This window comes from Euzebyales bacterium (assembly GCA_036374135.1).
Taxonomy (GTDB): Bacteria; Actinomycetota; Nitriliruptoria; order Euzebyales; family JAHELV01; genus JAHELV01.
Window position 1 is genome coordinate 55514 of sequence record DASUUK010000068.1, and the last position, 57671, is coordinate 113184.

Here is a 57671-nt window from a genome sequence, read left to right on the forward strand (position 1 = left end):
CCCAGCCGGGCCTGTCCGCCACGGTCTCCGCGGTCTGTCCGCAGCACTGCGCGTCGGCGAGGAAGATCAGATCGGGGTCGGCGTCGATGATGAACTCCTCCGACAGCTGCGGGTACCCGCCCGCGTCCCCGCCCGCCTCGTCGGCGATGCTGGTCAACCCGGCGGTCTCGTAGACGTGGCCGATGAACGTGTCGCTGGTGACGGTGTAGTACATGTCGTCGAGCTCGTGGAAGTAGGTGAGTGGCTCGTCGGTCTCGGGCAGGTTGGAGGTGATGTCGGCGATGTCGTCGCGCATCTGCTCCACGACCTCGTCGGCCTCGTCGGCGTGGCCGGTCACCGTGCCCAACTGCTCGATCTGCTCGTAGGTGTCGTCGAGCGTGGTCGCGGCGGGGGCCAGCAGGACCGGGATGTCCAGCTCGGCCAGCGCACCGGTCAGGTCGGCGCCGTCGTCGGCGATCACGACGAGGTCGGGGTCGTAGCCTGCGATCGCCTCGACGTTGGGCTCGAAGCCCGACAGGTCGGTCGTCGGCGCCTCGGACGGGTGGGTCGAGAACTCGTCGACCGCGGCGACCTGGTCGCCCGCGCCGACGGCGAACAGCATCTCGGTGGCGGTCGGCGACAGCGACACCACCGCCTCGGGCCGCTCCTGCACCGTGACGTCGTCGTTGGCGGCCGACACCGTCACGGGGAACTGCGCGCCGTCGTCCGTCGCGGTCGGGCTGGACGACACCGACGGCGTCGGCGTGGTCGGCGCGGCGCTGGTCGACGACTGTGCGCCGCCACATGCGGTGATCGTGAGCACGAGCGCCAGCGCGGTGAGCAACGGGCGCGCGCCGGGGATGTGAGACTTCGCGGAGCCCGGTTCCACGAAACACGCGGCGGACCGGCGCTGCCGGACAAGAATCATCGAGGGTCCCTCCTGATCCGGAGGGATGAACAGCCGCTCGACGGCGAGCCGGTCGCCGCACGAACTGCCCTTCATCCGAGAGCTTGAAGTTCGTGGCCGTCGAAGCAGGCGACCTGGCTCGTCCCCCGGGCGGTGGTCAACGAGGACGGTGACCGGCCGGCCGTGGGCCTGACAGTTGCGGGACAGCGCCGGACTCACACCGGACTTCGCTGACCGCGACGGCACCGCTGGCGTCGCAGCGGTGAACGGAGCCTACCGGAGGACCTCGTCCGCAGCAATCGGCCGCCGCCGACGACGTCAGATCCAGCTGTTCACCCAGATGCGCATGCGCCACGCGGACTCGCTGATGCGCATCCCGTAATACAGCGGAGCCCAGAACACGAACGCGGCCAACGCGACGCCGGCGACGCCGATGGGGACCCACCGCACGCCACGGCGTCCGAGCAGGTGCGTCGCGCCCCAGCCCAGTGTCAGCACCACGAAGGGCACCAGTGGCAGTGCGTAGAAGAAGAACAACGGTCGTTCCGGCCCGAGCCACGGGACGTACTGGCCCAGCAGGAACACCGCGATGGTGGCGGCGACGCGGTCCCGGTGGCGCACGGCCGCGTACAGGAGGAACGGATAGACCGCCAGCGCCGTCCACCAGATCGCGGGGTTACCCAGCCCGATGATCTCCTCCAACGTGCCAGGTGGCACCTCGCACGCCGCGCCCGGCTCGGGATCCAGACAGGCCTCGTAGTAGTAGACGACCGGCCGCCTGGTCAGCGGCCAGAGGATCGCTGCCGCCCGGTAGTCGTGCGTGACCACCAGGTCGCGGTGGAACCGGAAGATGGCACGCTGCTCGTCGAACCAGCCGCTGGCGATCTGGCTCGGACCAACGTCACACACCGCCGCGCCGTCGCACGCCTCGGCCCCGGGTCGCGTGTGCTCGAAGTTGCCGAACCACACCGCGTACGACCCGACGTAGACGAGCGCCGGGACGACGATCAGCGCGGCGACGCCCAGGCCGGCCAGCCGCGCCAGCCCGCGCCATGGGCTGCCGGTCAGGGCGCGACGCCAGGCGAGCTCGCTGGCCAGCAGGTACAGGCCCGCGACGCCGATCGCGAGCAGCGCCGACCACTTGGTGGCCAGGGCCAGACCGAATGCGAGGCCCGCCAGCCACAGGTGCGCGCGCGGCATGCGTGGCACGCTGAGCGGCGTGCCGGTGCGGACCGATGCGACATCGTGCGTCCGGGTCGGATCGTCCTCGGCGTGGTCGTCGCCGGGCTGGTCGTGCACGTCCGGGATCGATGGACGAGCGTCGGTGACCAGCGACCAGCGCAGGTCGCGATCGATCAGCAGCGCCCACACGCCGAGGGCGACGAACAGCGCCAGGAACACGTCGAGCATCGCGATCCGGCTCATCGTCAGCGCGAGCCCCTCGATGCTCAGCAGAAACGCCGTCAGCGCCGCCACGCCGCGGCGTCGGAACAGCCGCAGCGCGACGAAGTAGGTGACCGCGACCAGCAACGTGCCCGCGACTGCCGACGAGAACCGCCAGCCGAACGAGTGATCGCCGAAGACGGCGATGCTCCCGGCTATGAGCCACTTGCCCACCGGTGGATGGACGACGAAGACCGGATCGACGCCCTGCGACGGGTCGCTCTCGACGCGCGGCTCGGCCTCCACGCCGTAGTCCAGCAACTGCGCCGCGTTCGTCGCGTAGTACGTCTCGTCGAAGTAGATGCGGTCGGGATGGGGCAGGTACGCGAGGCGCAGCGCGGCCGCGAACAGCACGACCGCCAGCGGCAGCAGCCAGCGCACGCGGTCCGGCGGCAGCCACTCGTCGATGCTCGAGCGCCGGCGGTCCGCCGTGGCGACGTCGCCAGGCGCACCGGGCGGATCGTGAGCATCCACCGGCGCGTCGGTCGTCGTGGGCCTGTCCCTGCCGGCGACTGCGTCGGCGGTGCCGAGATCCGATGCCATGGATGGTGCAGTCTAGCTGGGGCGCCCCTCAGCGGGCGCCGCCGGAGACGGCCGACGAGGAGCACAGAGGAGCACAGCCGGTGGACGAGACGAGGGCCCCCGACGGCGGTCGCATCGTGCTCGTCGCGACGCCGATCGGCAACCTCGCCGACCTCAGCCCGCGCGCGCTGGCGGCGCTGACGGACGCGGACGTCGTCGCCGCCGAGGACACGCGACGCACCGGCCGGTTGCTGTCGCACCACGGTCTGGCGCGCCCGCTCGTGCGGCTGGACGATCACACCGAGCGGGCGCGGGCGGCCGAGCTCGTGCGCCGGGCCGCGGACGGGCAGATCGTGGCCGTCGCCACCGACGCCGGCACGCCCGGCATCAGTGACCCCGGCTACGTCATGGTCCGGGCCGCGATCGACGCCGGGGTGCCGGTCGAGCTGATCCCCGGACCCGTGGCCGCCGTGCACGCGCTGGTCCTGTCGGGCCTGCCGACCGACCGCTTCGTGTTCGAGGGGTTCCTGCCACGTCGCCCGCGGCAGCGCCGCGACCACATCGCCGGCCTGGCCGACGAGCGGCGCACGATCGTGTGCTACCTGAGTCCGCACCGGGCCGCCGACGAGCTCGATGATCTCGCGGCCGTTCTGGGCCCCCGGCCAGCGGCGCTCGCACGCGAGCTGACCAAGCTCCATGAGCAGATCATGCGCGCTCCGCTCGACGAGCTGGCCGCGACCGTGCGACGGGTCGGTGTGCGCGGCGAGCTGACCATCGTGGTTGCTGGAGCTCCTATCGATGCCGATCACCGGGCGGCCGCGGAGCTCGACGACGCCGAGCTCGTCGACCGCGTGCGAGGACTGATCGCCACCGGCATGGCCCGCAACGCCGCCGTCGCCGCCGTCGCGCGTGCCACGGGTCTGCCCCGCAGCCGGGTCTACGACGCGACGGTGACCGATCGCAGGCGATGACCCGCGCATGATGTGTTGCCGTTCGCCCCGCGAACTGGCCCGTCGCGCGCACACACCCGCGCTGTGGGGAGAGCTGTCAACGTCTGGGCGGTGAAGTCTCCCCGCTCATCGGGCGTCCGCGCTGTGGGGAGAGCTGTCAACGTCGGGGCGGTGTTGGTTCCCCGGTTGGTGGGGTGGGCCGTGGTGCGGGGAGAGTTGTCGTCGTCGGGGCGGTGAAGTCTCCCCGGTGGGCGGGTGGCGGGTGACGCGGGGCGGTGGACGGCGGTCGTACACTGGCCGAGGAGGTGCAGCCGATGGGAACGAACGCGCAGATCCGCGCGCCGTCCGCTGCCCACCGTACGCCGCCGCGCCCCGCGCCGGACGGCATGGTCATGCCATCGGGTGTCCGCCCGGACGCCGCCGCGCGGCCGTAGCACGCGCCACGTCGCCGGACACCCCACCTCGCCCGTTCGAACCCGCACGCCACGATCGCGAGGCGCATCCATGACCAAGGACACCTTCTACATCACGACGCCCATCTACTACGCCAACGACGTGCCGCACATCGGGCACGCGTACACGTCGGTTGCGGCTGACGTGCTCGCCAGGTGGCGCCGCCTGAACGGCGACCGGGTGTTCTTCCTGACCGGCACCGACGAGCACGGCCAGAAGGTCGCGCAGGCCGCGGCCGAGCGTGGTGTCTCGCCGCAGGAGCACGTCGACGGGATCAACCCGCGGTGGCACGAGATGAACGAGCTGCTGCGGATCTCCAACGACGACTTCATCCGCACGACCGAGCCCCGCCACACCAAGCGCGTGCAGGAGTTCATGCAGCGTCTGTACGACAACGGTGACCTGTACACCGACACCTACGCGGGTCCGTACTGCGTGCGCTGCGAGGGGTACTACACGGTCGAGGAGCTGGTGGACGGCGAGCTGTGCCCGATCCACCGCCGCCCGGTCGAACGGCTCGAGCAGGAGAACTGGTTCTTCCGGCTTTCGAAGTACGGTGACCGCCTGCTCGAGCTGTACGACGAGCACCCGGAGTTCGTACGTCCAGCGGTCCGCCTCAACGAGGTCCGCTCGTTCGTCGCCGCCGGGCTCGAGGACATCTCGGCCTCCCGCAGCGCCTTCGACTGGGGTGTGCCGGTGCCGTGGGAACCCGGCCACGTGTTCTATGTGTGGTTCGACGCCCTGTTGAACTACGTCACCGCGGCCGGTTACGGCGACAACGGCGACTTCGCCCACCGGTGGCCCGCGGACGTGCACCTGATCGGCAAGGACATCCTGCGGTTCCACGCCGTGTACTGGCCGGCCATGCTGCTGGCCGCAGGCGTGGACGTGCCGCGGCAGGTGTACGCCCACGGCTTCCTGCTGGTGGGCGGCGAGAAGATGGGCAAGTCCAACGCGACGGGCATCGCCCCGGCGACACTGGTCGACCACTTCGGGCGGGACTGCTACCGCTACTACTTCCTGCGCGAGATCTCGTTCGGTCAGGACGGGACGTTCTCGTGGGAGTCGATGACCGACCGCTACACGGCGGATCTGGCGAACGACCTCGGCAACCTGGTCAACCGCGTGCTCAACATGGTCGGGTCGTACTGCGACGGCGCCGTGCCCGAGCCGACCGGGGATCCGGGGGAGCCCGAACAGCGGCTGGCCGCCGACCTGCAGGTGGCCACCGAGGGCATCCGCGCGTTCGACGACCTCGACTTCAAGGCCGGGCTGGGTGCGGTGTGGACGTTCGTGTCGGGCGTCAACCGCTACGTCGAGGCGCGGGCCCCGTGGAAGCAGCGCAAGGCCGGCGACATCGACGGGCTCCACACCACGCTGTACACCTGCGTCGACGCGCTACGGATCATCGCGGTGCTGATCTCGCCGGTGATGCCCGACGCCGCCGGGGCGTTGTGGGCCAAGCTGGGCGGAGACGACGACCTCGCGGCGCAGCGGTTCCCCGTGGCGGCCGAGCAGGGCGCCATGCCGGTCGGCGCGCAGACTACGCGCGGTGACGTGCTGTTCCCGCGGCTGGGGGACTGACGCCGCGGATCGGCGAACGTCGGGATCGGTGGCGTCTCGGCGTCGCGAGCTGCTCGAGCAGCAACCGCACCGCTACCGCACCCGTCTCGATGAACGGCAGGTGCACCGTCGTCAGCGGCGGGGTGGTGTGCGGCGATCGGGCTGTCGTCGCTGCCGATGACCGCGAGATCAATCCGGCACGCTGAGGCCACGGTCCGCCGCCGCATGCAGGACGCCGACGGCCATCAGGTCATTGTGGACGTAGATCGCCGTCACGTCGTCGGAGCGCGTTCCCCTGCGCACGGCTTGCGGGAGACGAGCCGCGAGTGCGGTCCCGAGACCAGGCCGCTCGCCACCTATCCAAAGGAATCTTTGCAAACTTTTCTTGGTGGTCGTACGATGGCGCCATGGAACCACGTCACGTCGAGCTGGACGCCGCCCGCCTGAAGGCGCTGGCGCATCCGCTGCGCCTGCGGATCCTCGGCGCGCTGCGGATCAACGGACCGTCCACTGCCACGCGCCTCGCGGAGCGGCTGGACGAGTCGAGCGGGCTCACGAGCTACCACCTGCGGACGCTCGCCTCCGCCGGGCTCGTCGACGAGCTGCCTGACCGGGGGAGTGGCCGCGACCGCTGGTGGCGTGCCGCGCACGACGTCAGCTCGTTCCAGTCCACCGACTTCGACGACACCGACGTCGCGCCCGCTGCCGCCTGGCTCGAGTCGTACTCGGACCGTGTGCGCGAACGCGAGGCGGCGACGTGGAGTGCCGAGCGCCACCGCTGGTCACCGACGTGGCGCGAGACGGCCGACCGGTCCGACTACTACCTGCTCGCGACCGCCGACGAGCTCCGCGCGCTGACGACCGCGATGCACGACCTGATCGAGGACGCGCTGCGCACGACGATCGCGCGGCGTGACGGCGATGCGCCCGTGCCCGACGACGCGGAACACGTGCGCCTGCACCTGTTGGCGTTCCCGGTGCGCGAGGTCGCGGGTGTGCCTGTCGATCGTCCGTCCGCCGGGCGGAAGGGCGACGCCGATGACGACGGCTGAGCGCCCACCAGGTGTCCGGCACGAGATCAGCCGGGTCACGCGGGCGTTCCTGATCTGCCACGGCCTGCGCTGGCTGCCGATCGGGTTCGCCCTGCCGATCCTGGTGCTGATCGCCACGGAACGTGGGCTCGACCTGCCGACCGTGGGCATCGTCTTCGCCACCTACGGCGTGACGACCGCGTTGCTCGAGTTGCCGACCGGCGGGCTGGCCGACGCCGTCGGCCGCAGACCGGTGCTGCTCGTCGCCACGGTCGCCGACGCGGCGTTGCTCGCGGCGCTGGCGTTCGGCACGCAGCCGTGGCACTTCGTGCTGGGCGCGTTCGGCGGCGGGGTCGGTCGCGCGCTGCTCACCGGGCCGCTCGAGTCGTGGTACGTCGACGCCGTGCGCGCGATCGAGCCCACGGTCGCGCTGCGTCGCGGACTGGCCGCCGCCGGGCTCGTCGAGGGCGTGGCCATCGCGTCCGGCGCGGCCGCCTCGGCGGTGCTGCCCACCGTCGGGGCCGACCTGCCGGTCGACGGCCCGGTGTCCCAGCTGACGCTGCCGATCTACGGCGCGCTGATCGCGGAGGTGGTCAGCTTCGCCGCGGTGCTGGTCCTCGTGCGTGAGCCGACGCGGGCCCGCGCCGGACGCTGGACCACGACGGCGCGTTCGGTGCCCGAGGTGGTCAACGACGGGATCCGCCTCGCGACCGGCAGCCATGACCTGCGCCTGCTCATCGCGGTGTTCGTGACGGCGGCGATCGCCTATGTCGGCGTCGAGGTGCTGTGGCAGCCGCGCTTCGCGACGCTGTTGGGTGGTACGTCGAGAGCGACCCAGACGTTCGGCTACGTCGTCGTCGCCATGAGCCTCGGCGCGGGCGTCGGGGCGTGGCTCGCCGACCGGCTGCCCGGCTCGCTCGCGCACAAGCCCGCGCGGGTCGGCTCGCTCGCACTCGCCGGCGCTGCGGGCGCGATGGTCATGCTGGCCTCGGCCGACACGTTCGCGGTCGCGGTCGCGGCGTTCGTCGCGGTCTACACGACCGGCGCGATGCGCAGCGTGGTCGAGGCCGAGCTGCTGCACGACCGGGTCCCGTCGAGCCATCGGGCGACCATGGTCTCGGTGCAGTCGCTGTCCGAACAGCTGGGCAACGTGATCGCGGGCCTGACGTTGACGCGCGTAGCGGCGGCTGCGGGCATCCCCGCCGCGTGGCTGATCGGTGCCGGGCTGCTGGTGCTCGCGGCCGTGCTGGTACTGGCCATCCGCGAGCGCTGACCGCCACCACTGACGTGTCGGGCGCACTGCTAGGCTTCGCTGCGCGCGGGCCTCGAGCCACCCGCGCTCACGAGCCGACCGGCCGGTGCGAAGGGTCCGCACGGTGTACGTCGACACGCATTGCCACCTTGAGATGGTGGAGGGTGCGCTGCCCCACGCCATGGTCGAGCGCGCCGTCGACGCGGGCGTCGACACGATGCTGACCGTCGGCGTCGATCTCGCGTCGTCGGCCGAGTGCGTCCAGACGGCCGGCGCGCTGCCGGCGGTGTGGGCTGTGGTCGGCATCCATCCGCACAACGCGATCGAGGCGACCGATGCGGTGCTCGATCGGCTCGCGCAGCTGGCCGCGCACCCACGGGTCGTGGGGATCGGCGAGACAGGGCTCGACTACTACCGCGACCACTCGCCGCGCGAACAGCAGCGCGGCTCGTTCCGGGCGCACATCGACCTGGCGCGCCGCCTCGGCAAGACGCTGGTCATCCACTGCCGAGACGCGCATGCGGACGTGCTCGACGTGCTGACGACGTACGGGGCGCCGGACAGGGTCGTGTTCCACTGCTTCTCCGGCGACCTCGACTTCGCCAAGCAGTGCGTGGAGCACGGTTGGTACCTGTCGTTCGCCGGCACCGTCACGTTCCGCAACGCGCCGGGTCTGCGCGACGCGGCCGGCGCCGCCGCCCCGGAACTGCTGCTCACCGAGACCGATGCGCCGTACCTGTCGCCGCACCCCCACAGGGGCGAGACGAACGAACCCGCACGCGTGCCGCTGATCGCAGCGACGCTGGGTGAGGTCCACGGCATGAGCGCCGAGCAGATGGGTCAGCTGACCAGCGCGAACGCGCGGCGGGCGTTCGCGCTGCCCGCCGCCGACACGGCGGCGTGAGTGCGCCGCCGCGACCGCTGCTCACCGCGACGCAGGTGCGCGACCTGCTGCGGCGGCACGGGCTGGCACCCAGCCGGCGGCTCGGCCAGCACTTCGTGATCGATCACAACACGCTGCGCCGCATGGTCTCCGACGCCGGGCTCGGCCCCGGCGACCGCGTCTGTGAGATCGGGCCCGGGCTCGGCAGCCTGACGCTCGCGTTGCGCGAGGTCGGTGCGACGGTCACGGCGATCGAGATCGACGCGGGCATGGTCCGCGCCCTGGCCGAGGTCGTGGGCGACGACCCGGGCGTACGTCTGATCCACGCCGACGTCCGTGACGTCGACCTCGTCGCGGAGGTCCCGGCGCCGGCGTCGGTCGTCGCGAACCTGCCGTACGTGATCGGCACGGCGGTGACGCTCGACACGCTGGCGCTCGAGCACTTCGAGCGCCTGGACGTGATGGTCCAGCGTGAGGTCGGCCAGCGCTGGACGGCGTCCGTCGGCGACCCGCACTTCGGCGCCGTCAGCCTGAAGGTCGCGGCGTACGCGCACGCCCGCGTGAGCGCGCGGATCAGCCGGCGGGCGTTCCACCCCGTGCCCGGTGTCGACTCGGTGACGGTCGCGCTCGAACCGTGCGCGTGGCCCTACGCCGTGCCGCGGGCGACGGTCCTGGCCGTCGTGGACCAGGGTTTCACGCAGAGACGCAAGCGGCTGCGCAACGCCCTGGCGCCGCTGTTGTCACCCGGGATCGTCGACGACGCGATGGCGGATGTGGGTCTGTCGCCCGATGTTCGGGCGGAACGCCTGCCGTTGTCGACGTGGTGTGACCTGGCGGATGCACTGCGCAATCGCCACATTGCCGACGGCGTCCCGTTCGCCCTACCATGACTCGCCGATCACCTGATCCGCCCGGCCGCGCCCGCCGGATCGCCGACGCCGGGAGTTCGCATCGGTGGCTGCAGACGGAACCCACGGCACCGCACTGCGCATCCGCGTCCCCGCGAAGTTGAACCTGTACCTCGCCGTGCGCGGTCGTCGGGCCGACGGGTTCCACGATCTGGTCACCGTGTTCCAGACGGTGTCGTTGTACGACCAGCTGCGGATCGCCCTCCTGGGCCTGCCCGGGCGTCGCCACCACCCGGCCGCCCGCAGCAGGATGCGGGTCGAGCTGTGGGCGGACCCCGCCGTGCCGCAGGGGCGTGACAACCTCGCACTGCAGGCGGCGTTGCGCCTCGGCCGGCTCAGCGGCATCGTGCCCGCCGCCGGTGGCGTCGAACGCGATGCGGTGCGCACCGTCATCGACCTCGACAAGCAGATCCCGATGACCGCGGGGATGGCGGGTGGTTCCGCCGACGCCGCCGCGGTGCTCGTCGCGTTGAACCGGCTGTGGCGCTGCGGGCTGACCGTCGAACAGCTCCGCGAGGTCGCGGCCGACCTGGGCTCGGACGTGCCGTTCTGTGTGACCGGTGGCACCGCGCTGGGGTCGGGGCGTGGCACGGAGGTCACGCCGGTCCTGGCGCGCGGACCGTTCCACTGGGTGATCTGTCCGGATGCCGAGCCGTTGTCCACCGCCGACGTGTACCGCATGTGGGATCGACGCTCGCGCCCACGCGACACCCGGCCCGACGACGTGCTCTACGCGGTGCGCTCCAGCGATCCGCGGCAGCTCGCCGCGGCACTCCACAACGAGCTGGAGGACGCCGCCTTCGCACTGCGCCCGCGCCTGGCGGACCGCAAGCGGCACCTGGTCGAGGCGGGCGCGCTGACGGCCGTCCTGGCCGGTAGCGGTCCCACGATGCTCGCGTTGGCCGCCGACGAGGCAGCGGCGCATACGCTGGCCCTCGAGATCGGGCAATGGTGCCCCGACGCGATCGTCGCGACGTCACCCGCCGGCGGTCCCGAGCTGGTGCGCGGCGTCAACCAGTCCGACACCGGGCCGCTGCTGCGGACGTTAGAGTAATCGCCATCCCCGCACGCGTGCTCCGCAGCGGGCGATGGGAGGTGGTGAAATGGCATCACGCCGTCCTTTGGAGTCGGAGTTGAAGGTTCGATCCCTTCCCTCCCAGCCACAGTGCACAGCCCGCTGAGCCGTCGAAGTCGAGAGATCATCTCATGACCCGCGCAGCCGTCGTCCTGGCCGCTGGAAGAGGAACCCGCTTCAGGTCCGACCTCGCCAAGGTCCTGCACCCCGTCGCGGGTCGCTCCCTGCTCAGATGGGTGCTGCACGCGTTGCGCCCGCTGGACCTGGACGTGGTCGTCGTGGTCGTCGGCCACCAGGGTGACCGCGTCGCCGACGAGGCGGGACAGGTGCCGGACCTGCCCCTGATGATCGTCGAGCAGGCCGAGCAGCGGGGGACCGGTCACGCCGTGCGCACCGCGTTCGACGCCGGCGCGCTGGACGGGATCGACAGCGTGCTGGTCGTGCCCGGCGACGCGCCGATGATCGCCGGTGCGCCACTGGAGGAGATCTTCGCGGCGCAGCGCGGCCACGCCGCCGCGATGATGGTCACCGAGCTCGGGGATCCGACCGGCTACGGACGGATCCTGCGCGACCGGGACGGGGCGGTGTCGCGCGTCGTCGAGGAACGCGACGCCACACCGGACGAGCGGGCCGTGCGCGAGGTCAACGTGTCGATGTACGTGTTCGCGGCCGCCGCGCTGCGACGCGAGCTCGGCCGGCTGTCGACGGACAACGCGCAGGGTGAGGAGTACCTGACCGACGTCATCGCTCCGCTGGTCGCCGGCGGGGTCGTCGCGGTGCACGCCCCGGCCGTCAGCGTCCGCGGGGTCAACGACCGTGGCCAGCTCGCAGGCGCCGGACAGGTGCTGCGGGCCAGCATGCTCGACCAGCTGATGCTCGACGGCGTCACCGTCGTCGACCCGGCGACCACGTACGTGCACGCCGACTGCGTCATCGAGCCCGACGTCACGCTGCTGCCGGGCACCCACCTCGAGGGCCACACCAGGGTCGCGTCCGGGGCGACGGTCGGGCCCGACACGAGGCTGGTCGACACGACCGTCGGCGCCGATGCCACGATCACCTACTCGGTGGCGTTGTCGGCATCCGTCGGGCCGTCGGCGAACGTCGGCCCGTTCTCCTATCTGCGCCCCGGCGCCGAGCTGTCCGACCGTGCCAAGGCCGGCGCGTTCGTCGAGGTCAAGCAGTCGGTGATCGGGCCTGGGAGCAAGGTCCCGCACCTGTCCTACATCGGCAACACCGTGATCGGGACCGACACCAACGTCGGGGCCGCGACGGTCACGGTGAACTACGACGGCTACCGCAAGCACCAGACGACGATCGGTGATCGGGTGAGGATCGGGTCGGACACGATGCTCATCGCACCGGTCAAGGTGGGTGATGACGCGTACACCGGCGCCGGATCGGTGATCACGACCGACGTGCCCGCGGGCGCGCTCGCCGTCGAACGCACCGAACAACGCATCGTCGAGGGCTACGCCGAGCGCCGGCGTGCGGCCCACGAGGGCTGAGGCACACCGATGGAGGTCATCACGAAGAAGCGGATGCAGGTGTTCTCAGGCCGCGGCTATCCGGAGCTGGCCCGGGAGGTCGTCGACCACCTGGGCATGCGACTCGGCTCGGTCGACATCCACGAGTTCTCCAACGGCGAGCTGTACGTGCGCTTCCGGGAGAACGTGCGCGGCAGCGACGTCTTCCTCATCCAGACCCACAGCGCCCCGGTGAACAGCAACATCTGGGAGCAGCTGATCATGATCGACGCGGCCAAGCGCGCGTCGGCCAAGCGCATCATCGCCGTGTGCCCGTACTACGGGTACGCGCGCGCGGACCGCAAGGCCCGGTCCCGCGAGGCGATCACCGCCCGCCTGCTCGCCGACGTGCTGACCACGGCCGGTGCCGATCGCGTCGTGTCGGTCGACCTGCACACCGGGCAGATCCAGGGGTTCTTCGACAAGCCGCTCGATCACCTGACCGCGCTGCCGTTGCTGGTGAACTGGCTGGCCGAGCGCTTCCCGGACCAGGATCTGGTGATCGCGTCACCCGACGCCGGCGGTGTCAAGCTGGCCTCGAAGTACCAGGCGATGCTGCCGAGCGCGCAACTGGCGTTCCTGGCGAAGACCCGCGAGGCGCACAACGTGGCGCGCACGCTGGCGGTCGTCGGCGACGTGGAGCGACGGACCTGCGTGCTGGTCGACGACATGATCGACACCGCCGGCACCATCTGCGGGGCCGCCGAGGCACTCATGAACCGCGGAGCGGCGCGGGTCGTGGTCGCCGCCACCCATCCGGTGCTGTCGGGCCCCGCGTGCGAGCGGTTGGCGAAGTCGGCGATCGACACGGTCGTGGTCACCAACACCATGCCGATCCCCGACGCCTGCAACTGCGCCAAGATCGAGGTCGTGTCGATCGCTCCGATCGTGGCCAGCACGATGAAGGCGATCTTCGAGGACGAATCCGTCAGCGAACTGTTCGACGACCGCAACCAGTGATCCGCGCGGGACACGCGCGCCTTCGAACGTAAGGAGACCACGTGGAGCTGTCGGCACCCCTGCGCTGGCTGGGAGCCCTGGCCATCATGCTCGTCGTCGTGCTGATCGTCGTGCCGATGCTGCTCGACACCGTCACCGACACGATCGTGTTCGGCGAGGACGCGTCGGAGCCTGCCGCGGCGGCCGACGGGACGCCGTCAGAGGTCGCGAGCGAGGCGGTGGCATCGGGCGACGGTGGCGGCAACCAGGGTGGCGGCAACCAGGGTGGCGGCAACCAGGGCCGTGGCGGCAACCAGGGTGCCGACGGTGACTTCCCGACGACCTACACGGTGGTCGCGGGCGACACGGGCACCAAGATCTCGGAGCAGTTCTACGACTCACCGGACGGGTGGGCGCTGATCGCACAGGCCAACGACATCGATCCGTACGCGCCGCTGCGGGTCGGCCTGGAACTGACCATCCCGGCGCCCGAGTAGAGGGCGCGACGCTCGCGGCGTCCGGCGTAGACGGTCCTCCAGACGTACGTTCCTCGAAGTTGTGGCCGTCGGGCGGCCTGCCTACACTGGCGATTCCCCCGGTGCCGGGCCCCGCGTTCGCTTGCCCACACAACGGGTTCAAGGATTCTCGTCTTCGAGCAGTGATCTCAAGGAGTGCAGGCGATGGCTGACCAGGTGACGCTCACCGCGGAGGCCCGCGAGGGCGGCGGCAAGGGCGAGGGACGCCGCCTGCGACGCGCCGGGCGCGTGCCCGCGATCGCCTACGGCGCGGGCCTCCGGGCGACCCCGGTGTCGGTCGACGCGCTCGAGCTCTATCACGCGCTGCGCACCGATGCCGGTCTCAACGCACTGATCAGGCTGGAGGTCGACGGCGACACGCACCTGACACTGGCGCGCCAGCTCCAGCGCCACCCGGTGCGGCGCGAGATCATGCACGTCGACTTCGTGGTCGTCGACCGCGCGCGCAAGGTCACTGTCGACGTGCCGATCCACCTCGTCGGCGACGCGCCCGGAGCCGACGAGGGTGGCGTCGTCGACCAGGTCCGGTTCAACGTCCCGGTCGAGGTCCTGCCGCTGGAGGTGCCCGACAGCGTCGAGTTCGACATCTCCGACATGCAGGTCGGTGACGTCAAGCGCCTCGGAGACCTGCCGCTGCCCGAAGGTGTCGAGCTCCTCGACGACCCCGACTACGCGGTGGTCTCGGTCTACGTGCCCCAGGCCGAGGTGCCCGAGGACGAGGTGGCCGAGGACGCCCTGGAGGGCGCCCTGGGCGACGAGGCGGCTCCCTCCGACGCCGGCGACGTCGAGGCCTCCGAGGAGGGTGGCGGCGACGGCGGCTCCAGCGACGAGTAGTCGCCGGTTCCGTTCGACCTCCGCGGTGGAGGACCGCACGTTGATCGTCGGTCTGGGCAACCCGGCCGGCGAGTACGGCGGCACGCGCCACAACCTCGGCGCCGACGCGGTGCGGGAGCTCGCCGAGGACCTCGGCCTGCGGCTGAAGCGCCACCGTGCGGGCGGGGTCGCCGCTGACGGGCGGATCGGCCCGGGTGGGCCGGCCGTCACGCTGTTCGTCCCGAGCGGTTACATGAACAACTCCGGCGGGCCGGTCCAGCGGGCGCTGCGCTTCTACAAGCTGGGTCTGGACCGCCTGGTCGTCGTCTACGACGACATCGATCTGGAGGCGTGGTCCGTCCGCCTCAAGCGCGGCGGTGGACCCGGCGGCCACAACGGCGTGCGCGACATCATCCACCGGTGTGGCGGCCGCGACTTCCTGCGCGTGCGGATCGGCGTGGGGCGTCCGCCGGGACAACAGGACGCGGCGAGCTACGTGCTGGCCCGGATCCCATCACGTCTGCACGGCACCGCGATCGACACGGTCCACCGGGCCGCCGCCGCGACACGCGACCTGGTGACCGACGGCCTCGAGGCCGCCCAGAACATCCACCACGCCCCGCACCCCGCCTGAACGCCGCCACCCCGGAGTTCGGCGCGGGTGGTCATGGTTCGGGGTGGTGGGCATCTGTCGGGGTGGGGGACAGGTGCGCGTCGATCGACAGGACCAGAAGGTAGCCCACGAGCACGGTGACCTGGACCAGCAGCAGGTAGATGGTGAACAGGACCACCCGTCCGACGTCCATCGAGCCACCGAACGCGCGACCCACGGCGATGCCGTAGCGCAGCACGAGGATCCACCCCAGCGACATGCCGGCCAGGAACGATCCCGTGGCCAGCGACCCCCACACGGTCGCGCTCCAGCGCAGGCTCCGGCTGGCGAACAGCCGGTAGAGGACGATCAGCAGCACCGTCGCCGACAACCAGCCGATCCAGAACGTGAGGTAGACACCGAGCACCTGGCCGGTCGTGCCGCCGCCCAGCATGTCCGGCAGCGCCGCGACCGTCAGCAGCCCCGCAACCGTGACGAGGGGGAACACGCCGACGTACGGCAGGACCCGCACGCGGCCCAGCAGCGTGCGGTTCGTGCGCTGCGCGCCCTCAAGCGCATCGACGGCGCGCAACATCCCCTCCCCGTACGTCGTGGCAGCCAGAAGCGACGCGATCAGCGAGCCGATGCCGAGCCTCGGCCCGGCGTCGGCGAGCGTGCGCACGATCTGGCGGGCGCCCATGTCCGACGGGGCGAACGCGGCGAGGTCGCGCACGAGCGTGGCGACGCGATCTGGGCCGGCGACCAGCCCGGCGCCGTACAGACCGAGCAGCAGCAGCGGCACGATCGCGATGCCCGCGTACAGCGTGAGACCTGCGGCCAGCAGCATCAGATCGTGGCCCCGTGCACGCCGCAGGGTGTCGGTCATCACGCTGCGCGCCACACCGGACCATCGCCGAAGCATGCCCACATCGTGCCAGCGCGGACGCACCGCTCCGCCGTAGCCCCCGCGTGACCGCGTCGGCGTCACCCGCGCCGGTGCGATGCGCGCATGACCGACGGGGCCGGTCCGGTGGCGCCGCTGCTCCGCGGCCATGTCACCATTGGAGCATGATCCCCTCACGCGGCGGCTCGTCGCACGCTCCGATCCCTGCACGCACCGACGTGCCGACGGCGTGACCAGGGGCACCGCACCGCTCGCGCGGCTGACAGAGATCGTCCGCTCGACGGTCGATCCCGACCTGCTGCTGCCCGGCGCGCTCCACGTCGGTCCGGCGCTGCGGCCGGTCACGTGCGCGTTGCTGGCCGGGTCGGCGCGCCCACTGCTGATCGTGACCCCGACGGCGCGTGACGCCGAGCAGCTCGTCGACGGGCTCGGCGCGTTCGTCGGCGTCGATCGCGTGGCGCTGTTCCCGGCGTGGGAGACCCTGCCCCACGAACGGCTGTCGCCGCAGCCGGCGACCGTCGGGACGCGGCTGCGCGCACTCGACCGCCTGGCCGCGGGGGAGCTGGACGCCCTCGTCGCACCGGTGCGCGCGCTGCTCCAGCCGATGGATCGACGCCTGGCGGAGCGACGTCCCATCCGGCTGTCGTCGTCGTACGACGGCGGCCTCGACCAGCTCGTGCGCGAGCTGGCGACGCTCGGCTATGTGCGCACGACCATGGTCGGCCAGCGCGGTGAGTTCGCCGTCCGCGGCGGGATCGTCGACATCTTCGGCTCGAGCGACGACCACGCCGTGCGCGTCGAGTTCTGGGGCGACGACGTCGATCAGCTCCGCTGGTTCGGCGTGGCCGACCAGCGGGCACTGGAGTCCGTCGACACGGTCGACGTGTACGCCGCGCGCGAGCTGGTGCTCGACGACGAGACCGCCGGCACGGCGCGGGCGCTCGCGCCGAGGCTCCCCGAGCTCGCCGACCGTCTCGGCATGCTGGCCGACGGCATCGTGTTCGAGGGCGCCGAATCGCTCATCACGGCGATGCAGCCCGCTCCGGCCTGGCTGCCCGAGCTCATGCCGGCCGGCACCGGGATGGTGCTGGTCGACCCCGCACGGCTTGAGGGACGCGGCGCGGAGCTGCACGAGCAGGCGGAGGCGCTCGCGATCGCGGGCTGGTCGGAGGCCGGCGGCGGCCTCATCCGCGACGACGGTGTCGGCTTCGGCGAGTACAAGCAGATCACCGACCGCTTCACCGGTGACCTCTGGACGCTCGATCCGTTCGGTCCGCCGGACATCGCGGGGCGCCCGTGGGACTCGTTCCGCGGTGACGTCGCCGAGGCCGCCCGACGGGTGGCCGAGCTGACCCGCGACGACGTGCGTGTCGTGCTGACGACCGCCGGCCATGGCTCGGCCGTGCGGCTCGGCGAGGTCCTGCGTGAGCACGGTCTCGCCGCGCCGGTCGTCGACACGGTGACCGATGAGCGGATCGCGATCACCGAGTCCCAGCTGCGCGACGGTTTCGTGGCACCTGAGCTTGGTGTGGCGCTGCTGGGTGAGTGGGACCTGTTCGGTCCCCGCCGCTCGCGCGCCGGCCGCCGCCTGCCCAGCAAGCGGACCGCCCAGGCGACGGTGCTCGACCTCGCGCCGGGAGACCCGATCGTGCACGCCGTCCACGGCGTCGGTGTCTACCGCGGCATCACGACCCGTCAGCTGCGCGGCCCGACCACCGCGGTGGGAGGACAGGCCGCCGGCTGGCTGACGCGCGACTACGTGATCGTCGAGTACGCCGGCGGCGACCGCCTGTTCGTCCCCAGCGACAACGTCGATGCGCTCGCACCCTACATCGGCGGTGAGGATCCACGCGTCATGCGCATGGGCGGCACCGACTGGGAGCGCGCGAAGGGCAAGGTCCGCAAGGCGGTCCGCGAGATGGCCGGCGAGCTGCTGCGCCTGTACCAGGCGCGCATGCACGCGCCCGGCGCCGCGTTCGCTCCGGACACGCCGTGGCAGGGCGAGCTGGAACAGGCGTTCGCGCACGTCGAGACCCCCGACCAGCAGGCCGCGATCGACGAGGTCAAGCGCGACATGGAGGCGCCGATCCCGATGGACCGCCTGATCTGCGGCGACGTCGGATTCGGCAAGACCGAGATCGCCGTGCGCGCCGCGGCGAAGGCGGTGTTCGACGGTGGTCAGGTCGCGGTGCTCGTGCCTACCACGCTGCTGGCCCAGCAGCACGGCGAGACGTTCGCCGAGCGCTTCGCCGGGTTCCCTGTCCGCATCGAAACCTTGTCGCGGTTCGCCGGTCCGGCCAAGCAGCGGGAGGTGCTCGACGGTGTGGCGGCCGGGACCGTCGATCTGGTGATCGGGACGCACCGGCTGCTGTCGAGCGACGTCGAGTTCCGCAACCTGGGGCTGGTCGTCGTCGACGAGGAGCAGCGCTTCGGGGTCGCGCACAAGGAGAAGCTCAAGCAGCTGCGCACCAGCGTCGACGTGCTGACGATGACGGCGACGCCGATCCCGCGGACGATGGAGATGGCCATCACGGGCATCCGCGACCTGTCGACGATCGACACGCCGCCCGAGGAACGACAGCCGATCGTCACCCACGTCGGTCCGTTCGACGAGTCGATGGCGGCGTTGGCGATACGTCGGGAGCTGCTGCGCGAGGGCCAGGTGTTCTGGCTGCACAACCAGGTGTCGACCATCTCCGCGGCCGCCCAGGCCGTGCGTGACCTGGTGCCCGGCGCGCGGGTCGAGATCGCCCACGGGCAGATGGCCGAGTCCGAGCTCGAACGCATCATGATCCGTTTCTGGGAGCGCGAGTTCGACGTGCTCGTGTCCACGACGATCATCGAGAGCGGGCTGGACATCCCCAACGCCAACACGTTGATCATCGAACGCGCCGACCTGCTCGGGCTGGCGCAGCTGTACCAGCTGCGGGGCCGCATCGGCCGCTCGGTCGTGCGCGGTTACGCCTACATGTTCCATGCCGAGCGGCGGGCGCTGACCGAGGAGGCCTACACGCGGCTGGAGACGCTGGCCACCCACACCGGCCCGGGGTCGGGGCTGTCGATCGCGCTGCGCGACCTTGAGATCCGTGGTGCGGGCAGCGTGCTGTCGGCCGACCAGTCCGGCCACATCGCCACGGTCGGCTTCGAGGCGTACGCCCAGCTCATGCGTGAGGAGATGGCGGAGCTGCGCGATCCCGCTGCCGCGGAACGCGAGCGCGCGCAGGCCGCGGAGATCTCGATCGACCTTCCCGTCGACGCCCACCTGCCGCCGGAATACATCGCCGACGAGGGACTGCGGCTGCAGGCGTACCGGCGCATCGCCGGCATCCGCGACGGTGCCGGCGCGCGGGACGTGACCGACGAGCTCACCGACCGGTACGGTTCACTTCCCGAGCCGGCCACGCGGCTGATCACGATCGCCGCGCTCCGCGCCGCCGCCCGGCGCTGGGGCATCACCGAGATCGGGGTCACCCCGCGCCGGACCGTCCGCGTGCAACCGGTGCACCTCTCCGAGTCCCAGCGGGTCCGCCTCCGCCGCGAACGTCCGCGGGCGTTGTGGAACGAGGTGGCGGGTGCGCTCGAGTTGCCGATGCCGCCGGGCGACGTGGAGCTCGTGGGATGGGTCGCGCGCGAGCTCAAGGCCGTGCTCGGACGCCGTCGCCAGTGACGGTCGGGGCGTTCAGCCGGCCGGCCGGTGCGCCACTACACTGACGCCCCATCTCGGCACGCAGGAGCGACTTCGTGACAACCCTTGCGCAGCGACTGGCCGTCGTGCTCGTGGTGCTGATGGCGACGGCCTGCTCACTGACCGGCACCGGCGACCCTTCGACCGCCGCGACCGTCGGCGACCGCGCGATCCCGGCGACCGACATCGACGAGATGCTCGCGTCGATCCGCAACAGCTCGGCGTTCCAGCAGCAGTCGCAGGGTGACACCAGCGGCCAGTTCGTGCTCGACGCGCAGACGCAGCTCGTCACCCAGTTCGTCAGGTCCGAGATCCTGGCGGTGGTCGCCGAGCAGGAGGGCCTATCGGTCAACGACGAGGAGGTGGCCGCCGCCCGCCAGGATCTCGTCGACCAGGTCGGCAGCGAGGAGGCCCTGCAGGCCGCCATCGCCGAGCAGGGCCTGTCGGAGGAGTTCCTGATGCAGCAGCTGCGCGATCAGCAGACCCAGGCGCTGCTGCAGGATGAGATCGGCGCATCGACCAACCTCGCCGAGTACATCCAGCAGGAGATCGCCGACGTCCCGATCGAGGTCAACCCGCGGTACGGGCAGTGGGATCCCGACGCGTTGGCGGTCGCGCCGTTCGATCCGCTCGCGATCGCGGGCGGCGAGGAGCCGACCGGCAACGAGACGCCCACCGAAGCTCCTTGACCGGCGCGGTCGCGGCACCTGCGCGTCTGGTCCTGATCGACACGGTCGACCAGCTGCCGGGCCTGCTGCCGCTGCACGCGTGGAGCGCCCTGTCGTCGACTGACCTCATACTCGTCGGCGATGCCGCGCACCCGATGGTCGCCCACCTGGTCAACGCCGACCTGCGCCACGAGATCGTGCCCGAGCCCGCCGAGCCGGCCGCGCTCAGCCGTCGTGACCTGCTCGGCGGTGTCGATCCGATCCAGCGCGCGCGGGTCTCGTGGATCATCGACCGGGTGCGTGAGGCCGGCGCGACAGCGTACGTGTATGGCCCCGGCGACAGCGAGGGGTTCACCCGCTCGCTGGGGTTCGAGGCCGCGCGCAGCCAGATCGAGGTCGAGGTCGTCTACTTCGGGGTCGCTCCGCCGGGCGTGACCCTGCTCGAGCTCGTCGAGGTCGAACGCCGGCTGCGCGGTCCCGACGGCTGCCCGTGGGACCGTGAGCAGGACCACGCGAGCCTCGCGCCCTACGCGGTGGAGGAGGTCTACGAGCTGCTGGCGGCGATCACTGACGGCACCTCCGACGACATCGCCGAGGAGCTCGGTGACGTGCTGCTACAGGTCGTGTTCCACGCGCAGATCGCCGACGACGACGAGCGCTTCGACATCGATGCGGTTGCACGTGGCATCGTCGACAAGCTGGTGCGCCGTCACCCGCACGTGTTCGGGAACGCCCGAGCTGACTCCGCGGCATCGGTGATGGCCAACTGGGAGCAGCTCAAGGCCGCCGAGAAGCCCGAGCGCGACGGCGTGTTCGACGGCATCGTCGAGGGGCAGCCCTCGGTGGCGCTGGCCGTGGCGGTCCAGGGACGTGCGGCCAGGCACGGGTTCGTGTGGCCCGACGTCGACGGCGCCGTCGCAAAGGTGCGCGAGGAGCTTGACGAGGTGGCGGCGGCGTCCGACGAGCGGCAGGCGCACGAGGTGGGCGATCTGCTCCTCGCCGTCGTTGCGCTCGCCCGCCACCTCGAGGTCGACCCCGAGCTGGCACTGCGCGCCGGCGTCGCGCGGTTCCGCGCCCGCTTCGAGCGTGCGTTCGAGCTTGCGGGGGATGAGCCCGGCCAGCTGTCCCCTGCGGCCTGGCTGCGGCTGTGGGACCGGGCCGGACCAGAGGCGACCTGACCGTTCGGCCACCGTGGCGTCGAGTGCCGGGCCGCGTGTGCCCGGCAGCATCGAAGGCCCGGTAGACAGGGCCACCGCGCGGACACGGGCGGCGGCCGGTGCAGCGACCCCCATGTGCAGCGATCGAAGGGAGTGACCGGACGGTGAGCGACGCGTGCCCGCGATCCGCGGGCGGACAGGGGCCGGATGACCGTGGGCGGTCCTCCAGTGCTGCCGGACGGTACGACAGATCCGGTGCACGGCCCGTGCGCTCGCGGCCGGGACCCGACCGCGAGCGGCCGATGCGTGCCGTCGAGCGCGAGTGGCGCGATGATGACGGGCCGCTCGGCGCCCCACAGCACGGGGAGGCGACGCTGGTCGACCCGTCCCATCAGCGGGCCGAGGCACCGGACCCGAGCGATGCGCGGGCCATGCACGGCGAGCCTGAGGAGATCGAGACGCCGGTGTCGGCGGGTGAGCGCGTCCGCGGCACCGTCGACGCGGCGCTGACCGCCCTGCGGTCATCCGTCCCGGTCCGCACAGTGCTCTTGCTGCTCCCGCCCCTGTTCCTGCCTCCGTTGGTCTTCGACCTGTCCTTCGGTGCGACGCTGCTCGTGTGGCTCCTCCTGCTGTGGCTGGTCGGTGCGACGGCGGTCGTCACCACCCTCATGGCGGACGGGGCGGATCTGCTGGCCATGCGGGCCATAGGGCGCCACCTCGAGCAGCTCGCGGCCGGCGTCCAGCGACCGGCTGAACGGCCCGCCGACGACGAGGCGCTGCTCGTCGTCGGTGAGCAGCTGGATGCCCTGAACGACCGCCTCGACGCGCTCGACACGCGGCACCCCACCTCCGGTGCAGGTCCGATCGACCATCGGCCACCTGAGCAGTGGTCGGGTTCGCGTGGGGTGGCCGACAATGACGGGGACCACCATGACGTCGCACACGGACGTCACTGGAGCTCTCCTCGATGGCAACGATGACCACCTCCCTGGCCTTCACCGGCGACGCGACGGTCAACCGCTATCTGAGCACCAACCACGTCGCGCTGCTGGTCGGACTCGTGCTGGACCAGCACGTCCCCACGGAACGTGCCTACATCGCTCCGCGCGAGCTCGCGCGGCGGTTGTTCACCGATCTCGACGCGGCCACGGTGGCGTCCCTGCCGGTCTCCGAGATCGAGTCGTGCTTCCGTCAGCCTCCGGCACTGCACCGCTACCCAGGTGTCATGGCCCGCCGTGTGCACCGGTTGTGCCGGCACGTCCGTGACCGCTACGACGGTGACGCTGCGGCGTTGTGGACCGGCGTCGGCGACGCGTCCGTCCTCTACGACCGGATCCGCGCGCTGCCGGGCTTCGACGAGCGACTGACGCGTGTCCTCGTCGCGCTGCTCGGCAAGCGGCTCGGTGTCCGGCCGACCGGATGGGAGCGCGTCGCCGGAGACTACGCCCTCCCGGGCCGGCGGTCCGTCGCCGACGTGGTCGACCGCGACACGCTCCAGCAGGTGCGCACCTATACGCGGGCGCACGCGCGCATCAGCGCGTAACCCGCTCCACCCCGGACCCGCGGTCGTCTCAGGACGGCGTCAGCGTGGTCCCGCTGGCCCAGTCGGCGTGGAGCCGACGGTAGACCTCGCTGTCGGCGAGCAGCTCGGCGTGGGTGCCGGTGGCCACGATCCGGCCGGCGTCGAACACCACGACCTGGTCGGCGTTCTCGGCCGTCGCCAGTCGGTGCGCGATGGTGATGCTGGTGCGGCCTGCGGTCAGGCGCTCGATCGCGCGCCGCAGTTGCACGTCGAGCGCGGGATCGACGGCCGAGGTCGCCTCGTCGAGGACGAGGACGTCGGGATCGGCGATCCATGCGCGCACCAGTGCGACGAGCTGGCGCTCTCCGGCGGACAGCTGGCCCCCACGCTGGCCGACCGGCGTCGCGATGCCCTGCTCGCGGGTGGCCAGCCAGTCGTCGAGCTCGAGATCTTCGAATGCCCGACGCACCTCGGTGTCATCGGCGTCAGGCCGTCCGTAGCGGACGTTGTCGGCGAGCGAGCCGTCGAACAGGAACCCTTCCTGCGGCACGAACGCGACTCTGCTGCGCAGCGTCGCGGCGGCCACGTCGTCCAGGGGCACGCCGCCCAGCAGGATGCGGCCGGCGTCGGGGCGCAGCAGCCGCACGAGCAGCTTGGCGAACGTCGTCTTGCCGGATCCGGTCTCGCCGACGACGGCGATGCGTCGGCCCGCCGCCAGTGTCACATCCACGTCGTGGAGCACCTCGGCGCCGTCACCGTAGGCGAACCGCAGGTGCCGGGCGACGACGGACAGGCCGCCGGCCGGCAGGTCGCGACCCTGCTCGCGGTCGTCGAGGTCCGCCGGCATGTCGAGCACCCGCAGGATCCGCCGGACGCCCGACGCCGCGACCTGCGCCTGATCCAGTGTCTCCACGAGCATCTGCACAGGCTCGATGAACTGGTTGACCAGGAACAGGAACGCGATCAGGGTGCCGGCCGACACGCCGTCGATGACGAAGAGCCCGACGAGCAGCACGATCGCCTGCACCAGCGCCGAGAAGACCTCGCCGCTGCTGAACAGCGCCGCGGCGGTGCGGTGCGTGCGGTACTCGGCGGAGAACTGGGCCGCGAGGCGGTCGCGCAGACGCCGCCGCGTCCGCTGCTCGGCGCCGTAGGCGCGCACCGTCGGCAGCCCGGCGATCGCCTCGCCGATCGCGGCCATGCTGTCGGCGACCCGGATGCGGACCTGGTCGTACGCCCGTTGGAGCAGCCGTTGGAACCAACGCAGCAGCAGGCCGTAGCCGAACGTGATGCCGGCGACCACCAGCGCCAGCTCCCAGCGGTAGACGACCATCACCGCCATGACCAGGACGACGCGCATCACCCCGAGGATCAGGTTGATGCCGCCCCAGCCGAGGAACTGCTGGATCTCCTGCACGTCGGACGTCACCCGCGCGACGAGGGCACCGCGACGCTCGCCCTGGACGTGCAGCAGCGACAGCCGGTGCAGGTGGGCGAACGTCATGACGCGCAGCTCGCACAGACCCCGCGCGGACGCGGTGCTCATGCGCACCTGCGCGTGGCGGTTGGCCAGCGCGGTGAGCGTCAACACGACCAGCGCGAGCGCGCCGAACGCGGCGACGGTACCGATCGCGATCGTGTCGGTGCCGAGGATGTAGCGGTCGATCACGACCTGCAGGCTGACCGGGACGACCAGCCTGCCCATGGCACCGACGAAGCCGAAGGCCACGGTCGCCAGCAACCCGCGGCGCAGCGTCGGTGCCAGCGCCAGTGCGCGCCGCAATGCCGTCGTCGTCGGGATCGCGGCGTCCGCCGCCGGACCGGGGTTGCGCTTCACCGACCGCCCGGTGCCCCTGCGGCGCGTCATCGGTCACCTCCGCGGGCGGTCGACCGGTGGCCGGCGGAGGACGCACCACCATCACGATCGATCCCACCGGCACCGGCCCGCAGCCGCCGCTCCGCGTCCTCCTCGTAGGCACGCAGCAGCCGGGCGTACCCGGGGAGGTGGGCCAGCAGTGCCTCGTGCGTGTCGTGGGCGATGATCCGACCCTCGTCGACGAACGCGACCTCGTCGGCGAGCGCGATGCTCGACGGCCGGTAGGCCACCATCAGCACGGTCGACGGCAGCGCGGCCTGGGACAGGCCACGCAGGATCTCCGCCTCGACCGAGGGGTCGACGGCCGAGGTCGCGTCATCGAGGATCAGCAGCCGCGGCCGCTGCGCCAGTGCGCGCGCGAGCGCGAGCCGCTGCCGTTGGCCACCCGACAGTGCCACCCCACGTTCGCCGATGCGCGTGTCGTAGCCGTCCGGCAGCGCCGACACGAAGCCGTCCGCCCGGGCGAGCCGGGCGGCGCGGCGCACGTCGTCGTCCGTCAGGCCGTCGTGCAGGGCGATGTTGCCCCGGACGGTGTCGTCGAACAGGAAGCCGTCCTGCGCGACGTACGCCAGCTCCCGCGGCAGTTCGCCCGCCGCGAACTCCCGCACGTCGCGCCCGTCGACGCGGATGGTGCCGTCGACCGGATCCCACAGCCGCGCGAGCAGCAACGTCAGCGTGGTCTTGCCCGCCCCCGTCGGGCCGACGACGGCGACGGTGCGTCCGGCCGGGATCGCGAGGTCGACGTCGGACAGCACGGGCGGGCCGCCGTCGTACGAGAACGTCACCGCGCTCCCGTCAACCGGGGCCGGACTGGCGGCTGACACCGCGCGCCGTTCGCCGTAGGCGATGCGATCGTCGGCGGTCAGCACGGACTGCACGCGGTGCCACGCGGGCACGCTGTCACCGAGCTGCCACAGCGTGAAGCCGATCAGGCGTGACGGCAGCAGCACCAGCGACAGCAGGAACGTCACGGAGACCAGCTGACCCGCGGAGATGGCGTCGGCCGAGATCCGCCAGGCGCCCAGCACCACCACGACGACGGTGATGAGCCCCGGCAGCACCTCCTGCGCCGCGTTGAACCACGCGCGCAGCACACCCAGATCGATGAGGTGGTCGCGCAGCGCCTCGGCGTCGCGCCGAAGACGGGCGACCTCGAGGGCCTCGCGGCCCAGCGCCTTCACCGTCAGCGCCCCGTCGAAGCTCTCGTGGGCGGTCGTGGCCACGGCGCCACGCATGCGCTGTACCTGTTGGCCGAGCTCGGCCATCCGCCAGCTGCCGCGCACGTTGATCGCCACGCTGACCATGACCCAGACGATCGCCGCCAACCCGAGCCACGGATCGGTCACGGTGATGATCGTCGCGGCACCGATCAGCAGTGCGGCCGCTCCAACGCCGTACGGCAGCGGGGCCAGCACATAGGTGGCCTGGGTCGTGTCCGCCTCCGCGATCGACAGGAGATCGCCCGTGGCATGCCGGTCGTACCACCGCATCGTCAGCCGCAGCTGGTGGTCGACGATCCGCTCCCGCAGGTCGTTCTTGGTGCCGTACTGCAGCGCGGCGGCAGCGGCTCGGCGGACCGTCACCCCGATCGCCTTCGCGAGCCCGACACCGATGATCAGCGTCACGGCGAGCCGCGCCCGGCCCGGGTCCGCGCCACCTGAGACCACGGGCACGATCAGCTCGTCGGTGATCCATCCCAGCACCAACGACGACGCGATGATGCCCCCCACGAACAGCAGCGAGCCGCCGACGGCGGCGATGAACGGCAGCGGGCGCCCCCGCACGTGCTCGGCGACGACGCGCAGACCGGTGCGGACGACCGTGGCAGGCGGCAGCGAGGTGGACATGCGCGTGGTGACGCCCCCCAATGGGTCCGCAGATCGGTAGGCAGCTCATCAACTCTACGTGTGTGACCCGCCGCCGGCGGGATGTGCTCAGGCTGCGACGCGGGCGGTCGCCAGCGTGTAGGCGGGGGAGCGGCCCACGGCCGACCGCAGCACGCCCAGCAGGTTGCCCGCGTTCGCGACGGCCGCGCGCGCGGCGAGGCGCCCGGCCGTCAGCCCCAGCATGCGGCGCTGCGTGCGCGGCAGCGATCCGGCGGCGCCCGCGAACAGTGGCAGGTAGGCGGCGCGGATCGTCGGTGGCAGCGGTGGCCAGCGCAGGAAGCGGACCGCGTCGCGTGCCTGCTGGCCGACAACGAGCTCTGGCTCGAAGGCGTCGAGCGCGTCGGTCAGCTCCGCCACCGTGCGGGGCATCCCGTCGCGCAGCGGAAGGGCGACATCATCGGCGCGCAGCCGCGCGCCGGCGTCCGGGTCGCGCAGCAGCGGCGCGAGGGCAACCCGTTCGTCGAGCAGCGCCGCGAGTCGTGACTGCTCGGCGACGAAGCGGTCCGCTGAACGCGCGTCGATCGGATGCGGCGACCACAGCCGGTCTGCCGCCAGGAACGACGACGTGAGGGCGAGTGACACCCAGGCCAACAGGTGTGGATCACCGGCGCGGTACCGACGGCCGTCGGGCGCGGTGCCGTGCACCACACGGTGGGCGCGGCGCACCGCCTGTGCGGCGCGCAGCACCTCGGCGGTCGTCCCGAACGTCGACGTCGTGACCCAGGCCGACGTCGACTGCAGCCGCGCCAACGGGTCCTCCCGGTACCGCGAATGCCCCGCGACCCCTGCCATCGCCAGCGGGTGCAGCGTCTGCAGCAGCAGCGCGCGCACACCGCCGGCTATCGCCGCGGGCTCGGCGATGACCTGCCACGACGGTGAGCCCGGACCGCACAGGCCCGGGTCGTGGTCGCCTACCGGACCCGGGCGACGCGTGCCGAAGACCCGCCGCATCATCGCCTGGACCCGGCCGCGTAGGACCGGCAGGCCGTTGGGTACGGTACCGGCGACCGCCACGATCGGCTGCACCGGTCGCGGTCCACCCAGCCACATGGTCGTACCCACGTTCGCCACGGTAGCGGCGGAACGTGTGACCGGAGGAGCGGAAGTGGCCCCCGACGGCGTGTGGCGCGGTGTAGCGTGCATGCCAGCTGAGGGGGTCGACGAGCGAGACGAAGGACGAGACGGCAATGCGAATCGGCATCCTCACCGGAGGAGGCGACGTCCCCGGTCTGAACCCCTGCATCAAGGCCGTCGTGAACCGGGTCATCGACGACGGCCACGAGGTGCTCGGCATCCGTCGTGGCTGGGGTGGCCTGCTCGCGTGCCAGACCGACGACCCCATGTCGATCAAGGAGAACACCCTGCCGTTGGACCGCAACGTCGTGCGGCGGGTCGACCGGTCCGGGGGCACCTTCCTGCACACGTCGCGGACCAATCCGGGAAAGGTGATGCCCGCCGACGTGCCCGCGTTCCTGGCGGACCGCGCGTCCGGCGACGGGCCGTTCGACTTCACCGACCATGCGCTGTCGGTCATCGAGGCCCTCGGCATCGACGCCCTGATCCCGATCGGTGGCGACGACACGCTGTCCTACGCGCTGCGCATGCACGAGGAGGGCGTACCGGTCGTCGCCATCCCGAAGACGATGGACAACGACGTCCACGGGACCGACTACTGCATCGGCTTCTCGACCGCGGTCAGCCGCAGCGTGCAGTTCATCCACTCGCTGCGCACCTCGACCGGATCACACGAGCGCATCGCCGTCATCGAACTGTTCGGCCGGTACTCGGGCGAGACATCCCTGATCGCCGCCTACCTGGCCGGTGTCGACCGGGCGGTGATCTCGGAGGTGCCGGTCGACGTCGGACGGCTGTCGGATCTGCTGATGGTCGACAAGCGGTCGAACCCCAGCAACTACGCGATGGTCACCGTGTCCGAGGGCGCCACGATCGAAGGTGGTGAGATGCTGCTCACCGGCGAGGCTGACGCGTACGGCCACCGCAAGCTCGGCGGCATCGGCGCCATGCTCGGAGAGGAGATCGAGGCGCACACCGGCGAGCGCATCGTGGCGCAGACGCTCGGCTACCTCATGCGGTCCGGCGCCCCGGACTCGCTCGACCTGATGGTCGCCACCAACTACGCGGTGATGGCCGCCGACCTCGCCGTGGAGGGCTCGCGCGGACGGATGGTCGCGCTGCGCAGCGGCACCTACACCAATGTGCCGATCTCCATGACGGGCGAAGGTGCCAAGCGCGTCGACGTCGACGCGCTCTACGACGCCAGCGAGTACCGACCCAAGGTCCGCCATGTGGGCGGCAAGCCCATGTTCCTCTACTAGAGCGAGAAGGCGAGGACGCTACGCGGAGCCTGGTTCCACGAGACACGCGGTGGACCGGCTTCGCCGGACAAGAGTCAGCACCACTGGCAACGACGAACGAGTCAGATGTACGGGCTGCACCGCCCATCGGTGAGGAGAACCTGAAGTGGAGATTGACAGCATTCGCGCACGGGAGCTACTGGATTCCCGCGGAAATCCCACCATCGAAGTCGACTGCCTGCTGATCGACGGCGCGTTCGGCCGGGCCATCGTGCCCAGCGGCGCCTCGACGGGCCAGTTCGAAGCCGTCGAGCTGCGCGACGACGATGACCGGTTCGGCGGCAAGGGCGTGCGGCAGGCCGTCGACAACGTCAACGGGCCCATCGCCGACGACATCACCGGCATGGACGCCACCGGCCAGCGATCCGTCGATGCGCGGCTGCTTGACCTCGACGGTACCGACGACAAGTCGAACCTCGGCGCCAACGCGCTGCTGGGCGTGAGCCTGGCCGTGGCGCGCGCCGCCGCCGAGTCGCGGGCGCTGCCGCTGTACGCCTATCTGGGCGGGCCGAACGCCCACCTGCTGCCGGTGCCGATGATGAACATCCTGAACGGCGGATCCCATGCCGACTCGAACGTGGACTTCCAGGAGTTCATGATCGCCCCGGTGGGTGCTCCGTCGTTCGCGGAGGCGGTCCGGATGGGCGCCGAGGTCTACCAGGCGCTCAAGGGCGTGCTGAAGGGGTCGAGCCTGTCGACCGGTCTCGGCGACGAGGGCGGGTTCGCACCGGAGCTCGAGTCCAACGTCGCTGCGCTCGACCTGATCGTCGAAGCGATCGAGAAGGCGGGCTACGCCCCCGGTGACGACGTGGCGCTCGCGATGGACGTCGCAGCGAGCGAGTTCTTCGACGATGGTGCCTACCAGCTGGAGGGCGAGGGGCGCACGCTGTCGTCCACCGAGATGGTGGAACTGCTCGCGGGCCTCGTCGACCAGTATCCGATCGTGTCGATCGAGGACGGGCTCGATGAGGAGGACTGGGGTGCGTGGCAGCAGCTGACGTCACAGGTCGGTGACCGCTGCCAGCTGGTCGGTGACGACCTGTTCGTCACCAACTCGCAGCGGGTGCGCCGCGGCATCACGGAGCGCAGCGCGAACAGCGTCCTCGTGAAGGTCAATCAGATCGGTACGCTGACGGAGACGTTGGACACGATGGACCTCGCCCACAGGTCCGGATGGACGTGCATGGTGAGCCACCGGTCCGGCGAGACGGAGGACACGACGATCGCGGACCTGGTGGTCGCGACGAACGCAGGGCAGATCAAGAGTGGCGCGCCGGCGCGCACCGACCGTGTCGCCAAGTACAACCAACTGCTGCGCATCGAGGAACTGCTGGGCGACGCCGCCCGCTACGCAGGTGTCGACGCCTTCCCGAGGACGTACCAACGAGACGACTGACCGCTGACGGGGCCCGGTTCCGCGGATCACGCGTCGACCGGCTCCGCTGGGTACAACGCACAGGAGCGTGGCCGCATGGCTTCTTCCCTCCGCTCCATCATCGACCGGACCCGGAACCACCTCGCGGAGAAGCGAGGGCGGATCGTCGACGCCGTCCGCGCGTACCGGCGGTTCGTCGTCGGCGTGATCGCACTGCTGGCACTGCTGGCGTTCATGGCGGCGGCGCCCATCCGCGCACTCGATGCGGCCAACCAGCGTGTCGAACACCTGCGCGCGACCAAGCAGCAACTGACCGCGAGCGTAACCGAGCTCGAACGTGAGCGCGCCCGGCTGCAGGACCGCGGACACATCGAGCTGTTGGCGCGCCGTCGGTTCGGGCTCGTCCGGCCGGGCGAAACCGCGTACGTGGTGGTCACTCCGGAGGACGAGCTCAGGAAGGACGGCGGGCCGCCGGAGGGGGCGGGGCACCGGGCCTGGTACCGCTGGCTGTTCGATGCCGTGGTCGACATGCTGCCGTCCTGAGCACCGATGCCCGCGCCCCCGCCCGTCGTCGGCGGTCCTGTCCACAGCGCCGCGTTCGCCGAGTTGGATGCCACCACCCTGTACGCGATCCTTCAGCTACGCGCCGAAGTCTTCGTGGTCGAGCAGCGGTGCGCCTATTGTGATCCGGATGGACGGGACATCGACGGCGCCACGCGGCACCTGTGGCTGGCCGACGAGCGCGGCGGTCTCGTCGCGTACGCGCGCACGCTCGACGAGGGCCGCGACCGCACGCGGGTGGGGCGCGTCGTGACGGCTCCGCATGCGAGGGGCCACGGGTTGGCCGATCGTCTCGTGCGGCATGTCGTGGCGCACGCGCCGGGACCGGTGCTCGCGGCCGCGCAGGCGCACCTGACCGACTGGTATGCACAGCGCGGTTTCGTCGTGGTCGGCCAGCGCTACGTGGAGGACGGCATCCCGCACGTGCCCATGCGGCACCCCGGACCGACCGCCGGGCGCGCCACGTGAGCGAGGACGCCCTGCGGCCGGCGCCCGACGCATCGTACGAGGCGCAGCGCTCGCGCACGCCGATGGATCCCGACGAGGCACGGCTGGCGGCGCGCATGATCGGCCGTCCGCTGCGAGGTCGCTCGGCAGCGGCCGTGCGCTGCGTATGGGGCCTGCCCGCCGTGCTGCGCGTGGATCCCCGGCTTGACGACGGCACACCCTTTCCGACCGTGTTCTGGCTGAGCTGCCCGGTCGCGCGCCGTGCCGTGGGCGGCGTCGAGGCCAGTGGCATCATGCGCGACCTGACCGACCGGCTCGCCGCCGACGATGATCTGGCGGACGACTACCGTGCGGCCCATGATCGGTACGTCGCGTTCCGCGGCGAGCTCGGCCCCGCGGTACCGGGGGATCCCAGCGCGGGTGGCATGCCCGGCCGCGTCAAGTGCCTCCACGCGTTGTACGGGCACCACCTCGCAACCAGAGACAACCCGATCGGCGCGTGGGTCGGCGAACAGATCGAACCGTTGGCCTGCCCGGGGCCCTGTGTGCGCGGCGACGACGACGATGCCTGAGCGATCCCGCGACGGCCGGCTGGTCGCGGCCGTCGACTGCGGCACCAACTCGACGCGCCTGCTGGTCGCACGTGCCGGCCGACCGCTGAGGTCCGTGATCCGCGTGACCCGCATCACCCGCCTCGGTTCCGGTGTCGACGCCACCGGCCGGTTGTCGGACGCCGCGATCGGGCGCGTCGCCGACGTCCTGGCCGGGTACGCGGGCATCTGGCGGACCTGGAACGTCGACGGGGTGGGCGTGACGGCGACCAGCGCCGTGCGCGACGCGATCGATGGCGAGCGTTTCCTCGACGTGGTGCATGCCGTGACCGGTGTGCGACCGGTCGTGCTGAGCGGTCGCCAGGAGGCTGCGCTGACGTTCGCAGGGGCGACCGCCGACCGGACCGGCCATCACGTCGTGTGTGACATCGGCGGTGGCTCCACCGAGCTCAGCGTCGGCGACGGGGAGTTGCGCCACGCGATCAGCCTGCAGGTGGGCAGCGTGCGGCTGCGGGAACGACACCTGGCCGGCGATCCTCCCACGCCGGAGGAGTACGCGGCGCTGGTGGCAGGCGTCGACGACGAACTGCGAGCGATCCCGGACGCGTTCGCCGACCGGTCGCGGTCGGCGCCACTGGTGGCGGTCGCTGGCACCGCACTGACCGTCGCGGCCGTCGCACGCGACGCCACGGCTGACGACCTCGACCGGCTCGACGGGACCGTGCTGTCGGCCGCCGAGGTCAACCAGGTGGTCGAGGACCTGGCCTGGCTGACCTCGCCCGACCGGCTGACGCACCCGGCGATCGCTCCCGGGCGGGAGGATGTCATCGTGGCCGGCGCGCTCGTGCTCGCCCGTGTGATGGCGCGCCTGGGCCATGCGGCGGTCGAGGTTCGCGTCGCCGACCTGCTCGACGGGATTGCCGACCGCGTGGCGGCCGGCCGCTGGCCGCCACCCTCCGAGGGATCCACGTCGTGAGCGCCTCGAGCGGCGTCACCGGCGGGCCGACGCCGTGAGCGCGAATCCGCCACGCTGGCAGCGGCTGCGCTCGCACATCCAGGCGCTGGCCGCGTCGGACGTCGACCACGCGACGGACCGCGTCGGCGCGGTGCTCGTGCTGCTCGATGACGCCGACGACGACCTGACGTTCGTGCTGACACGCCGTCGCCACGACCTGCCGACGCATCCCGGACAGGTGTCGTTCGCCGGGGGACGCCGTGAGCCCGGGGAGTCCACGCGCGCCGCGGCGCTGCGTGAGGCCACCGAGGAGATCGGGTTGCGACCGGACTCGGTGGAGGTCGTGGGGCGGCTGCCGGTCTTCTACATCCCTCCCTCGCGCTTCTGGATGGCGCCGGTCGTCGCCCACTGGCGCCGACCGCACGAACTGCGCGCGCAGGAGTCCGAGGTCGCGGCGATCGTGCGCGCGCCCCTGTCGGTGCTGACCGACAGTGACCGGTGGAGGAAGATCCGGTTGTCGGTCACCGGCTGGTCGTGGGCGTGGCAACTCGACGACGATGCGCTGCTGTGGGGCGCCACCGGCGTGGTCGTGGCGATGCTCCTCGACGTCATCGAGCCGGGCTGGCGGCGCGGGCTCCAGCCCGGCGACCTGCCCGACGGACGGGAGGCCAAGCCCTGGCTTGATCCCGCGCTCGAGCGGCGTGTGCAGGCGGCGCGTCTGCCCGGCACACCCACGCTACCGCGCACGGCCGTCCGGATGCCCGGACCACCGGTCGTCACCCGGGTACGCGCCGCTGGCCGGGCGGTCGCCGACGCGGCCCGCCGGCTCCACGAGCACCTGCGCACGGCGGTCGTGCTCGCCGGGCCGGGACGGACCGGGGCGATCGGGCGGGCGAGCGCACAGGCCCTGCTCGAAGCGGGCGTCGACGTGGTGACGTTCGGCGTGGACTCCCACCCGGAGGTGCCGGCGACGCACTTCACCGGCACACTTCCCGAAGCGCACGTCTACATCGACGCACTCGTCGGAGGCGGTCAGGAGGGTCGGTTGCGCGGCACGGCGCTCGAGATGATCCTGGCGCTGCGGGCACGCGCCGCGCCTATCGTGGCGGTCGACCTGCCCAGCGGCCTGCACCCGACCGAGGGGCTGATCGGCGATGCCGTGGCCGCGACGGTCACGATCGCCATCGACGGCATGTGGCCGGCGCTCGATCACGCGGGCCTCGCACCGTTCGTCGGCGATCTGTACCTGTGGCGTCCGGGCGAGGACGGGGTCACCCGCCTGGTCGGGGGTCCCGAACGCACGGCGACCGGAGGCTGGCGTGAGTGAGGCGCACCGATGACCCTGCTGGAGAACCTGCTCGCCCACCGCAGCACGTTGTCGGAGGACGCGGTCGACCACCTCCAGGCGCTGCTGGGGGAGTGGCAGACGTTGGCGGACATGTCGTTCGCCGACCTGCTGCTGTGGGTTCGCTGCGAGCTCGCGGACGAGACGCCGGCGTACCTGTGCGTGGGCCAGATGCGCCCGTACACCACGCAGACCATCTACACCGAGGACCTCGTGGGACAGGTCTTCCCGACGAGCGCGCGCCCGATGGTCGGACGGGCGCTCGTCGAGCAGCGGGTCATCCGCGACGCCGACCCGGACTGGTCGACCGGCGTGCCGGTCCGCGAGGAGGCGATCCCCATCAGGTTCCGCGGCGAGGTCATCGCCGCCATCACCCGCGAGTCGAACGTGTCGACCGCACGTGCTCCGTCACAGCTCGAGCTCACCTACCTGCAGACCGCCGGTGAGCTGGCGCAGATGATGGCGGAGGGCACGCTGCCGCATCCCGACGCCAGCCGCGACGAGCGCGAGCTCGCGCCACGGGTCGGTGACGGGATCATCCGTGTCGACGGTGACGGGGTGGTCGGGTTCGCGTCGCCGAACGCGATCTCGGCGTACCGGCGGCTGGGCAGCCTCGACTCCGTCATGGGATCGCACGTCGAGCGACTGGATCCCGAGCCGCGCCAGCTGCTCGACAGCCTGAGGACCGGTGTCCCGGTCGACGCCGAGGTCGAGGTCAACGACGCGGTCGTGATCCGCCGGTTCATCCCGCTGATCGCCAACCGCCGGACCATCGGGGCCCTGCTGCTGGTGCGGGAGGTCACGGAGCTGCGCCAGCACGAGCGCGCGCTGATGGTCAAGGACGCGACCATCCGGGAGATCCACCACCGGGTCAAGAACAACCTGCAGACCGTGGCGGCGCTGCTGCGGCTGCAGGCGCGGCGGTTGAAGTCGGACGAGGCGCGTGCGGCGCTGGGCGAGAGCGTGCGCCGGATCACGTCGATCGCGTTGGTCCACGAGACGCTGAGCGAGGAGGCGCGCCAGCGCGTGCCCTTCACCCGCATCGCCCGTCGCATCATCGACATGCTGGCACAGGGCCTCGTGGGGCCCGACATGCCGGTGGAGTTCGAGCTCACTGGCGATCCCGACGAGCTGTCGGCCGAGGTGGCGACCCCACTCGCCCTGGTCATCGCCGAACTGCTCCAGAACTGCGTCGAGCACGCGTTCCCCTACGACGTCGAGCCGCCGCGTGACGGGGCGCGTGTGACCGTCCACTTCGACCGGGGCGACCGCCACCTGCGGGTGGTGGTCGCGGACAACGGGGTCGGGCTGCCCGAGGGCACGTCGCTGGACGACATCGCGAACCTGGGTCTGCGCATCTCGCGGACGCTGCTCGAGACCGAGCTGGGCGGGACGTTCGACTGGTGCCGCGGCAACCCCGGCACCACCGTCGAGCTGCACGTGCCGCTGCGCCCCGCCACGGCATGAGCCGCGGGCCGAATCTCGGCCTCACCTCGTTGACGGCCCTGGTCGATCGTTGAAATCACTTGCCTGGGAGCCCCCGATACCCGGTGATCCGACGGGTCCTGCTCCCCATGAGCCGAAGGGGGCTCTACATACGCAAACGGCCGCTACAGGCCCAGCTCGCGCGAGATGAGGATGCGCTGGATCTCGGATGTGCCCTCGCCGATCTCCAGCACCTTGGCGTCCTGGTAGAAGCGACCGACCCGCGACTCGGTCATGAAGCCGTACCCACCGAAGATCTGCACCGCCTCACGCGCGGCCGTCACGGCGGCCTCCGACGAGTACAGCTTGGCGATCGATGCCTCCTTCTTGTACGGCAGCCCCTCGGACCGCCGCCACGCCGCGTTGTGGTAGAGGTGCCGCGACGCCTGAGCCGCGACCTCGAGGTCGGCGATCTTGAACGCGATGGCCTGGTGGTCCCCCAACGGTCTGCCGAACGCGGTCCGTTCACCCGCGTACCGCACGCACTCGTCGATGCAGCCCTGGATCAGCCCGGTGGCCAGCGCGGCGATCGCGATGCGGCCGTCGTCCAGCGTCTGCAGGAACTGACGGAACCCGGCGCCCCGCTCGCCGAGCGTGTGGTCGACCGGGACGCGGAGGTCGTGCATCGCGAGCTCGCGGGTGTCCGACGCGTGCCAGCCGACCTTGCGGTACGGCGGGGCGATGGTCAGTCCAGGCGTGTCGGCCGGGACGATGATCGCTGTGAGCTCGTCGTCGTCGGTCCACGCGGTCACGGTGATGATCGACGTCAGTTCGGTTCCGGCGTTCGTGATGAACACCTTCGAGCCGTTGATGATCCACTGGTCGCCGTCGCGTACCGCACGTGTCGTGGTGCCGCCGAGGTTGTCCGATCCACCGCCGGGCTCGGACAGGCCGAACGCGCCGAGCGCCTCACCGCGGCACAGTGCCGGCAGCCACCGTTGCTTCTGCTCATCGGTGCCGTAGCGGTCCAGGGGAGCAGCCCCGAGCCCGACCGCCGCCTCCAGCGTGATGCCGAGCGACTGATCGACCCGTCCGATCTCCTCGATGGCCAGGCACAGCGTCAGGAAGTCACCGCCCATGCCGTCGTAGCGCTCGTCGAAGGGGATGCCGAACAGGCCGAGGTCGCCCATCTGGCGAACGACGTCGACGGGGAAGCGGTGCTCGGCGTTGACCTCGTCGGCGATCGGTGCGATGACCTCGTCGGCGAAGTCGCGAACGACCTTGCGGAACTCCTCCTGCTCGGGAGCGAGGGCGAACGACAGGCTCACGGATGCCTCCTGATCACGCGGCGGCCACCTCCGGGACGCCACAACTGCAGCGTATGTTCCGGCGTCGTCGTCGCACACGTCGATCTGGCCGGGAACCTTCTCTGCTAGGGTGCGTACGGCAGATGGTGGGTCGTGCGCGACAAGGTAGGGGCGGCATGAAGGCATTCCGACCGTGGACGGCGATCCTCGCGACGGCGTTGATGCTGGTCGGGCTCCTGCCCACAGCCGCCGGGGCGCAGACCGCCCCGGTGATCAACGAGTTCGTGGCGAACCACGCGGGCACGGACACCACCGAGTTCATCGAGGTCGCGGGTGCTCCGTCGACGGATCTCAGCGGGCTCACCGTCCTGGAGATCGAGGGTGACGGCACCGGCGCGGGCGTCGTCGACGGCGTCTTCGACGTCGGCACGACCAACGCCGACGGCTACTGGACGACGGACTTCCTCAACAACGAGATCGAGAACGGGACGATCACGTTGCTGCTCGTGGAGGGGTTCGCCGGCGCGGCCGGCGACGACCTCGACGCCGACAACGACGGCGCCCCTGACAGCGCGCCCTGGTCGGCGATCCTCGACGCCGTCGCGGTCACGGACGGCGACAGCGACGACCTCGCGTACGCCGACGTCGTGCTGGCGCCCGGCTTCGACGGAGACGGGTTCACGCCGGGCGGCGCGTCCCGCATCCCCGACGCGACCGACACCGACGCGGTCGCCGACTGGACCCGCAACGACTTCGACGGCGCCGGCCTGCCCGGATTCGCCGGCACGCTCGATGAGGGTGAGGCGCTCAACACCCCGGGAGCCGAGAACACGACAGAGCTCGATGACGGCCTCGTGCTCGGATCGTGTGGCGACGACGCGACGTTGATCCACGACGTGCAGGGCGACGGCGCGACGAGCCCACTCGTCGGCGGACGGGTCGTCGTCGAAGGCGTGGTCGTCGGCGACTTCCAGACCGGCGCCGCAGGCGAGGACGGCGACCTGGGCGGCTTCTACGTCCAGGAGGAGGACGCGGACGCCGACACCGACCTCGGGACATCGGAGGGCGTGTTCGTCTTCGACGACGGGGTCGTCGTGGGGGTGGGCGACGTCGTCCGTGTGCTGGCGGGCGTGTCGGAGTTCGAGACGTCGGGCGGTGCGTCGTCACAGACCCAGCTGAGCGGCGCGGAGGTCCTGGTCTGCGGGGATGCGCCGTTGCCCGCGCCGGCCACGGTCACGCTTCCGGTCGACTCGCCCGACGTGTTCGAGAGCTACGAGGGCATGCGGACGGTCTTCCCGCAGAATCTGGTGATCTCGGAGTATTTCAACTACGACCGCTTCGGCGAGATCGTCCTGTCGCTGCCGTTCGGCGACCCCGCACTCGGCGAGGACCGCCTGTTCCAGCCGACCGCAGTGGTCGAGCCGGGCACCGAGGCAATCGATCTGGCCGGGCAGATCGAACTGCGCCGCATCACGCTGGACGACGGCCTGAGCAGCCAGAACCCCGAGGTGACGCGTCATCCCAACGGGGAACCGTTCGCGCTGGACAACCGGTTCCGTGGCGGCGACCTGGTCGGAGACGCGATCGGTGTCATCGATGAGACCTTCGGGCTGTACCGGATCCAGCCGACAGCGCCGGCCGACTACACACAGGTCAACCCGCGCGACGACGTGCCCGACGTCGGCGGCGACGTCACCGTGGCGACGTTCAACGTCCTCAACTACTTCCTGACGCTCGACGGCAGCGGTCCGATCTGCGGGCCGGACCTCGACCAGGACTGCCGCGGTGCCGACACCGCCGAGGAGTTCGAGCGCCAGCGCGCGAAGATCCTGGCGGCGCTCGCCGCGATTGACGCCGACGTGTTCGGGCTGATCGAGATGGAGAACACGACCGGCGTGTCGCCGCTGGCCGACATCGTCGACGGGCTCAACGACCTGCTCGGTCCTGGCACCTACGACTACATCGACACCGGCACGATCGGGTCGGACGCGATCAAGGTCGGGATCATCTACAAGCCGGCCAACGTCACGCCCGTGGGCGACTACGCGATCCTCGACTCGTCCGTGGACCCGCGGTTCCTCGACGAGTTCAACCGGCCGGTGCTCGCGCAGACGTTCGCCGACGACGGTGGTGTGTTCACCGTCGCGGTCAACCACCTGAAGTCGAAGGGCTCCGACTGCGACGACGTCGGCGACCCCGACACCGGTGACGGTCAGGGCAACTGCAACGTGACACGCACGCAGGCCGCCGAGGCGCTGGCCGACTGGCTGGCGACCGACCCGACCGGCAGCGGCGACGCCGACGTGCTGATCATCGGCGACCTCAACAGCTACGACCACGAGGACCCGATCGACGCGCTCCGCGAGGGCGCGGACGACGACCTCGGGACCGCCGACGACTACACCGACCTGCTGCTCGCCTACCAGGGCGAACTGGCCTACACGTACGTCTTCGACGGCCTGGTCGGCTACCTCGACTACGCGATGGCCAACCAGACGCTGACGCGGCAGGTCACGGGCGCCGCGGCGTGGCACATCAACGCCGACGAGCCCGACATCCTCGACTACGACACGTCGTTCAAGAGCGACGGCCAGGCCGCGCTCTACGAGCCCAACCCGTACCGGTCGTCCGACCACGATCCGGTGATCGTCGGCCTCGACCTCAACGCGTCCCCCGTGTGCGAGGCCGCGGTGGCGGGCCCTGACCGGCTGTTCCCGCCGAACCACCAGTTCGTCGAGATCGCGATCGACGGTGTCACAGACCCTGAAGGCGACCCCGTGACGATCGTCGTCGACAGCATCTTCTCCGACGAGGCCGTGGATGCCGAGGACAGTGGCGACACCGCGCCCGACGCGCGTGGCGTAGGCGAGTCGACCGCCGAGGTTCGCGCCGAACGCGTCGGCGACGGCAACGGTCGCGTCTACACGATCGGGTTCACCGCGACCGACGCGTTCGGCGGCTCCTGCACGGGCGAGGTCACCGTCGGTGTGCCGGTCGGGCGGCGCGGTGAGGTCGTGAACGACGGCCCGGACTTCGACGCCACGGTCGTGCCGTAGGGCAGTGATGAGGAGAGGAACCGACCGGGGATTCCGACCCCGGTGGGCTCATCATCACTGAGGCGTGATGACACGTCGCCTCGAAGGGGTCAGCGCGCGGTCACGCCCCGACCTGACGACGATCAGCGACGGGCTGCGCACCTGACGGGCCCGCCCGACCGGTCACGTGGTCAGCTGGCGAGCCGACGCCGACGCTGACGGCTGCGGCGCAGCGACCGACGCTCGTCCTCGCTCAGTCCGCCCCAGACGCCCGCGTCCTGGTTGGTCTCGAGCGCCCACTCGAGGCACGCCTCGATGACCTCGCATCGATGGCAGACCTGCTTGGCGCGCTCGAGCTGCTCGAGTGCGGGGCCCGTGGAGCCCACGGGGAAGAACAGCTCGGGGTCCTCGTCGAGGCAGGCAGCTCGCTGTCGCCAGTCCATAGCGGAATGCTCGCTTTCTCACCGTGAACGTCTGCGGGGAACGAAGGTTGCGACCGGGAGCTTTCCGGGCGTCGCAGACCCTCAATCCCTTGTGAAACGGAGCACAAGCCCGTTGTGTGCCTGACTGTACTGCTGCGTCGGAGGACCGTAAAGGCTGTTCTTTCGGCCGATACCCCCCATCAACCGTGTGCTATGTTCGCCCGTTGCGCTGCTGGTCCACGCTGGGCGACCGGGGGGTCAGGCGATCACCCGCAGGGCATCGCGAACGCTGCGGAACACGACCCGTTCGCTCGCACCGACGAAATCGCCGTCGAGTTGGAGCGCCAGTGGTCGATCGGCCTCGCAGATGACCTCCGGCAGGTCCGACAGCAGGTTGACGAACCGCAGTTGGCCGATGTCACCGGTCGACAACGCCGTCCAGGCCGTGCGGGCGATCGCGAGCGGGCTCAGACGCGACAGGCCGGTCAGGGCCAGGTCGCCCTCGATGTCGGCGACCGGGCACAGTTCGGCGGCGCGCCGGCCGAGATACGTGTACGGCCGGGCGTTGGCGCACACCACCCACCGCTGCTCCGACAGCAGCGGGTTGTCCTGGGTGCGTACGGTGATGCACGCGCGTCGGACGCCGGTGGACATCGCGGCTGCCTGGACGGCGCACCACACGAACGAGGCCTGGCGGACCGTGCGCTTGAGGTGGTACCGCTGCTCGACGAGACGCACGACCTCGGCGTCGAAGCCGAAGCCGGCGTGGAACGCGAAGTAGCGGTCGTTGGCCAGTCCGAGATTGACGGTCCGGATGCGATCGTCGGCCAGGCGGCCCAGGATCGCATTCGTGGCCGCGATCGGTTCGTTCGGCAGACCGAGACTGCGCGCCAGCACGTTCGTCGACCCGCCCGGGATGATCGCCAGCGCCACCGGCGTCGTGGCGATGCCCTGGATCACCTCGTTGACCGTCCCGTCGCCGCCGAGGACGATCACCGCGTCGAACCCCTCGTCCGCGGCGCCGACCGCCAGGAAGCCGGCGTGGTTGCGGCGCTTCGTCGGGACGGCCTCGAGCTCGAGGGATCCGCGCAGCGCACGCGTGATCACGTCGATCACGGCCGTGGTCGTGGTCGTGGCGGTCGGGTTGTACAGCAGCAGCGCCCGCATGGCGTCGCCCAACCCCTAGAAGCTGACGTCGCCGTTGTCCATGCCGCGGCGCAGGAACTCGAGGATCCGCGTGAGCAGCCGGGACACGTGCATCTGGCTGATGCCGACGTGGTCAGCGATCCGCGACTGGGTCATGCCCCGGAAGAAGCGCAGGAACAGGATCGTCCGCTCGCGCTCGGGCAGTTCGGCGATCAACGGCGCCAGCGACGCGAAGTACTCGAGGTTGTCCAGCGCGATGTCGTCCTCGCCCATGCGGTCCAGTCGCAGGGGTGAGTCCCCGTCGTCGGAGCCCGACGGGGCGTCCAACGACGTGGTCGAGTACGCCTGCCCGCTCTCGAGCGCTTCCAGCACGTCCTCCTCGCTGACGCCGGCGTGGCGGGCGATCTCGGTGACGGTGGGGGAGCGGCCCAGCTGCTGGGTCAACGTGGCGACGACCTTGTTCAGCCGCAGGCTCAGCTCCTGCAACCTCCGGGGCACGCGGATGGCCCAGCCCTTGTCACGGAAGTAGCGCTTGAGCTCGCCGACGATCGTCGGTGTCGCATAGGTCGAGAACTCGACACCGCGTTCGAGATCGAACCGGTCGATCGCCTTGAGCAGACCCACGCTGCCGACCTGGATCAGATCGTCGAGCGGCTCGCCGCGATCGCGGAAGCGCTTGGCCAGATACTCGACCAGGGGCAGGTGCAGGTGGGCCAGTGTCGCCCTGATCTCAGGATCACCGGTCGCCCGCAGCTGGGCGAACAGGTCCTTCGTGTCGTCTCGGGTGTAGCTCGTCTTCAACCTTGAGCCTCGGAATCGTGGTCGTTGCGAAGTCGGTGCTTGACGAGCTCGAGGCTGGCGCGTGTGCCGTCGAGCGAGGTGGATACGTCGTCGGTCAGTGCCTGCAGGATCATCCAGCTGAACGAGGACCGGTCGACCACGGTGTCGGGCGACGTGACGTTCGTCGACAGCCGGATGCGTAGGACCTCGTCCGTGATCAGCGCGCGCAGCTCCAACGGCGCGCCGTCGCCATGACGTAGAAGCAGCACAGCGGCCTCCTCTACAGCCATCCGCAGATCGTCGACCTGCTCCAGCGTATAGTCCCGCCGCGCGGCGATACCGCTGACGACCGTACGTAGTAGCGTGAAGTGATCTGCGAGCGGTGGCACGCGCAGTGTCACAGTGGGTGCGTCCAAGGCTTCCTCTCCGACGACTGGCGGAGCAGAAGAATACCGACCCGCTCGCGCACTTACCGTTCGAGGTGACCGGGCACCGGGGCAGGCGCAGCGGTCCAATCCGTGGAGACCATCATGGCGATCGACATCGACACGTACTTCCGAGGCTTGGCGGCTGAGCAGCTGCGCGAGTTCGGCGACCGGATGCTGGCGCTGTCACGCGAGGCTGAGGAAGCCAACGCGCACATGGCCGCCATGCATCTCGCCGACATCGCCACCCAGCTCGAGGACATCGCGCGGGAGGCGTCACCCGAGACCCAGCAGGCTACCTGAGGGCGGTCGGCACGACGTGAGCACCAACCTGCCCGGTCACCTGCACGGACCGACACGGGACTGGTTCACGTCGTCGTTCACGGCACCGACCCGGGCGCAGATCGGCGGGTGGGACGCGATCGCCGACGGCGCCAACGTGCTTGTCAGCGCGCCGACCGGGTCCGGCAAGACGCTGGCGGCGTTCCTGGCGGGTCTGGACCGCCTGCTGTTCACGGCACCGCCGGAGGGCGAGCGGACGACGCGGCTGCTGTACGTCTCGCCGCTCAAGGCCCTGGCGTATGACGTCGACCGCAACCTGCGGGCGCCGCTCGTTGGGATCACGTACGCGGCCGAACGGGCCGGCGTCACGGCGCACCCGGTCGACGTCGGCATGCGGACCGGCGACACCCCGGCGGCCGAGCGTCGCCGACTCGCCCGCACCCCTCCGGACATCCTGATCACGACGCCGGAGTCGCTGTACCTGCTGCTGACGTCACGCGCGCGCGAGGCCCTCGGTGCGGTGGACACGGTCATCGTCGACGAGGTGCACGCGGTCGCGGGCACCAAGCGCGGCGCCCACCTGGCCGTCACGCTCGAGCGCCTGGAGCACCTGCGGTCGGTGTCCGGCGCGGCGCGACCGCTCCAGCGTGTCGGGCTGTCGGCGACGCAGCGACCGCTCGACGAAGTCGCGCGATTCCTCGGTGGGGGTGACGGTGGCGCGCGCGACTGGACGCCGCGACCTGTCCGCATCGTCGAGGCACCGGCCGACCGCGAGCTCGACGTCGAGATCGTCGTGCCGGTTGAGGACATGGGCCGCCTGGGCGAGCTCATGGACGAGCCGGCCACCGGCCCCGCCGCCGGAGGCACCGAGGTCCGTCGCAGCATCTGGCCGGCGGTCCACCCGCGCATCCTCGACCTGATCCGTGCACATCGCTCGACGATCGTGTTCGCCAACTCGCGCCGGCTGGCCGAACGCCTGTGCTCGCGGCTCAACGATCTGGCCGCCGAGGACGATCCCGACGCGCCACCGCTCGCGCGCGCCCACCACGGTTCGGTCGCCCGCGAGCAGCGCCTGCAGATCGAGGAGGCGCTGAAGTCGGGCGCGCTGCGCTGCGTGGTGGCCACGTCGTCGTTGGAGCTCGGCATCGACATGGGCAGCGTCGACCTGGTCGTCCAGGTCGAGTCGCCGAAGTCGGTGTCGTCGGGGCTCCAGCGCATCGGGCGTGCCGGCCACCACGTCGGTGGCACCAGCATCGGCAAGGTGTTCCCGAAGTACCGGGGCGACCTGGTCGAGTGCGCTGTGGTCGTGCGACGCATGCTCGACGGGGAGATCGAACGGACGCGCTATCCCCGCACGCCGCTGGACGTGCTCGCGCAGCAGGTCGTCGCGATGTCAGCCATGGACCCCTGGCAGGTCGACGATCTGCTCGCGTGCCTGCGGGGTGCGGCCAACTTCGCCGAGCTGTCGCGTGGCCAGCTGGACGGCGTGCTCGACATGCTCAGCGGCCGGTACCCGTCGGACGAGTTCGCGGAGCTGCGCCCGCGCATCACCTGGGACCGCGTGGCCGACCGCATCGAGGGCCGCCGCGGCGCGCAGCGGCTGGCGGTCACGTCGGGTGGCACGATCCCCGACCGGGGTCTGTACGGGGTGTTCATCGCCGGAGGGGGCGAGGGGCCGGGAGCGGGCGAGCGCCAGCGAGCCGGCGGGCGGGGATATCGCAGGGTTGGTGAACTGGACGAGGAAATGGTCTACGAGACGAGACCCGGTGAGACGTTCACGCTCGGCTCGACGACCTGGCGCATCGAGGACATCACCCGCGACCAGGTGCTCGTCTCGCCGGCCCCGGGCGAGCAGGGCAAGCTGCCGTTCTGGCACGGTGACGGGCTGGGCCGGCCGATCGAGGTCGGCCGTGCCGTCGGTGCGTTCCTGCGGGAGACGACCGACGCCGCGCGGTCCGGCGGTACAGGTCGCCTCACGATCGACTACGGCCTGGACGATCTGGCCGCGCAGAACCTGGCCACCTACCTCGGCGAGCAGGCCGAGGCGACCGGCGCGGTGCCCAGCGACCGCTCGATCGTCGTCGAGCGCTTCCGCGACGAGATCGGCGACTGGCGGATCTGCCTGCTGTCGCCGTTCGGTGGCCGCGTGCACGCGCCGTGGGCGCTGGCGATCGAAGCGCGGCTGCGCGAACGTTTCGGTGTGCCCGTGCAGACCATGCACGCCGACGACGGCATCGTCATCCGTGTGCCCGACGGCACGGAGGCCGAGGCCTCAGTCCTGGACCTGCTGACGATCGATCCCGACGACGTCGAGGACCTGGTCGTAGGCGAGCTCGCCAACGCGACGCTGTTCGCGTCACGGTTCCGGGAGTGCGCGGCGAGGGCACTGCTGCTGCCACGACGCCGCCCGGACGGGCGCACCCCGCTGTGGCAGCAGCGCCAGCGTGCTGCGGACCTGCTGGCCGTCGCCAGCCGCTACGGCCAGTTCCCGATCCTGCTGGAGACCTACCGCGAGTGCCTCCGCGACGTGTTCGATGTGCCGGCGCTCGCGGATCTGCTGCGCGACGTCGCCGCGCGACGGGTCCGCATGGTCGAGGTCGAGACACCGACCGCCTCGCCGTTCGCGTCCTCGTTGCTGTTCAACTACATCGCCAGCTACATGTACGAGGGCGACGCGCCGCTGGCCGAGCGTCGTGCCGCCGCGCTCAGCCTGGATCGCGAGCTGCTGGCCGAACTGGTCGGCAGCGACGAGCTGCGCGAGCTGATCGACACCGACGCGTTGGCCGAGCTCGAGCTCGAGCTGCAGCGCCTGGCGCCGGACCGGCGCGTCCGTGACGCCGACGATGTACATGACCTCCTGCGCACCATCGGCGACCTGCGCACCGACGAGCTCGTCGCCCGCACCACCGTCGGCGAGGACGAGGTCGCGGCGTGGCTCGATGAGCTCGTCCAGGCGCGGCGCGTGTACGCGACCCAGATCGCCGGCGAGCGCCGATGGGTGGCGGCCGAGGACGCCGGGCGCCTGCGCGACGGGCTCGGCATCCCACCGCCGTCCGGGCTGCCGGACGCCTTCCTCGAGCCCGTGCGCCGTCCCCTCATCGATCTCGTCGCCCGGTACGCTCGTACGCACGGGCCGTTCTACGCGGGAGACGTCGCGGCGCGGCTGGGGCTGCCGACCGACGCCGTCGCGCTGGCGCTGGCCGAGCTCGAACGTGACGAACGCGTGACCCTCGGCGAGTTCCGCCCCGGCGGAGTGCGCCGCGAGTGGTGCGACGCCGAGGTCCTGCGCCGCGTCCGACGTCGGTCGCTCGCCGCGCTGCGGCGCGAGGTCGAGCCGGTCGAGCCCGACGCGCTGGCGCGGTTCCTCCCGGGCTGGCAGGGGGTGAGGGCGAGCGTCAGCGAGCCAGCGGGCGGGGACCGGTACGCCGCTGGGCGGCTACGGGGGGTCGACCGGACGCTGGAGGTCGTCGAGCAGCTGCAGGGCGCGCCGGTCCCGGCAAGCGTGCTCGAGGTCGACGTGCTGCCCCTGCGTGTGGCCGACTACCGCGGCGCCTGGTTGGACGAGTTGCTGGCGACCGGCGACGTCGTGTGGGTCGGGCGTGGGCCGTTGGGCTCCGATGACGGCCGCGTCGCGCTCTACCTGCGCGATCAGGCGCCGTTGCTGGCACCCATGCCACCCGATGAGCTCGAGCCGCCGCTGGACGGCCCGGTGCACGCGGCGCTGCTGGCGCACCTGTCCGAGCGCGGGGCGTCGTTCTGGTCGCAGCTGTACGTGGCGGCGTGGGGTGAGGGCGAGCGTCAGCGAGCCGGCGGGCGGGGATCGGACAGCGGCGAGCGTCAGCGAGCCGGCGGGCGGGGATCGGACAGCGGCGAGCGTCAGCGAGCCGGCGGGCGGGGATCGGACAGCGGGAGCGGGCAGGACGAGGTCGTCGAGGCGCTGTGGGACCTGGTGTGGGCCGGCCTCGTAACCAACGACAGCCTCCAGGCCCTGCGTGCGCTGCGTAGCGGCGCGCCCCGGCGCGGCACGTCCCGACGCCGGCGGCGACCGGGTCGCGTGGCCAGCCGCAGCGGGCCACCCCGTGCGGCGGGACGGTGGTCGCTGACCGCGGAGCTGCTCGGTGACGACGTGCGACCCACCGCGCGCGCGACGGCGCTGGCGGCGCAGCTGCTGGACCGCTACGGCGTGCTGACCCGCGACGCCGTACGCGCCGAGGACGTCGTCGGTGGGTTCAGTGCCGTGTACGGCGTGCTGCGCGCGATGGAGGAGTCGGGCCGCACCCGCCGCGGTTACTTCGTCGAGGGCCTCGGCGGCGCCCAGTTCGCGGTGCCGGGCGCTGTCGACCGCCTGCGAGCCGTGCGCACGGCCGAAGTGGCAGGCGAGGACGCCGCGGCGCGCGTGCTGGCCGCCACGGATCCAGCCAACCCGTTCGGTGCCGCGCTGGAGTGGCCGACACCGGCACACGACGGCCGGCACCTGCCGAAGCGCGCCGCGGGTGCGCTGGTCGCGATCGTCGCCGGTGAGCTCGTCGCGTACGTCGAGCGTGGTGGGCGCTCGCTGCTCACGTTCACCGACGACCCCGACCGCCTCGCCACCGCCGCCGAGGCGCTCGCGGACACCGTGGACGAGGGCCGGGTCGATCGCCTGCAGCTGCAGCGCGTCGACGGTGCGGCTCCGACCGACCAGCCGGTGCTGGAGCACCTGCGGGCGGTCGGCTTCGTCGACCATCCGCGCGGACTGATCCGACGCCGCGGCGGCGGGGGGCGCGCCGCGGGACGGCTGGTGGGATGACGTGCCCGAGGGCGACACGATCTTCCGCGCCGCGAAGACGCTGCGGCGGGCGTTGGCCGGCGAGACGGTCACTGCGGTCGCGACCACGGTCGGGCAGGTGCGCCAGCTCGGCGAGCAGCGCCTCGTCGGCCAGATCGTCCGTGAGATCGAGCCGCGCGGCAAACACCTGCTGATCTGGTTCGCTCCCAGCGGACTGGCGCTGCACAGCCACATGCGCATGTCCGGGTCGTGGCACCTGTACCGGCACGGGCAGCGGTGGCGCAGGCCGCGGCACCTGCTGCGCTTCCGGCTGGAGACCGCCGAATGGCTGGCCCTGTGCTTCTCGGCGCCGGTGATCGAGCTGCTGTCCGCGGATCAGGTCGCCCGGCATCCGTCGCTGGTGGCTCTCGGACCGGACGCGCTCGGCGACTCGCCGGACCTGGCCGAGGCCCGACGTCGTCTCGACGCCGCCCGGCACGCCACCATCGGTGAGGCGCTGCTGGACCAGCGGGTGATCGCTGGCATCGGCAACGTGTACAAGAACGAAGTGCTGTTCATCCACAGCCTCGATCCGTGGACGCCGGTGGCCGACGTCGCCCACGAGACGCGCGACGCGCTGCTCGACACGGCGGTCCGGCTGCTGCGGCGCAACGTCGGCCCGGGTCAGGTCCGCCGTGTCACGACCGGTGTGGGCGGCACCGGCAACGATCTGTTCGTCTACGGCCGGCACCGACGGCCGTGCCCACGCTGTCAGCGGCCGATCGCCGTGGCACGCCAGGGCGAGCAGGGCCGGCTGACCTACTGGTGCCGGTCGTGCCAGGGGCCGGGGCGGCCATGAGGTCCGTGCTCCTGGAACCTGTCGACGCTCGCGGGGGCCATGGCGGTGCCGGCCACAGGGAGCATTCGTGGCCGATCTGGGCGACGAGCGCCGTTCCCCGTGGTCGTCCCGGCGTGGCGGCGACCGCCGCCGCGGTGCGGGCGATCGCCTGGCTACTTCGCGTCGAGGATCGCGACGTCGGCCGCCTCCGGTCCGCGACGGGACGCGACGATGACGAAGCTCACACGCGCGTCGGTCGGCAGCGTCCGGAACCCGCTGCCCATGATCGCCGAGTGGTGGACGTACACGTCGAGGCCGTCGTCCGAGCGGATGTAGCCGAACCCCTTGTGGGAGAACCACTGCACACGGCCGGTCGCTCTGGCCGCGGTGTCCTCCGGGAACGTGCGTCGCTCGGTCGTCGCCATCGTTGCACTCCCGGCTGCTGCAGCCGACGTCGGGGCCTGGGTCATGTGTCCTGCCGAACCCAGCTGTACACGCGGGCGTCGCAGGGGGCATCAGCCAGGTTGGGGAGGACCACCCAGCGTCGCAACGTGCCCTCGTAGGTCATACCGGATCGCTCGAGAACCTTGATCGATCGCACGTGGTCGACGGCACAGTAGGCCCACACGCGGTAGATGTCGGGTTGTGATACCAGCCACGACATGACCGCACCGAGGGCCTCGGACATCAGCCCGTGGCCCCACCGGTCGGGTGCCAGGACGTAGCCGATCTCGACCCCGTGGGGCGTGTCGACCGCGCCGAGCGCGCCGATCGGCGTGGACGAGCCGCGTGGCACGAGCGCCCAGATGCACTCGCTGCCCTCGTTCCAGCTCACCTGCGCGCCGGCGAGGAACTCGCGCGTCTCCTCGACCACCTCGTGGGTCCGCCAGGACAGGTAGCGGGTCGCCTGCGGGTCGCTGGCGTAGGCGTCGAACAGCGCCTCGGCGTCGGCGACGGTGACCGGCCGCAACCGCAGGCGCTCGGTCGTGAGTTGGCGAGGAGGATGCATGGCGGGCGCAACCTAGCAGTTGTGTCGGATGGCCTCCGGTGGCCACCGTAGGGCCGGCACGCCGGTGGCGCGTCGCCGCGCGCCGGCAGGCACGGCTCTCGTCACAGTGCCTCGAGGAACCGTGCGGCGATTGGCGCGGCCACCCTGCCACCGTTGCCCGCGTCCTCGACGACGACCGCGACCGCCACGTCGTCCCGCGCCGCGACCACCCAGGCGTGACTGCGGCGCCGGTCTGCGTCGACGAACTGCGCGGTCCCCGTCTTGGCGAGCACCGATCCCGGGACCTCAGACAGCGCACGGGCGGTACCCCTCGACACGGAGGCACGCATCATGCGACGCAGCGTGCGCAGGGTCCTGTGATCGATCGGCTTCGGCTGTTCGCCGGCACGCGCGTGATCGGGCAACAGCACGGGCGGACGCCAGTGTCCGTCCTGCACGGTGGCGGCCACGGTCGCCATCAGCAGGGGGCTGACCAGGACCCGGCCCTGGCCGATCACCGTCGCGGCCTGCTCGACCGGATCGTCGCCGACCGGCGCCTGACCGGTGTAGGCCTCGATGCCGGGGTTCCATGCGCCGCCGACGCCGAACGCCCTGGCGGCCGCGTCGAGCGCGCTGGCGTCGAGCCGCCGCGTGGCGCCGACGAAGGCGGTGTTGCACGACCGCGCGAACGCCTGCAGCAGCGTCATGCGCCCCGGTCGGACGCCATCGGCGTTGCGGAAGGCCCGCCCGTCGATGTCGGACGTGCGCGGGCATGCCACCGCGTCGTCGGGGCGAGCACCCTCGGCCAACAACGCGGCGGCCGAAACGATCTTGAAGGTGGAGCCTGGTGGGTAGCGGCCCGTGAAGGCGAGGTTGGGGCCGCCACCGCCCGGGCTGTGCGCCACCGCGAGCACGTCACCGGTCGAAGGACGGATGGCCACGAGTGCCGCGGTCCTGTCGAGTGACGCGAGTGCGTCGTCGGCGGCGTGCTGCACGTCCATCGCGAGTGTTGTCCGCAGCGCCTCGCCGGGCTGCGGCCGTCGGTGGTGCAGCGACTCGGTGACCCCGCCGTCGCCGTCCACCGTGATGACCTCGACGCCGGGTGTACCCGCCAGCCGCCGCTGGAAGCGTCGCTGCAGGCCCGCGAGACCGAGGGTGTCGTCTGCGTCGAAGCCGAAGCCGATCTCGTCGAGCACCTCGGCGGTCGGCGGGCCGACGTGACCCAGGACCGCCCGCGCGAACGCGCGGTCGGGTGTCAGCATGCGGTCGCCCCGGCGGAACACCAGCCCGGGCACCGGTTGCAGCCGGGAGCGCAGCGGGGCGTAGTCATCCATCCGCAGCGTGATGACCTCGATCAATTCGACCGGGTCGGCTGCTGCGATCCGCGGGCGCAGGGTCGCAGGGTCGATGTCGAGCAGACGCTGCAGGGCGTGCGTGACCTGCCGGGGACTGCGCATGCGTCGCGGTTGGACGTACACGGTGACGACGGGCCGCTTCGAGAAGATCGGCGCGCCGTCGCGGGCCAGGATCGGCCCGCGCTGTGGCGTCGTCGTCCGCAGCGCCAGTTGGACGTCGGGCGTCAGGCGCGGATGCAGGATCGACGGGCGCCAGTCGACCTTCCAGCGCTCGGCCGTGAACACGAGCGGCAGCACCGCGTCGTAGGCCCAGGTGCCAGTCGGCAGGCCCCACGACACGCGCAGGTGCGCCTCCGCGGTGGGCTGTCCGGTGCCGCCGTCGGTCGGCGCCGCATCGATCTGTGCGGTCTGCCCGATGACCCGCACGCGTGGGCGTGTGCCGAGCGCGTCGATCGCCTGGCCCAGCTGCTCGGTGGCCGTCGCGGCGTCCGCGGCGTGCACGACCCGGTCGGTGTCGACGACGCCCTCCTCGAGGTCGGTCGCGTACGCCACGGCCGCCGGCATGGGGTCGGGTGTCTGGTCGAGCAGTCCGCAGCCGGTGACGCCGAGCGTCAGCACGAGCACGGCACGCGCCGCAGTCGAGCGCCCGGCCCACGGTCCGAGGTGGAGACGACCCTTCACGTCCCGGCAGGGTAGCCGCCCGGGGCGCGTGCACGGGGCGTGTGCGAGACTGTCGCGCGCGATCGCGCGGTGCCGAAACGACCCGTGGTGATGGGCGAGGCTGTTCACGGACGGAGCAACCATGTCAGACGGCGGCGTCAGGGGCCCGAACCGGAACCGGAGGTCTGCCACACGTTCGAGACGAGGACGCCGCAGGATCGCAGAGACGTCGAAACGGTGGTTCAGGATGCGCGACACGTACGGCGTGCAGATCGACCCGGACGCCGACGCTGCGCTCGTGCTGGCCGTCACCGTGGCGATCGACCAGATGGCGCACGACTGGGGAGACGACCATGACCACCGGTGACAATCTGATGCTGTACGTTGCCGCCTACGACGACGCGACGGCTGCGGCGGACGACTTCGTCCTTCTCCAGGACGCGGACGCCGTCGACGAGTTGCGGATCGTCGGAGCGGTGGTCCTCGACCGTGACCACGACGGCGAGGTCGATGTAAAGGCACACCACACCGGACTGGTCGGCGGTGGCGCTGGGGCGGGTGGGGTCGTGGGGCTGGTGGTCGGTCTGTTCGCCCCGCCGCTGCTGCTGTCGACGGCGGCCGGGGCCGCGATCGGTGCCGGCATCGGGGCGCTCATGAAGCGCCACGAGGAGAGCCAGCTCGAGATCGCGCTGCACGACTACCTGCCGCCGGGATCGTCTGCGATCGTCGCGCTGGTCGAGGACCGCCACCTCGACCGCATCGACGAGGCGCTGACCAGGTCGGCGAAGAAGGTCAGCCGGGCGATCGACTCGGGCGACTACGACAAGATCCGCCAGGAGCTGGAGGACGCCGGCTACCGCATCGGCAGGGCCATCGAGTCGTAGGTCCCGAGACGATTCGCCCCGGAGGGCGTCCCGCCCGGGGCGAGGACCCGCGCGCCGGGCGTCAGGTCGTTGCCGCGTCGCGGTCCGGTCGGGGTGCCGGCAGGAACCGCTGCGCGAAGCCACCCTTGAGCAGCCAGGAGATGCCGAACGCCCAGACGGCCACGACCTCGCCCACGTACAGCGGCGTCAGCCGCCAGATCGTGAGCCTGAGCCATCCGCCGACGCCGATCCACAGGATCGCGGCCACGATGGCCCACGCGCAGATGCGCAGCGCATTCGCCAGACCGTGCCGCTTCGTGTATTCGTCCTCCCGGTACGCGAAGATCAGGGCGATCCGCGCGAGACAGAGGACGAACACGACCGCGAACGCGAAGTGCACGCCCGCTGCCGTCGTCTCGCCCAGCAGCTGTTGGACCGGTCCGCAGCCCGCGGGCACCGCGTCCGCACCGCACAGCGGTGCGCTTTCCGGGATGCCCGGTCGTCCAGTCGGGACGAACGCGACCCCGAGCGCAGCCAGCCCGGCTGCGAGACTGTACCAGTACTCCAGTCGCCGTTGCCCGAACATGTACATGGCGAGCAGGAATCCGCACACGCTCAACGTGCCCACGAACACGTCGCGCATCGGCGTGTGGTAGTAGGAGCTGATGGATCCTCGGACCTGAACGGATCCCTCGAGGAAGATCGCTTCGCCGAGGATCAGGACGATCGGAAGCGCGATCGCAAGGAGCCCCACGGCTGTGCGGATCGCCAGATAGGACTTCGCGTACAACACCTTGGGGTCGTCCGACTCAGCTGGGAGTACGACAGGACGCTCGAAGGATCCGAGCGCCGGATTCGGTGCGTTCCGGTCGGTTGCCATCGCTTCTCCTCCCGGTGCGCCGGCATTGGTGGCGCACGATCTGGGGTGACGCGCCTCGACGCCGCCGCCCGCGAAGCTGGCGATGACCAGATGGACCAGCGATCTCCGTGCGGCCGCACGCGTGCCACGGACATGAGGAGGAGGTATGGACGCCTGATACATCGCTGCGGTGTGGGGCGCGGCGCGGTCGGTCACGTGAACGTGGACGTCCATCGTGCGCCGCACCGACCGCTCGGATGCGCGCCAGTGTGACCGCACCGACGATGAGGAATGACAGAACGGCGAGGCCGCGGTTGGGCGAGCACGATCATGTCGTAGCCTCCGATGTTCTCGGCGTTTCTCGTAGGCGGCGAGCACGTTGGCCACGAGCGCAATCACGATCGTGGAGCGTATGAGGAAGCGCGAGACGGCGAGCGCGGCCACGGCGATGGGGATGTTGTAGAGAATCGCGACGACGAGATTCTGTGATGTGATCGTCGAGCAGAAGGCCGCCGAACAACAGCCCATCGACGAATGTGCCCGGGTCCGGTCGTCTCAGCCGGCCGGTGAAGCCTCAGACGGCGGGCGCGGGGGTGCGTGCGTCGAGAGGCGGTCGGTGATGCCAGCGGTGACGGCGCGAACGAGCATCCGGGCAGTCCAGATGCGGACCCCGAGCAGACCTGACACCACTGACCGGCCTTCGAATCTGATCTGCGGGCGCGGATCGCCCCACAGCGTCAGCTCCCCCTCCACGACCGGCAGCAGCCAGGCCATGCCGAACGGAGGTTCCAGGAACTCGATCCGAAGGCTGCGTGTGGCCGTGTCGCGGCGCATCCATGGCGGGCCGACCGTGTACTGCAAGGTCACGTTGGCGCCGAGGAACCGCGTACGCATGTGGAAGGTCGACCCGCCGTGCATCGTCAGCCGTCCCGGCAGCCAGTCCGCGGGATCGCCCCGGAAGTGATGCTGGGTCTCAGGTGGATACGCCGTCAGGGCGCGCTCGATATTGATGTGACGCGGGGCGACGAACAGGTGGTCGGTCATGACGGGTCTCCTGCGGCACGACGGTCGATGGCAAGTGCCAACTGGGCGGTGAACGCGGCGAGCACGCGGCAGTCCTCCGCCGGCGGCGGCCGCCACCACCCCGGGGTCGTCGTCAACGACCTCGACGACGTCCGCATCGACCGCTTCCAGCTGCCTGCGGAGCTCGTGCAACGCCGGCTCGTCGGCCGTGTCGGTGATCGTCCGGACGTTGGCGCCGACCAGGTGCGCCCCGGTGACGCGAGCCAGGTCGGCGGCGCGGGTGATGATCGCATCTGCGTCGGGCGCGGCGTCGAACGCGACGACGAGGCGGCCCGGCCAGGCGTGGTCCTGCGCGCCACCGGCTTCGGGTCGCGGGCGGGGTCGTTTCGCCCACTCGTGCGCGAGGTCGACGAGATCGCAGCGGCTGTCTCCAGCGACGACCTCGACGTCGTCGGCCTCCAGCAGCGCGCGGTCCGGGACGCGTGAGGACGCCCGCGAAGACGGTGCCAGCGCATGCGCCAGCGATGCGATCTCGCTTGCGCAGAGCGTGCTGATGACATCGATGCCCAGCGAGCGGATCGCGTCGACGGCGGGGATGCGCTCAGCGTCTTGCGGCGCGAGCCGTGCGAGGTCGTCGAGGAGCACCACGTCGGGACGTTGCTCGCGGATGGCCCGCAGATCAACCCGCTCAGATCCGTCCGCCGCGGACAGCAGCGGCACCACGGGCATGCCGTCCAGCCCCGCGGCCTCGGTCTGGGGTGGCTCGAAGCATGCGACCAGCACGCTGGCTCCGGCGTCGCGGCGGTCGCGGCCGGCGGACAGCAGCGCGCGTCGCATCGCGGCGTCGTCCTTGACGCCGAGCAGGATGCGCCATCCACCGCGGCGCGAACGTTGACTGCCGTCCACTGAGCACCACCCGAGTCAGACCTGCGGGACGGGAGGTCGTTTGCCAGGTTCGCCCGCGCGGCTCGGCGGTACCGCAGAGACCTCGTTAAGGAGGCGGAGCGAGGCGTGAAGATCTCGTTAAGGCCCGCATCTGCAGCCCATGAGCGCCGCAGGCTGCCTGCGAGTCCTCGTACCTGTCCTGGGAGGCGGCCGTGGTCGCTGCCGACGTCACATGGACGAGGCGGCGACGTGTAGGCGACGACCGGGGAGCGGGTGGTGTTCGTGAGCGGTGAGGTCGTGTTCGGGTTCGTGGCGACCGCGGTGACGCTGGCCGGTGTCCTGGGGTGGACGTGGCACGAGCTTCGCCGCGTCGACATGGTCGTCGAACGGCGCGAACGGCAGGACTGACGGTGGCCAAGGACCGTCCCGTCGTCGAGGCGCACACCACGGAGCCGTCGCGCAGCCCGTCGGAGTTCGACATCACCATGATCGGGGGTCGGCGCGATGATCGGCGCCGGCATCTTCGTGCTGACCGGCATCGCGGCGGGAACCACTGGGCCGTCGTTGATGCTGGCGTTCGCCCTGAACGGCGTGCTGACCATCTTCACCGCGATGGTGCACGCCGGGCTCGGCTCAGCGATCCCCGAGGCGGGCGGCGGGCCACGCTGACGGTGATCGGGCTGTGTCGTCGCGTTCGGGCTGTGGGCGATGATCACCCACCCGCAACGCTCGAGCCGGATCGAACTCGAACGCGTCGCCGCCACGGATGCGACCGGCGCGTTCGTCAGCCAGGCGCGTTCGAGCTCGCTGGTGGTGATCGGCGCATCCCGGGACTGGGTCTCCTGGCGGACGCTGGCGGGGGCGTTCGCCGATGACCTGGCAAACCGGGTCGACCGCAGCATCGTCATGCTGCGTCCCAACGAGCGACGGTCGCTGTCGTGGTGGTGGCGGCGGGCGGTCGGTGTGCTGCGGGGTCGCTGACACGTCCGCCCGTGAACGGACCGTGCTGGCCGCCCACTCCCACGCTGCGGGCGGTCCTCGCTGTCAGTCCGGCGGGTTGCCATCCGCTGGCTGGGCGGTGAACCGGTAGCCCATGCCGGGTTCGGTGTGGAAGTAGCGGGGGTGAGAGGGGTCCGGTTCGAGCTTGCGACGGATGTGGGCCATGTGGACCCGTAGGTAGTTGGTCTCCTGGTGATAGCGCGGTCCCCACACGGTCTGGAGTAGCTGCTGCTGGGTGATGAGCCGCCCGTCGCCGCGGACGAGTGCCTCGACGATGCCCCACTCGGTCGGTGTCAGACGGACCTCGTCGCCGCCGGGAGTGGTGACGCGCTTGGCGGCCAGATCGATCGCGAAGTCGTCGGTGTGCACGGTTGGCTGTTCATCGCTGGGATGCGCGCGTCGGATCGCGGCGCGCAGCCGGGCGAGCAGCTCGGCCATGCCGAACGGCTTGGTGACGTAATCGTCCGCGCCGGCGTCGAGCGCCGCGACCTTGTCGTGCTCGGTCTCGCGGACCGTCAGGATGATGATCGGGATGCTGCTCCAGCCGCGGATGCCGGCGACGACTTCGACGCCGTCGATGTCGGGCAGCCCGAGGTCGAGGATCACCGCATCGGGGCGGGTGTCTGCGGTGGCATGCAGTGCCTCGTTGCCCGTGCCGGCCTGGTGGACGACATAGCCGCGGGCGCGCAGGTTGACCGACAGCGCGTGGCGGAGCTGCGGCTCGTCGTCGACGACCAGCACGCTGGTCGCGGCGGCGGGTGGGGTTGCGCTCACGAGCCGCTCACGACGCGACCTTGAGCCGCAGGACCATCGTCGCGCCTCCACCGGGCGTGTCCTCGATCGACAGCTCGGCGCTGAGTGCTTCGGCGAGGCCTCGCGCGACCGCCAGGCCCAGGCCCAGTCCGCCCGTGTGGTCGTCCAGGCGCTGGAATGGCTCGAACGCGCTTGCCCGC

General features: G+C 71.3%; 51 protein-coding genes and 1 tRNA gene (2 of these 52 running past the window's edge). 34 read left to right on the forward strand and 18 right to left on the reverse strand.

Features of this window, described 5'->3' with window-relative positions; translation table 11 throughout:
• Positions 1–982: the 5' portion of an ABC transporter substrate-binding protein gene (locus tag VFZ70_11570; GenBank protein ID HEX6256434.1), read on the reverse strand. It extends 131 nt beyond the left edge of the window; the window shows 982 of its 1113 coding nt (coding positions 1–982); its start codon is at positions 980–982; its stop codon lies beyond the left edge, outside the window.
• 222 nt (positions 983–1204) lie between these two features.
• Positions 1205–2872, reverse strand: a complete 1668-nt coding sequence (locus tag VFZ70_11575; protein HEX6256435.1) for a phospholipid carrier-dependent glycosyltransferase — start codon at positions 2870–2872, stop codon at positions 1205–1207.
• Between the two features lie 80 nt (positions 2873–2952).
• Between VFZ70_11575 and rsmI the strand changes: the two genes are divergently transcribed.
• The 13 genes from rsmI to pth all read left to right on the forward strand — a co-directional run bounded on the left by rsmI (position 2953) and on the right by pth (position 15414).
• Positions 2953–3822 (forward strand): 16S rRNA (cytidine(1402)-2'-O)-methyltransferase, encoded by an 870-nt coding sequence (rsmI, locus tag VFZ70_11580; GenBank protein ID HEX6256436.1) that lies wholly within the window; start codon positions 2953–2955, stop codon positions 3820–3822.
• A gap of 483 nt (positions 3823–4305) precedes the next feature.
• Entirely contained in the window at positions 4306–5838 is a 1533-nt protein-coding gene (metG, locus tag VFZ70_11585; protein ID HEX6256437.1) for a methionine--tRNA ligase, read from the forward strand.
• A 386-nt stretch (positions 5839–6224) separates the two neighbouring features.
• Positions 6225–6869, forward strand: coding sequence for a helix-turn-helix domain-containing protein (locus tag VFZ70_11590; GenBank protein ID HEX6256438.1), 645 nt, complete (start codon positions 6225–6227; stop codon positions 6867–6869).
• Complete coding sequence (locus VFZ70_11595) at positions 6856–8121, forward strand: MFS transporter (protein ID HEX6256439.1); 1266 nt, start codon at positions 6856–6858, stop codon at positions 8119–8121. Before VFZ70_11590 ends, VFZ70_11595 begins: the two co-directional genes overlap by 14 nt.
• A gap of 103 nt (positions 8122–8224) precedes the next feature.
• Entirely contained in the window at positions 8225–9004 is a 780-nt protein-coding gene (locus tag VFZ70_11600; GenBank protein HEX6256440.1) for a TatD family hydrolase, read from the forward strand.
• Entirely contained in the window at positions 9001–9873 is an 873-nt protein-coding gene (gene rsmA / locus VFZ70_11605; GenBank protein HEX6256441.1) for a 16S rRNA (adenine(1518)-N(6)/adenine(1519)-N(6))-dimethyltransferase RsmA, read from the forward strand. The genes VFZ70_11600 and rsmA overlap by 4 nt, the downstream gene beginning before the upstream one ends.
• A 64-nt stretch (positions 9874–9937) precedes the next feature.
• A complete protein-coding gene (locus VFZ70_11610) occupies positions 9938–10945 on the forward strand; it encodes a 4-(cytidine 5'-diphospho)-2-C-methyl-D-erythritol kinase (GenBank protein ID HEX6256442.1) in 1008 nt (335 codons plus the stop codon).
• Between the two features lie 35 nt (positions 10946–10980).
• Positions 10981–11054 (forward strand) — tRNA-Gln (locus VFZ70_11615).
• A 43-nt stretch (positions 11055–11097) separates the two neighbouring features.
• Entirely contained in the window at positions 11098–12474 is a 1377-nt protein-coding gene (gene glmU, locus VFZ70_11620) for a bifunctional UDP-N-acetylglucosamine diphosphorylase/glucosamine-1-phosphate N-acetyltransferase GlmU (protein HEX6256443.1), read from the forward strand.
• Between the two features lie 9 nt (positions 12475–12483).
• Positions 12484–13452: a ribose-phosphate diphosphokinase gene (locus VFZ70_11625; protein ID HEX6256444.1), complete on the forward strand. Its 969-nt coding sequence runs from the start codon at positions 12484–12486 to the stop codon at positions 13450–13452.
• 41 nt (positions 13453–13493) lie between these two features.
• Positions 13494–13928: a LysM domain-containing protein gene (locus tag VFZ70_11630; protein ID HEX6256445.1), complete on the forward strand. Its 435-nt coding sequence runs from the start codon at positions 13494–13496 to the stop codon at positions 13926–13928.
• 183 nt (positions 13929–14111) lie between these two features.
• Complete coding sequence (locus tag VFZ70_11635) at positions 14112–14801, forward strand: 50S ribosomal protein L25 (protein HEX6256446.1); 690 nt, start codon at positions 14112–14114, stop codon at positions 14799–14801.
• Positions 14802–14826: 25 nt separating this feature from the next.
• The gene (gene pth / locus VFZ70_11640; protein HEX6256447.1) at positions 14827–15414 is read left to right on the forward strand and encodes an aminoacyl-tRNA hydrolase; all 588 of its coding nucleotides are present in this window, start codon (positions 14827–14829) and stop codon (positions 15412–15414) included.
• Positions 15415–15445: 31 nt separating this feature from the next.
• Here the strand turns inward: pth and VFZ70_11645 are convergent, their stop codons facing one another.
• The gene (locus VFZ70_11645) at positions 15446–16258 is read right to left on the reverse strand and encodes a YhjD/YihY/BrkB family envelope integrity protein (GenBank protein HEX6256448.1); all 813 of its coding nucleotides are present in this window, start codon (positions 16256–16258) and stop codon (positions 15446–15448) included.
• A 247-nt stretch (positions 16259–16505) separates the two neighbouring features.
• Between VFZ70_11645 and mfd the strand changes: the two genes are divergently transcribed.
• The 5 genes from mfd to VFZ70_11670 all read left to right on the forward strand — a co-directional run bounded on the left by mfd (position 16506) and on the right by VFZ70_11670 (position 23329).
• Positions 16506–19943 carry a transcription-repair coupling factor gene (gene mfd / locus VFZ70_11650; GenBank protein HEX6256449.1) on the forward strand — a complete coding sequence of 1146 codons (3438 nt, stop codon included), beginning with the start codon at positions 16506–16508 and terminating at the stop codon, positions 19941–19943.
• A gap of 74 nt (positions 19944–20017) precedes the next feature.
• Positions 20018–20650 (forward strand): SurA N-terminal domain-containing protein, encoded by a 633-nt coding sequence (locus tag VFZ70_11655; protein HEX6256450.1) that lies wholly within the window; start codon positions 20018–20020, stop codon positions 20648–20650.
• On the forward strand, positions 20647–21807 hold the full coding sequence (gene mazG / locus VFZ70_11660; protein HEX6256451.1) for a nucleoside triphosphate pyrophosphohydrolase: 1161 nt from the start codon (positions 20647–20649) through the stop codon (positions 21805–21807). Before VFZ70_11655 ends, mazG begins: the two co-directional genes overlap by 4 nt.
• 281 nt (positions 21808–22088) lie before the next feature.
• Complete coding sequence (locus tag VFZ70_11665) at positions 22089–22766, forward strand: hypothetical protein (protein ID HEX6256452.1); 678 nt, start codon at positions 22089–22091, stop codon at positions 22764–22766.
• Positions 22763–23329: an HhH-GPD-type base excision DNA repair protein gene (locus VFZ70_11670; protein HEX6256453.1), complete on the forward strand. Its 567-nt coding sequence runs from the start codon at positions 22763–22765 to the stop codon at positions 23327–23329. The genes VFZ70_11665 and VFZ70_11670 overlap by 4 nt, the downstream gene beginning before the upstream one ends.
• A 28-nt stretch (positions 23330–23357) precedes the next feature.
• On the opposite strand, the gene VFZ70_11675 is transcribed toward VFZ70_11670, so the two are convergent.
• From VFZ70_11675 to VFZ70_11685, 3 genes are all read right to left on the reverse strand, one after another.
• A complete protein-coding gene (locus tag VFZ70_11675) occupies positions 23358–25175 on the reverse strand; it encodes an ABC transporter ATP-binding protein (GenBank protein ID HEX6256454.1) in 1818 nt (605 codons plus the stop codon).
• Positions 25172–27031, reverse strand: a complete 1860-nt coding sequence (locus VFZ70_11680; GenBank protein ID HEX6256455.1) for an ABC transporter ATP-binding protein — start codon at positions 27029–27031, stop codon at positions 25172–25174. The genes VFZ70_11675 and VFZ70_11680 overlap by 4 nt, the downstream gene beginning before the upstream one ends.
• Positions 27032–27118: 87 nt before the next feature.
• Entirely contained in the window at positions 27119–28132 is a 1014-nt protein-coding gene (locus VFZ70_11685) for an oxygenase MpaB family protein (GenBank protein HEX6256456.1), read from the reverse strand.
• A gap of 125 nt (positions 28133–28257) precedes the next feature.
• Here VFZ70_11685 and VFZ70_11690 point away from each other — a divergent pair, with 125 nt between their 5' ends.
• The 8 genes from VFZ70_11690 (at position 28258) to VFZ70_11725 (ending at position 36146) form a co-directional block, all read left to right on the forward strand.
• Positions 28258–29406 (forward strand): 6-phosphofructokinase, encoded by a 1149-nt coding sequence (locus tag VFZ70_11690; protein ID HEX6256457.1) that lies wholly within the window; start codon positions 28258–28260, stop codon positions 29404–29406.
• Positions 29407–29551: 145 nt separating this feature from the next.
• On the forward strand, positions 29552–30841 hold the full coding sequence (eno, locus tag VFZ70_11695; GenBank protein HEX6256458.1) for a phosphopyruvate hydratase: 1290 nt from the start codon (positions 29552–29554) through the stop codon (positions 30839–30841).
• 75 nt (positions 30842–30916) lie between these two features.
• Positions 30917–31363: a septum formation initiator family protein gene (locus tag VFZ70_11700; GenBank protein HEX6256459.1), complete on the forward strand. Its 447-nt coding sequence runs from the start codon at positions 30917–30919 to the stop codon at positions 31361–31363.
• A gap of 6 nt (positions 31364–31369) precedes the next feature.
• Positions 31370–31849: a GNAT family N-acetyltransferase gene (locus VFZ70_11705; protein ID HEX6256460.1), complete on the forward strand. Its 480-nt coding sequence runs from the start codon at positions 31370–31372 to the stop codon at positions 31847–31849.
• Positions 31846–32400 carry a DUF501 domain-containing protein gene (locus tag VFZ70_11710; protein ID HEX6256461.1) on the forward strand — a complete coding sequence of 185 codons (555 nt, stop codon included), beginning with the start codon at positions 31846–31848 and terminating at the stop codon, positions 32398–32400. The genes VFZ70_11705 and VFZ70_11710 overlap by 4 nt, the downstream gene beginning before the upstream one ends.
• The gene (locus tag VFZ70_11715; protein ID HEX6256462.1) at positions 32393–33355 is read left to right on the forward strand and encodes a hypothetical protein; all 963 of its coding nucleotides are present in this window, start codon (positions 32393–32395) and stop codon (positions 33353–33355) included. The genes VFZ70_11710 and VFZ70_11715 overlap by 8 nt, the downstream gene beginning before the upstream one ends.
• Before the next feature lie 34 nt (positions 33356–33389).
• A complete protein-coding gene (locus VFZ70_11720) occupies positions 33390–34661 on the forward strand; it encodes an NAD(P)H-hydrate epimerase (protein HEX6256463.1) in 1272 nt (423 codons plus the stop codon).
• Between the two features lie 9 nt (positions 34662–34670).
• Complete coding sequence (locus tag VFZ70_11725; protein HEX6256464.1) at positions 34671–36146, forward strand: histidine kinase N-terminal domain-containing protein; 1476 nt, start codon at positions 34671–34673, stop codon at positions 36144–36146.
• Between the two features lie 143 nt (positions 36147–36289).
• On the opposite strand, the gene VFZ70_11730 is transcribed toward VFZ70_11725, so the two are convergent.
• Complete coding sequence (locus tag VFZ70_11730; GenBank protein ID HEX6256465.1) at positions 36290–37432, reverse strand: acyl-CoA dehydrogenase family protein; 1143 nt, start codon at positions 37430–37432, stop codon at positions 36290–36292.
• Between the two features lie 155 nt (positions 37433–37587).
• On the opposite strand from VFZ70_11730, the gene VFZ70_11735 reads away from it, so the two are divergent.
• Complete coding sequence (locus VFZ70_11735; protein HEX6256466.1) at positions 37588–40467, forward strand: ExeM/NucH family extracellular endonuclease; 2880 nt, start codon at positions 37588–37590, stop codon at positions 40465–40467.
• Positions 40468–40637: 170 nt separating this feature from the next.
• Here VFZ70_11735 and VFZ70_11740 read toward each other — a convergent pair whose 3' ends face one another.
• The 4 genes from VFZ70_11740 to VFZ70_11755 all read right to left on the reverse strand — a co-directional run bounded on the left by VFZ70_11740 (position 40638) and on the right by VFZ70_11755 (position 43210).
• Positions 40638–40889 carry a WhiB family transcriptional regulator gene (locus VFZ70_11740; GenBank protein ID HEX6256467.1) on the reverse strand — a complete coding sequence of 84 codons (252 nt, stop codon included), beginning with the start codon at positions 40887–40889 and terminating at the stop codon, positions 40638–40640.
• A gap of 237 nt (positions 40890–41126) precedes the next feature.
• Entirely contained in the window at positions 41127–42047 is a 921-nt protein-coding gene (locus VFZ70_11745; protein ID HEX6256468.1) for a diacylglycerol kinase family protein, read from the reverse strand.
• Between the two features lie 3 nt (positions 42048–42050).
• Positions 42051–42815, reverse strand: coding sequence for an RNA polymerase sigma factor SigF (locus tag VFZ70_11750; GenBank protein ID HEX6256469.1), 765 nt, complete (start codon positions 42813–42815; stop codon positions 42051–42053).
• Positions 42812–43210, reverse strand: coding sequence for a hypothetical protein (locus VFZ70_11755; protein ID HEX6256470.1), 399 nt, complete (start codon positions 43208–43210; stop codon positions 42812–42814). Before VFZ70_11755 ends, VFZ70_11750 begins: the two co-directional genes overlap by 4 nt.
• 114 nt (positions 43211–43324) lie before the next feature.
• On the opposite strand from VFZ70_11755, the gene VFZ70_11760 reads away from it, so the two are divergent.
• Genes VFZ70_11760 through VFZ70_11770 form a run of 3 tightly spaced genes read left to right on the forward strand, consistent with a single transcriptional unit; the run spans position 43325 to position 49107 of the window.
• Positions 43325–43522: a hypothetical protein gene (locus VFZ70_11760; protein HEX6256471.1), complete on the forward strand. Its 198-nt coding sequence runs from the start codon at positions 43325–43327 to the stop codon at positions 43520–43522.
• 16 nt (positions 43523–43538) lie between these two features.
• Positions 43539–48290 carry a DEAD/DEAH box helicase gene (locus VFZ70_11765; GenBank protein HEX6256472.1) on the forward strand — a complete coding sequence of 1584 codons (4752 nt, stop codon included), beginning with the start codon at positions 43539–43541 and terminating at the stop codon, positions 48288–48290.
• 1 nt (position 48291) lies between these two features.
• A complete protein-coding gene (locus VFZ70_11770; GenBank protein ID HEX6256473.1) occupies positions 48292–49107 on the forward strand; it encodes a DNA-formamidopyrimidine glycosylase family protein in 816 nt (271 codons plus the stop codon).
• Between the two features lie 152 nt (positions 49108–49259).
• On the opposite strand, the gene VFZ70_11775 is transcribed toward VFZ70_11770, so the two are convergent.
• The 3 genes from VFZ70_11775 to VFZ70_11785 all read right to left on the reverse strand — a co-directional run bounded on the left by VFZ70_11775 (position 49260) and on the right by VFZ70_11785 (position 52053).
• Entirely contained in the window at positions 49260–49511 is a 252-nt protein-coding gene (locus VFZ70_11775; protein HEX6256474.1) for a cold shock domain-containing protein, read from the reverse strand.
• Between the two features lie 41 nt (positions 49512–49552).
• A complete protein-coding gene (locus VFZ70_11780) occupies positions 49553–50095 on the reverse strand; it encodes a GNAT family N-acetyltransferase (protein HEX6256475.1) in 543 nt (180 codons plus the stop codon).
• Positions 50096–50196: 101 nt separating this feature from the next.
• Complete coding sequence (locus tag VFZ70_11785; GenBank protein HEX6256476.1) at positions 50197–52053, reverse strand: penicillin-binding transpeptidase domain-containing protein; 1857 nt, start codon at positions 52051–52053, stop codon at positions 50197–50199.
• Positions 52054–52442: 389 nt separating this feature from the next.
• Here VFZ70_11785 and VFZ70_11790 point away from each other — a divergent pair, with 389 nt between their 5' ends.
• Positions 52443–52973, forward strand: a complete 531-nt coding sequence (locus tag VFZ70_11790; GenBank protein ID HEX6256477.1) for a DUF1269 domain-containing protein — start codon at positions 52443–52445, stop codon at positions 52971–52973.
• A gap of 61 nt (positions 52974–53034) precedes the next feature.
• Here VFZ70_11790 and VFZ70_11795 read toward each other — a convergent pair whose 3' ends face one another.
• Positions 53035–53832, reverse strand: a complete 798-nt coding sequence (locus tag VFZ70_11795; protein HEX6256478.1) for a hypothetical protein — start codon at positions 53830–53832, stop codon at positions 53035–53037.
• A 534-nt stretch (positions 53833–54366) separates the two neighbouring features.
• Positions 54367–55740 (reverse strand): hypothetical protein, encoded by a 1374-nt coding sequence (locus VFZ70_11800; protein ID HEX6256479.1) that lies wholly within the window; start codon positions 55738–55740, stop codon positions 54367–54369.
• Positions 55741–56001: 261 nt separating this feature from the next.
• Here VFZ70_11800 and VFZ70_11805 point away from each other — a divergent pair, with 261 nt between their 5' ends.
• The 3 genes from VFZ70_11805 (at position 56002) to VFZ70_11815 (ending at position 56700) form a co-directional block, all read left to right on the forward strand.
• Positions 56002–56127, forward strand: coding sequence for a hypothetical protein (locus VFZ70_11805; protein ID HEX6256480.1), 126 nt, complete (start codon positions 56002–56004; stop codon positions 56125–56127).
• Between the two features lie 96 nt (positions 56128–56223).
• Complete coding sequence (locus VFZ70_11810) at positions 56224–56388, forward strand: hypothetical protein (protein HEX6256481.1); 165 nt, start codon at positions 56224–56226, stop codon at positions 56386–56388.
• Between the two features lie 39 nt (positions 56389–56427).
• Complete coding sequence (locus VFZ70_11815; protein HEX6256482.1) at positions 56428–56700, forward strand: hypothetical protein; 273 nt, start codon at positions 56428–56430, stop codon at positions 56698–56700.
• 63 nt (positions 56701–56763) lie between these two features.
• On the opposite strand, the gene VFZ70_11820 is transcribed toward VFZ70_11815, so the two are convergent.
• Both VFZ70_11820 and VFZ70_11825 read right to left on the reverse strand, forming a co-directional pair.
• Complete coding sequence (locus VFZ70_11820) at positions 56764–57492, reverse strand: response regulator (GenBank protein HEX6256483.1); 729 nt, start codon at positions 57490–57492, stop codon at positions 56764–56766.
• Between the two features lie 7 nt (positions 57493–57499).
• Positions 57500–57671: the end of an ATP-binding protein gene (locus VFZ70_11825; protein HEX6256484.1), read on the reverse strand. 1283 nt of this gene lie beyond the right edge of the window; only the last 172 of its 1455 coding nucleotides appear in the window; its start codon lies beyond the right edge, outside the window; the stop codon is at positions 57500–57502.

What these genes read in the sequence shown, in the direction of transcription:
- VFZ70_11575 (HEX6256435.1), bottom strand. Translation starts at nt 2,872, where the DNA reads ATGGCATCGGATCTCGGCACCGCCGACGCAGTCGCCGGCAGGGACAGG.
- metG (HEX6256437.1), top strand. Translation starts at nt 4,306, where the DNA reads ATGACCAAGGACACCTTCTACATCACGACGCCCATCTACTACGCCAAC.
- VFZ70_11590 (HEX6256438.1), top strand. Translation starts at nt 6,225, where the DNA reads ATGGAACCACGTCACGTCGAGCTGGACGCCGCCCGCCTGAAGGCGCTG.
- VFZ70_11595 (HEX6256439.1), top strand. Translation starts at nt 6,856, where the DNA reads ATGACGACGGCTGAGCGCCCACCAGGTGTCCGGCACGAGATCAGCCGG.
- glmU (HEX6256443.1), top strand. Translation starts at nt 11,098, where the DNA reads ATGACCCGCGCAGCCGTCGTCCTGGCCGCTGGAAGAGGAACCCGCTTC.
- VFZ70_11625 (HEX6256444.1), top strand. Translation starts at nt 12,484, where the DNA reads ATGGAGGTCATCACGAAGAAGCGGATGCAGGTGTTCTCAGGCCGCGGC.
- VFZ70_11635 (HEX6256446.1), top strand. Translation starts at nt 14,112, where the DNA reads ATGGCTGACCAGGTGACGCTCACCGCGGAGGCCCGCGAGGGCGGCGGC.
- VFZ70_11645 (HEX6256448.1), bottom strand. Translation starts at nt 16,258, where the DNA reads ATGACCGACACCCTGCGGCGTGCACGGGGCCACGATCTGATGCTGCTG.
- VFZ70_11665 (HEX6256452.1), top strand. Translation starts at nt 22,089, where the DNA reads ATGCGTGCCGTCGAGCGCGAGTGGCGCGATGATGACGGGCCGCTCGGC.
- VFZ70_11670 (HEX6256453.1), top strand. Translation starts at nt 22,763, where the DNA reads ATGACCACCTCCCTGGCCTTCACCGGCGACGCGACGGTCAACCGCTAT.
- VFZ70_11675 (HEX6256454.1), bottom strand. Translation starts at nt 25,175, where the DNA reads ATGACGCGCCGCAGGGGCACCGGGCGGTCGGTGAAGCGCAACCCCGGT.
- VFZ70_11680 (HEX6256455.1), bottom strand. Translation starts at nt 27,031, where the DNA reads ATGTCCACCTCGCTGCCGCCTGCCACGGTCGTCCGCACCGGTCTGCGC.
- VFZ70_11690 (HEX6256457.1), top strand. Translation starts at nt 28,258, where the DNA reads ATGCGAATCGGCATCCTCACCGGAGGAGGCGACGTCCCCGGTCTGAAC.
- VFZ70_11700 (HEX6256459.1), top strand. Translation starts at nt 30,917, where the DNA reads ATGGCTTCTTCCCTCCGCTCCATCATCGACCGGACCCGGAACCACCTC.
- VFZ70_11705 (HEX6256460.1), top strand. Translation starts at nt 31,370, where the DNA reads ATGCCCGCGCCCCCGCCCGTCGTCGGCGGTCCTGTCCACAGCGCCGCG.
- VFZ70_11715 (HEX6256462.1), top strand. Translation starts at nt 32,393, where the DNA reads ATGCCTGAGCGATCCCGCGACGGCCGGCTGGTCGCGGCCGTCGACTGC.
- VFZ70_11725 (HEX6256464.1), top strand. Translation starts at nt 34,671, where the DNA reads ATGACCCTGCTGGAGAACCTGCTCGCCCACCGCAGCACGTTGTCGGAG.
- VFZ70_11735 (HEX6256466.1), top strand. Translation starts at nt 37,588, where the DNA reads ATGAAGGCATTCCGACCGTGGACGGCGATCCTCGCGACGGCGTTGATG.
- VFZ70_11740 (HEX6256467.1), bottom strand. Translation starts at nt 40,889, where the DNA reads ATGGACTGGCGACAGCGAGCTGCCTGCCTCGACGAGGACCCCGAGCTG.
- VFZ70_11760 (HEX6256471.1), top strand. Translation starts at nt 43,325, where the DNA reads ATGGCGATCGACATCGACACGTACTTCCGAGGCTTGGCGGCTGAGCAG.
- VFZ70_11775 (HEX6256474.1), bottom strand. Translation starts at nt 49,511, where the DNA reads ATGGCGACGACCGAGCGACGCACGTTCCCGGAGGACACCGCGGCCAGA.
- VFZ70_11780 (HEX6256475.1), bottom strand. Translation starts at nt 50,095, where the DNA reads ATGCATCCTCCTCGCCAACTCACGACCGAGCGCCTGCGGTTGCGGCCG.
- VFZ70_11790 (HEX6256477.1), top strand. Translation starts at nt 52,443, where the DNA reads ATGACCACCGGTGACAATCTGATGCTGTACGTTGCCGCCTACGACGAC.
- VFZ70_11795 (HEX6256478.1), bottom strand. Translation starts at nt 53,832, where the DNA reads ATGGCAACCGACCGGAACGCACCGAATCCGGCGCTCGGATCCTTCGAG.
- VFZ70_11810 (HEX6256481.1), top strand. Translation starts at nt 56,224, where the DNA reads ATGATCGGCGCCGGCATCTTCGTGCTGACCGGCATCGCGGCGGGAACC.
- VFZ70_11815 (HEX6256482.1), top strand. Translation starts at nt 56,428, where the DNA reads ATGATCACCCACCCGCAACGCTCGAGCCGGATCGAACTCGAACGCGTC.